The organism is Pseudomonas xanthosomatis (assembly GCF_019139835.1).
Taxonomy (GTDB): domain Bacteria; phylum Pseudomonadota; class Gammaproteobacteria; order Pseudomonadales; family Pseudomonadaceae; genus Aquipseudomonas; species Aquipseudomonas fakonensis.
Window position 1 is genome coordinate 2,680,282 of sequence record NZ_CP077075.1, and the last position, 56,380, is coordinate 2,736,661.

Genomic DNA, 56,380 nt, shown 5'->3' on the forward strand with positions numbered 1-56,380 from the left:
CCTCGCTGTAGCCGTTCTGGAACTGCTGCACCGGCGCGCGGCGGTCGCGCGTATCGCCGGTCAGCAGGCTGTAGCGGATGCCGCGCTTGAGCAGCTCCTGCTCGATCAACGCCAGCATCGAGGTGAACTGCGAGAACAGCAGCACCTTGCGCCCCTCGCTGAGCAGCTCGCCGAGCATCTGAAGCAGGCTGCCCAGCTTGCCCTTGTCGGCGAAGCTGCCCTTGGTTTCGTCACCCTTCACCAGGCGCAGGTCGCAGCACACCTGGCGCAGCTTGAGCAGCGCGTCGAGGATGACGATCTGGCTGCGTGAGGCGCCGTTGCGGGCGATCTCGTCGCGGACCTTCTTGTCCATCGCCACCCGCACGGCCTCGTAAGTGTCGCGCTGGGCATCGCTCAGCTCGACCCAGTGGACCATCTCGGTCTTGGCCGGCAGTTCGGTGGCCACCTGCTCCTTGGTACGGCGCAGCAGGAACGGGCGGATGCGCCCGGCCAGGTGTGCCATGCGCTCGGCGTCGCCGTGGCGCTCGATGGGGGTGCGGTAGTCGTGGCTGAAGCGCTTGCTGTCGCCCAGCCAGCCGGGCATCAGGAAGTGGAAGATCGACCACAGCTCGCCCAGGTTGTTTTCCATCGGCGTGCCGGTCAGGCACAGGCGCTGGCTGGCCTGCAGCTCGCGCACGGCGTGGGCGGCCTTGCTGGTGGCGCTCTTGATGTTCTGCGCCTCGTCCAGCACCAGCAGGTGCCAGGGCTGGGCCTTGAGGTGTTCGAGGTCGCGCGGCACCAGGGCGTAGGTGGTCAGCACCAGGTCGTACTCGTCCAGCGCGGCGAAGTGCTTGTTGCGGCCCGGGCCATGCAGGGCCAGTACGCGCAGTCCGGGGGCAAAGCGCTGGGCCTCGTCGAGCCAGTTGGGCACAAGGCTGGTGGGCATCACCGCCAGGGCGGGATTGTTCAGGCGCCCGGCTTCTTTTTCCAGCAGCAGGTGGGCGAGGGTCTGCAGGGTCTTGCCCAGGCCCATGTCGTCGCCGAGGATGCCGCCGGTGCCCATTTCGCGCAGCGCCTGCAGCCAGTTCAGGCCCTGCTGCTGATAGGGGCGCAGGGTAGCATTCAGGCCCTTGGGTGGCTCCACCTGCAGGTCGCGGGCATCGCGCAGGCGCCGGCCCAGGTCGCGTACCTGGGCGCCGCCTTCCCACAGCAGCGGCAGACCTTCGATGTCGTTCAGGCGCGCGGCATCGGCGCGCTCCATGCGCAGGCTGGGGCCGACTGCATCCTCGTGCAGGTACAGCTCGCCCAGGGTACCCATCACCGCCTTGATGCGGCCGTAGGGCAGGGCGACGCGCAGCGTCGGGGCGTCGTGGCGGGCGCGGTTGAGGTCCAGCAGCAGGTGTTCGTCGTCGCTGCGCCGGGCCAGCTCGCTGGGGCGCAGCAGCTCGGGGTTGGCGCGCAGCAACTGCAGCACGATCGGCAGCAGGCTGTGGCGCTGGCCGTCGACCACGATGCCCAGCTCCAGGTCGAACCATTCGTGACCCGGCGCCTCGTCGATGCTGGCGTACCAGTCGTCCACCTCGTGCAGGTTGAAGGCAAAGTCGCGGTGCACGTCGATCACCCAGCCGGCTTCGCGCAGCTTGCCTAAGCCTTCGCGGGCAAAGCGCAGCCAGGCTTCGTCGTCGGGCAACTGGAGCATTTCACCGGCGCTGTCGGGCAGCGCCTTGCTCTGCCGGGTGGCGGGCTTGAAGCCAAAGTCGCGCAGGGCCTTGCGCAGGGCTTGTTCGGCTTGGGGCTGGCGGCGGATGCGCTGGCTGGTGTTGCCGGCCAGGCGGGTCAGCGGCTTGTCGTCGCTGCCGCTGGCGCGCAGGCCGTCGTAGTCGAAGGCCAGCGCGGCGCGATGCTGCATCTGGCGCTGCATGCGCCCGGTCTTGGGCATGTAGGCACTGAATTCAAGGCTGCCCAGGGTCAGGTGGGCAACCGGCTGGAGGTCGTCGAGCAGTTGTTCGTCCAGGGTGGTCGGGGTGGGGAGCTGATGGTTCAAGGCATTGAGCTTGTGGCTGAGGGGCACCACCAGGTGTTCGGGAACATCGGGTGCCAGGGTCAGTTGCTGGGCAATATGCGGGTCGAGGCTATGGCCGACCTTGCCGATTTCGCGGGTGAGGTAGTCGAAGTAATACAGCGGCAGCAGTGGCAGCACGCAACGCAGCGGTTCATCGCCGTGGTACCAGATACCGACATAGTTGCCGTTGTCCTGGCGCACCCAGCGGAACTCGGCCTGGCGCGTGGGGCCTTGAAGTAGCAGCGGCAAGCTTTCGTCGTAGAGCATGCGGCCGGTATCCAGCGCGCGCTGCAGCAGTTCGCCGCCTTCCTGGCCTTTGAGCGGGTAGCCGCGCTCGGCGCCGCTGGGCAGGTTCTGTGCTGCCAGCAGGCGCAGGATGCGGATGTCTTCTTCCTGCACGAAGCGTGGCGGCTCGTAGAGAAATTCGTACAGCGACTGCACCCGGCTGTAGCGGATGCCGTTTTCGTCGCGGGTGCCCTTGCGCACGCGCAGGGCGCAGCCATCGTCGGTCAGGCGCAACTGGTAGCAGACCATGCGTCCGCGCTTTTCTTCCTGGCCGCTTTGCTCGGTGGCCTGCGGCGGCTCCAGGCCCTTGAGCCAGCGCTGCAGGTTGGCCGGCAGGGCATCGTCCAGGCCGTCACCGTCAGCTTCGCTTGCGGCCAGGTGATAGAGCACCGCTGCGCAGTGCTTGCAGTTGTAGCCCACCGGGCAACTGCAGCGGCCATTGACGTGGCACTGGCGGCCTTGCACAGTGAGCTCGATGCGCTGGCGGTACACCTGGCCCTGGCTGCCGCGGCAATGGGCTTCGATGCCCTTCAAGTCGCAGCGGCTGAGCTCGATGCGGTCCTCGCTGGCATAGCGTTCGCCGCGTTGCAGCGCGGGGCCTGCGAACGAGCGGGTCCAGCCCGGGTACTCACCCAGCAGCTTGCGCAGCTCGCCCTGGCTCACATCACTGCTCCATCATCTCCGGGTCCATCACTGGCATCTTGCGCATGCCGGCAGGGCTTACCTTGATCAGCACGGCCAGGTGGCCGCCGTCGAGGAAGGTCAGCTGCCCGGCCTTCATGTTGCTGTTGCTCTGCTTGAACTGCTCGCTGCGCACCACGCTGCCGTTGCTGTCGAGCTGGTTGACCCAGAGGTTGGCGTCAACGGCTATGAAGCGGCTCTCCTTGATGCTCAGGTTGCCTTCGATGGGGAAGTGGCCGAACTGCTCGTCGCCGGCACTGATGGCGACGCTTTCGCCCTGTTGCTGCCAGGCCTTGTGCAGCAGCACGGTGTAGTCGGCGGTGGCCTGCAGGCGGGTGGCCTCGTCAGCCAGCATGGGCGGGCGTTCGGCGGCCTTGTCCAGCCGCGGGGCGCCGGCGCTCCAGTTTTCCGGGGCGAACGGGCTGGTGAAGGCCGGCACGGCGTTCTGCCGCACCAGGAGCATTTCCACCTGATACGGGCCTGCGGCGAAGGCCGCCGGCGCAATCAGCGACAGCAGCAGGGTCAGGCAACGGATGGCGCGCATGAAGCTTCCTTAAGTGGTCTGTGGGGCGAGGCGCTCGAACAGCGCCTCCAAGGTATTGAAGCGTTCTTCGGGGCGTTCCATCGGCACCAGGAAGCGGAACTGGGTCGCGCCTTCGAACTTGTAGCGTTTCGGTTGGCCCTGGATCAGCTTGATCAGGGTCAGCGGGTCGACCGGCGTTTCGGCCTCGAACTCCAGCTTGCCGCCGTTGGGGCCGGCATCGACCTTCTTGATGCCGAGCTTCTCGGCCTGCAGCTTGAGCAGGGTCAGGCGCATCAGGTTCTTGGTCGGCTCGGGCAGCAGGCCGAAGCGGTCGATCATCTCCACCTGCAGGTCTTTCAAGCCTTCTTCATCGGCGGCCGAGGCGATGCGCTTGTACAGGATCAGCCGCGCATGCACATCGGGCAGGTAGTCCTCGGGGATCAGCGCCGGCAGGCGCAGGTTGATCTCCGGGCCGCCGCCCAGCGGTTGCTCGAGGTTGGGCTGGGTGCCCTTGCGGATCGCCTTGACCGCGCGCTCGAGCATTTCCATGTACAGCGTGAAGCCCACCGCCTGGATCTGCCCGCTCTGGCCTTCGCCCAGCAGTTCGCCGGCGCCGCGGATCTCGAGGTCGTTGGTGGCCAGTACAAAGCCTGCGCCCAGGTCTTGCGTATTGGCGATGGCTTCCAGGCGTTTTTCGGCGTCGCTGCTGATTTGCTGGCGCGGTGGCGTGAGCAGGTAGGCGTAGGCCTGGTGGTGGCTGCGCCCGACCCGGCCGCGCAGCTGGTGCAGCTGGGCCAGGCCGAACTTGTCGGCGCGCTCGATGACGATGGTGTTGGCGCTGGGCACGTCGATGCCGGTTTCGATGATGGTCGAGGCGATCAGCACGTTGAAGCGCTTGTGATAGAAGTCGCTCATCACCTGTTCGAGCTCGCGCTCGCGCATCTGCCCGTGGCCGATGCCGATGCGCGCCTCGGGCACCAGCTCGGCCAGGTCGGCGGCGCATTTTTCGATGGTTTTCACATCGTTGTGCAGGTAGTACACCTGGCCGCCGCGCAGCAGCTCACGCAGCAGGGCTTCCTTGACCGTGCTCTTGTTCTGCTCCATGACGAAGGTGCGCACCGACAGGCGCCGCGCCGGCGGCGTGGCGATGATCGACAAATCGCGCATGCCCGACACCGCCATGTTCAGGGTGCGCGGGATCGGCGTTGCGGTGAGGGTGAGGATGTCCACCTCGCTGCGCAGGGCCTTGAGCTGTTCTTTCTGGCGTACCCCGAAGCGGTGTTCTTCGTCGATGATCGCAAGGCCCAGGTCCTTGAAGCGCACATCGTCCTGCAGCAGCTTGTGGGTGCCGATGAGGATGTCGATCTTGCCTTCGGCCAGCTCCGCCGCTGCGGCTGCGACTTCCTTGGCGGACTTGAAGCGGCTCATCACCTCGACCTTCACCGGCCATTCGGCAAAGCGATCGCGGAAGCTGTTGTAGTGCTGCTGGGCGAGCAGGGTGGTGGGTACCAGCACCGCCACCTGGCGGCCGCTGTGCACGGCGATGAACGCCGCGCGCATGGCCACTTCGGTCTTGCCGAAGCCAACGTCGCCGCACACCAAGCGGTCCATCGGCTGGCCGGCGAGCATGTCGGCGCGCACCGCTTCGATGGCGGCCTGCTGGTCGGGGGTTTCTTCGAACGGGAAGCCGGCGCTGAAGGTGGCGTAGTCAGCGGCCGGGTCGGCAAAGGCATAGCCCTTGCGCGCGGCGCGGCGGGCATAGATGTCGAGCAGCTCGGCGGCCACGTCGCGCACCTGCTCGGCGGCCTTGCGCTTGGCTTTCTGCCAGGCTTCGGAGCCCAGCCGGTGCAGCGGCGCCAGGGCGTCGTCGCTGCCGGTGTAGCGGGCGATCAGGTGCAGGTTGGCCACCGGCACGTACAGCTTGGCGTTTTCGGCGTATTCGAGGGTGAGGAACTCGGCGGCCTGGCCGTCGATTTCCAGGGTGGCCAGGCCCAGGTAGCGGCCCACGCCATGGTCGATGTGCACCACCGGCGCGCCTTCGCGCAGCTCGGTGAGGTTCTTGATGACTGCGTCGTTGGCGGCCTCGCCGCGTTTTTCGCGGCGCCGGCGCTGCATCACCCGCTGGCCGAACAGCGGGCTCTCGGCTACCAGCGCCAGTGCCGGGTCGTCCAGCAGCAGGCCGTCGTCCAGCGGGGCGATGGTGATGGCCAGGCGCTCGTTGCCGGTGACGAAGTCGGCCCAGTTTTCGACAGTCCTGGGGCGTAGTTTCAGGCGTTCGAGCAGCTCCAGCAGCACTTCGCGCCGGCCGGCGGACTCGGCGGTGAACAGCACCCGGCCGCTGAACTGGTCGAGGAAGTTGGACAGCTCCGCCAGCGGCTGGTTGGCCTTGGCCTCGATGGCAAGGTTAGGCAGGGCGCGGGCCGGGAAGCGCTCGCGCCCGGCGCCGGCATCGATATCCTCGGCGCTGACCACCACCCGCGGCCATTGTTTGAGGCGGGCGAAGCAGTCTTCCACCGGCATGAACAGTTCGGCGGGCGGCAGCAGCGGCCGGCTGAGGTCGCCGCGGCGGTCTTCATAGCGGCCGCGCACGTCGTTCCAGAAGTGCTCGGCGGCCTGCTCCACGCCCGGCAGCGAGAACACCTGAGTGTTGGCCGGCAGGTAGTCGAACAGGGTGGCGGTTTCTTCGAAGAACAGCGGCAGGTAGTACTCGATGCCGGCGGGGATGATGCCGCTGGTCAGGTCCTGGAAGATCGCGCTGCGGCGAAAATCCACATCGAAGCGCTCGCGGAAACGCGCCTTGAAGCGCGTCACCTCGTCCTTCTGCATGGGGAACTCGCGGGCCGGCAGCAGGCGGATCGAGTCGACCTTGTCGATCGAGCGCTGGGTCTCGGGGTCGAAGGTGCGCAGGGTTTCGATCTCGTCATCGAACAAATCGATGCGATAAGGCGCCTTGCTGCCCATCGGGAACAGGTCGATCAGCGCGCCGCGCACGGCGAATTCGCCATGCTCGTACACCGTATCGACGCAGCGGTAGCCGCTGGCCTCGAGCCGGGTGCGCATCTGCTCCACATCGACCTTCTGGCCCACGTCCAGCACCAGGCTGCTGCCCAGCAAAAAGCGCGTGGGGGCCAGGCGGTGCAGGGCGGTGGTCACCGGCACTACAAGGATGCCGTGGTCCAGCTCCGGCAGCCGGTACAGGCTGGCGATGCGCTGCGAGATGATGTCCTGGTGCGGCGAAAACAGGTCGTAGGGCAGGGTTTCCCAGTCGGGGAAGGGCAGCACCGGAAGCTCGGGCGCAAAGAAGCGCAGCTCCTGCTCCAGGCGGTCGGCCGCCTGGCTGTCGGCGGTCAACAGCAGGGTAAAGCGGCCGGCGCTGCTGGCGGCTTCGGCGATGGCAAGGCTCAGGGCGGCACCTGGCAGGTTGCCCCAGGTTTGTTTGCCGGCCGTGGCCGACATTTGCGGTAGGCGCAGAACTGACACGGGAGATTGGACTCCAAGCGTTGCGGCAAAGAGGTCGATTGTACCGGTGACGGCGCGCGCTGTCAGGCTTGAAAGGGCCTGATGACGGGGGTTGTGGCCGGCGACAGGCGCTCATTGCCCGATACGCCGCGGGGCGTCATAATGTAGCCCCTTTTTTGTTCCCCTACATGTGGAAGGTTACCGTGACTCAGAAGCCCGACCAGTGTCTTGGTGAGTGGATCGATCGTGAAGCTTTGGCTGAAGCGATGATCCCGCTTATCGGTCAGCTCTACCGCAACAACAACGTGGTGAGCTCGATCTATGGCCGCAGCCTGATCAACCGTTCGGTTATCTCGATCCTCAAAGCGCACCGCTTTGCCCGTCACCGTCAAACTGACGAAACCGAACTGTCCGTCCACGAGACATTCCCCCTGCTCAAGGCCATGAGCGAGCTGAAACTGGGCGCCGCATCGGTCGACCTGGGCAAGCTGGCCAACAAGTTCAAGCAAGAGGGCAACGGCCGCAGCGCCGAGCAGTTCGTGCGTGACGAGCTGGCTGAGGTGGTTGGCCAACAGAGCGCCAACGCACGTAAGGGCACCGACGTCGTGCTGTACGGTTTCGGCCGCATCGGCCGCCTGCTGGCGCGCATCCTCATCGAAAAAACCGGTGGTGGCGACGGCCTGCGCCTGCGCGCCATCGTCGTGCGCAAGGGCGCCGAGAACGACCTGACCAAGCGTGCCAGCCTGCTGCGCCGCGACTCGGTTCACGGCCCGTTCGACGGCACCATCGTCATCGATGAAGAAAACAACACCATCACCGCCAACGGCAACCTGATCCAGGTCATCTACGCCAAGAGCCCGAGCGAAGTCGACTACACCCAGTACGGCATCAACGATGCGCTGATCGTCGACAACACCGGTGTATGGCGTGACGCCGACGGCCTGGGCCAGCACCTGGCCTGCCCGGGCGCTGCCCGCGTCATTCTGACCGCACCTGGCAAGGGCGCGCTGAAGAACATCGTGCACGGCATCAACCACGGCGACATCACTGCCGATGACAAGATCATCTCGGCAGCTTCGTGCACCACCAACGCCATCGTGCCGGTGCTCAAGGCCATCAACGACCAGTACGGCATCGTCAACGGCCACGTCGAAACCGTTCACTCGTTCACCAACGACCAGAACCTGATCGACAACTTCCACAAGGGCAGCCGTCGTGGCCGCGCCGCGCCGCTGAACATGGTCATCACCGAAACCGGTGCTGCCACTGCCGCTGCCAAGGCACTGCCAGTGCTCAAGGGCAAGCTGACCGGCAACGCAATCCGCGTTCCGACGCCAAACGTGTCGATGGCCATTCTCAACCTGAACCTTGAGAAAGCCACCAACCGCGAAGAGCTGAACGAGTACCTGCGCCAGACCGCCATGCACTCCGAGCTGCACAAGCAGATCGACTACGTCAGCTCCCAGGAAGTGGTTTCCACCGACTTCGTCGGTTCGCGCCACGCCGGTGTGGTTGACGCCGAGGCGACCATCGTCAACGACAACCGCGTTGTGCTGTACGTCTGGTACGACAACGAGTTCGGCTACAGCTGCCAGGTGGTTCGCGTGATGGAAGACATGGCCGGTGTGAACCCGCCAGCGTTTCCACGCTGATCCGCTTGTAATGCGTTGAACAAACGGGAACCTTCGGGTTCCCGTTTTTTTTGCCTGGCCTTTGCGCTGGCCTGTACCGGCCTCTTCGCGGGCAAGCCCGCTCCCACAGGGACTGCGCGGGCCCTGGGTGCGGCGCTATCCTGTGGGAGCGGGCTTGCCCGCGAAGAGGCCAGGCGCGATGACTGAGAGTTCGAACGTGCGTGCAGCCCTGTTTTTTGTTCTTGCTCTGCTTGCAGCCTGCAACCAAGGCCCCACCCTCGAGCACTTCGGCGGCCCGACCATGGGCAGCAGCTACAGCATCCAGTACGTACGCAAACCCGACGGCCCGGCCCCGGCGCAGGTGCAGGCCGAGGTCGAGGCCATCCTGCAGGCCATCGACGCCCACTATTCCACCTATCGCGCCGACTCCACCGTCAGCCGCTTCAACCAGTTACCCGCCCACCAGTGCCTGGCCATCGATGACGACATGCTCGAACTGGTCACCTTCGGCCAGTACCTGGCGCAGCAGAGCCAGGGCGCCTTCGACCTCACCGTCGAACCGCTGCTCGATGCGTGGGGCTTCGGCCCCCAGGCCCGCGAGATGCATGTGCCCGACCCCCAGGCCCTGGCCCGCGCGCGCCAGCGGGTGGGCTACGCTCACCTGCGCATCGAAGGCCACAAGCTGTGCAAGGATGCCGCCATCGAACTGGACTTCAACAGCATCGCCGCCGGCCACGCGGTCGACCTGATCGCTGCGCGCCTTACCGCCATGGGTATCGACAGCTTTCTCGCCGAAGCCACCGGCGAGCTCAAGGCGGTGGGCCGCAAGCCCGACGGCAGCGCCTGGCGGGTGGCGCTGGAACTGCCACGCGAAGACCGCCAGGTCGCCCGCCAGGTTATTGCCGTGCAAGGCCTTTCGGTGTCGACCTCGGGTGACTATCGGCATTATTTCGAGGACAATGGCCGGCGCTATTCGCACACCTTCGATGCCCGCCTCGGGCGCCCGGTCGAGCATGACCTGGCCGCAGTGACGGTGCTCGAGGGTTCGGCCCTGCTGGCCGACGGTTATTCCACACTGCTGCTTGTTCTGGGGCCAGAGCGCGGTTGGGATTACGCCATCGCCCACGGCATTGCCGCGGTGTTGGTGACCCGGGCCGAGGGTGGCTTCGTCTCCCGTAGCACGCCCGCATTCGAACGGGCGGTGAAAGGCGAATGAAAGGCAAGGCACGGATGATCGCCGCCAGGGAATCGGCGCAATACATGTAGTGCAGGCAACAGTGGCCTACGACGCGACCAAGGGTTAATGTGCGCGGCGTTCACGCTTGATTAGACTGCACCCGAATTTTCGCATGGCGCCGCTGGCGTCATGATCGCGCCCCGCGAGCCACCGTGACTCGCGGGCCAGTTCTGAAGGAGTACGCATGGCTGTCTACAACTACGACGTAGTGGTGCTGGGTTCCGGCCCCGCCGGTGAGGGCGCGGCAATGAACGCCGCCAAAGCAGGGCGCAAGGTGGCCATGGTCGATAGCCGTCGCCAGGTCGGTGGCAACTGCACTCACTTGGGTACCATCCCGTCCAAGGCGCTGCGTCACTCCGTGCGGCAGATCATGCAGTTCAACACCAACCCGATGTTCCGCGCCATCGGCGAGCCGCGCTGGTTCTCCTTCCCAGACGTGCTGAAAAGCGCCGAGAAGGTGATCAGCAAGCAGGTGGCTTCGCGCACCGGCTACTATGCCCGCAACCGCGTCGACGTGTTCGTCGGCACCGGCAGCTTCGCCGACGAGCAAACCATCGAAGTGGTCTGCCCCAACGGTGTGGTCGAAAAGCTCAACGCCAAGCACATCATCATCGCCACCGGTTCGCGCCCGTACCGCCCGGCCGATATCGACTTCAACCACCCGCGCGTCTACGACAGCGACACCATCCTCAGCCTCAGCCACACTCCGCGCAAGCTGATCGTCTACGGCGCCGGGGTGATCGGTTGCGAGTACGCCTCGATCTTCAGCGGCCTGGGTGTGCTGGTCGAGCTGGTGGACAACCGCGGCCAGTTGCTGAGCTTCCTGGACTCGGAAATCTCCCAGGCCCTGAGCTACCACTTCAGCAACAACAACATCACCGTACGCCACAACGAGGACTACGAGCGGGTTGAAGGGCTGGACAACGGGGTGATCCTGCACCTGAAGTCGGGCAAGAAGATCAAGGCCGACGCCTTGCTGTGGTGCAACGGCCGTACCGGCAACACCGACAAGCTGGGCCTGGAAAACATCGGCATCAAGGTCAACAGCCGCGGGCAGATCGAAGTGGACGAGAACTACCGCACCAGCGTGCCGAACATCTACGGCGCCGGTGACGTGATCGGCTGGCCAAGCCTGGCCAGCGCCGCCCACGACCAGGGCCGCTCGGCTGCCGGCAGCATCGTCGACAACGGCAGCTGGCGCTTCGTCGATGACGTGCCTACCGGAATCTACACCATTCCGGAGATCAGCTCGATCGGCAAGAACGAGCAGGAACTGACCCAGGCCAAGGTGCCTTATGAGGTGGGCAAGGCCTTCTTCAAGAGCATGGCCCGGGCGCAGATCGCTGGCGAGCCGCAAGGCATGCTGAAGATCCTGTTCCACCGCGAAACCCTGCAGATCCTCGGTGTGCACTGCTTCGGCTACCAGGCTTCGGAAATCGTCCACATCGGCCAGGCGATCATGAACCAGCCGGGCGAGCTGAATAACCTGAAGTACTTCGTCAACACCACCTTCAACTACCCGACCATGGCCGAAGCCTATCGGGTAGCTGCCTACGACGGCCTGAATCGGCTTTTTTGAGCGGCTCCGGCCGGTGGCCTGAGCCGGTCGGGGAGACCGATTTCAGCCCTACCCGAGGGTGGTCTTGGCCAAACCGGGAAAGTCTGTAATCAGGCTGTCCACGCCAAAGTCAGCGAGCCGGCGCATCAGTGCCGGTTCGTTGACCGTCCACACCGACACGTGCAAACCCTGCTTCTGGGCCTTGATCAGGCGCTCGGGAGTGCACAGCGTCCAGTTCAATGCCAGCAGCTCGCAGCCGTAGTTCTGCGCGACCTTCAGTGGGTCGAGCCAGGCGTATTCGGCCACCAGCCCGCGTTTTACGTCCGGTACCAGCTCAAGCGCTGCGCCCAGCACCTCGCGTGAGCTGGAGGTGATGGTGACCTTGTCCAGCAAACCGTGCTCCAAGGCCAGTTCGCGGATCGCCAGCACGGTGCTGGCGGCGCGGGTGCGCGAGGCGCTCTTGACCTCCAGCTGCCAGTGCTCGAACGGGCATTTCTCGAACAGCTCTTCCAGTTTTGGGATGGGGCAGGGCTGCACGTGGCCCGGCCCGCCCTTGCGCGCGTCGTAGGTGACCAGGTCGGCGGCAGTGTGCTCCACCACCTTGCCGCGCCGGCCGGTGGTGCGCTTGAGCGTCGGGTCGTGGATCACCATCAGTTCGTTGTCCGAAGACAGGTGCAGGTCCAGTTCACAGCGGGTCACGCCGTGGGCCAGGCACTGCTGGAAGCTCTTCAGGGTGTTTTCGGGTGCTTCGCCCTTGGCGCCGCGGTGGCCGTAGATCAGGGTCACGTTCGTTCCTTCAAATCAGGGGGGAAGTGGGCTCAGGAGGCAGGATCGTTCTGTTCCAGTGCCTGGCGCCGTTGTTGCTGCTGGCGCTGGAGGATATAGCGGGCCAGCAACTGGCGCTGGGCGTCGGTCATGTCGGTGAACTCGGTGCCCACCTCGAAGCTGCCGTCCGGGCGGCGGTCGCAGTGGGTGACCTTGCCGCGCAGCAGCAAGCCATGGGCGCGGGGCATCAGCACCATTTTTACCTTCACCCGGGAGCCGGCGGCGATTGGCTGCTGCTGTGCGAACTCGATGCCGCCTTCGGAGATGATCACCGGTATCGGCGCTTCGATTTCGCCGATCAGGGTGTGCGCCACCACTGCGCTGAGCAGGTCGAGGCGTTTGTTCTGCGCGCGCAAAAAGGCGGCGAGGGTGCGGTCTTTCTCGCTCAACTGGCGCAGCAGGTGCTGCGACTCGAAGTCGGACAGGTGCAGTTCGCTGAGCAGGTTGAACAGCGGCGAATCATCCTGCAACAGTTCTGTTTCAAGGGCTTCGGCCGCGCTGAGGGGGCTGATTTGAAGTGCGATCCGATCTTCGATGCGGTAGTATTCGCGGCGATCTTCTTCGTCTAATGTCGTCATGGCGAACCCAAGGTTACGGCGGTGGTCCGAGTGTAAAGCCGCCGTAGGCGCCTCGCCACAAGGACGTTCCCTTTCATCCGAACAAGCCCCGACATGTTCAGACCTCTTTTCGTATTCATTGGTACGCGTTACACCCGTGCCAAGCGTCGCAACCATTTCGTTTCGTTCATTTCGCTCACCTCGATGATCGGCCTCGCCCTGGGCGTGGTGGTGATGATCGTGGTGCTCTCGGTGATGAACGGCTTCGACCACGAGATGCGTACCCGCGTGCTGGGCATGATCCCGCACGCCACGCTGGAGACCGGCCAGCCGATCAACGACTGGCAGGCCCTTGCCTCTAAAGTAAAGCAGAATCCGCAGGTGGTGGCGGTTGCGCCGTTCACCCAGATGCAGGGGCTGCTGACGCACCAGGGCAAGGTGCAGAAGGTGCTGCTCAACGGGGTCGACCCCAACCGCGAGCGCGATGTGTCGATCATCGACAACTTCGTGCGCGAGGGCAGCCTGGATGCGCTGGCGCCTGGTGAGTGGGGCATCATGATCGGCGACAAGGCCGCGCAGAAGCTCGGCGTGGGCGTGGGTGACAAGCTCACCTTCGTCGCCCCCGAGGTCAGCGTGACCCCGGCCGGCATGTTCCCGCGCATGAAGCGCTTCACGGTGGTGGGCATCTTCCATGTCGGGGCCGGTGAAATCGACGGCTACCTCGGTTTGACCAACATCACCGACCTGTCCCGCCTGCACCGCTGGAAGCCCGACCAGGTACAGGGCCTGCGCCTGAAGTTCGACGACCTGTTCCAGGCCCCGCGCGCGGCCTGGGCCATCGCCCAGCAGTTGGGCGAGCAGGAGTTCTACCCGCGTGACTGGACCCGCACCCACGGCAACCTGTACCAGGCCATCCGCATGGAAAAATCCATGATCGGCCTGCTGTTGCTGCTGATCGTCGCGGTGGCGGCGTTCAACATCATTTCCACCCTGGTGATGGTGGTCAACGACAAGCGCGGCGACATCGCCATCCTGCGTACCCTCGGCGCCACGCCGGGGCAGATCATGGCCATCTTCATGGTCCAGGGCACGGTGATCGGCGTGGTCGGCACGCTGATCGGCGCGGTGCTGGGCATTCTCGGTGCGCTCAACGTCAGCGCGGCGATTGCCGGCATCGAGAGGCTGATCGGGCACAAGTTCCTCAACGCCGACGTGTATTTCATCGATTACCTGCCGTCGCAGATCCAGGCCCAGGACGTGTACATGGTCTGTGGCGCAGCATTGGTCCTGAGTTTCTTCGCAACCCTCTACCCGGCCTGGCGCGCCTCGCGCACCCAGCCTGCAGAGGCGCTACGTTATGAGTGAGTCGCGCATGAGTGATAAAGCCGTGTTGAGTTGCCGCAACCTTGGCAAGAGCTACGACGAGGGCCCGGAATCGGTGCAGGTGCTGTCGGGGCTAAACCTCGAACTGCACCCCGGTGAGCGGGTGGCCATCGTCGGAAGTTCCGGTTCGGGCAAAAGCACCTTGCTCAACCTGCTCGGCGGCCTCGACACCCCCACCCAAGGCAGCGTCTGGCTGGCCGGTGAAGAGCTGTCGGCGCTGGGCGAACGTGCCCGCGGCCTGCTGCGCAACCGTGCGCTGGGCTTCGTTTACCAGTTCCACCACCTGCTGCCCGAATTCACCGCCTTGGAAAACGCCTGCATGCCGCTGCTGATCGGCCGCACGCCAATCCCCGAGGCCCGCGAGCGCGCCGAAGCGCTGCTCAAGCGGGTAGGGCTGGGCCATCGCCTTAACCACAAACCGGCCGAGCTGTCCGGTGGTGAGCGCCAGCGCGTGGCCATCGCCCGTGCCCTGGTTAACCGCCCGGGCCTGGTGATGCTCGACGAGCCCACCGGCAACCTCGACCACCACACCGCCCAGGGTATCCAGGAGCTGATGCAGGAGCTGTCGAGCCACTCGCAGACCGCCTTCCTGGTGGTGACCCACGACCTCAGCCTGGCACGCCAGATGGACCGCGTGCTGAGCCTCGAAGACGGGCGACTGGTGGCGATCTGAGCCGCTTGAGCGGGGTGCTCTGAAGCGCCCCGATCCACTATTTCATTGGGTGTTCCAGTTCATGTTCAGACCCTTGCCCTTGTTCATCGGTGCTCGCTACACCCGTGCCAAGCGCCGCAACCACTTCATCTCGTTCATTTCGATGACCTCGATGATCGGCCTGTCCCTTGGCGTGCTGGCGATGATCACGGTGTTGTCGGTGATGAACGGCTTCCAGCGCGAGATGAGCTCGCGGGTGCTGGGCCTGGTGCCCCATGCCGCGATCCTCGGCGAGCAGCCGCTGGATGACTGGCGCAAAGTGGCCGCCGCCGCCGAAGGCAACCCGGCAGTGATGGCCGCAGCGCCCATCACTGAAATGGAAGGCATGCTCTCGTACCGCGGGGCGATGCAGCCGATTCAGGTGGCCGGCATCGACCCGGCCGAAGAGGGTAAGGTCTCCATCGTTACCCAGCACATCGTCCAGGGCAGCTTGCAGGACCTGGTGCCGGGTGAATACGGCGTGGTGATCGGCGAGCTGACCGCACGGCGTTTTCGCCTGAATACCGGCGACAAGCTGACCTTGATCGTGCCTGAGGTGAGCAACGAGCCAGGTGGTATCACCCCGCGCATGCAGCGCCTGACCGTGGCTGGCATTTTCAAGGTGGGCGCCGAGCTGGATGGCTCCCAGGCCTATATTCACATCGCCGACGCCGCCGAAATGCAGCGCTGGGCCCCGGGCCAGGTGCAGGGTGTGCGCCTTAAGCTGCACGACCTGTACGCAGCACCGCAGGTGTCCAAGGCGATTGCCGCCGGGCTCGGCCAGGGTTACCGCGCCGATGACTGGTCGCACACCCAGGGCAGCCTGTTCAGCGCCATGAAGATGGAGAAGACCATGATCGGCCTGTTGCTGATGATGATCATCGCGGTGGCGGCGTTCAACATCATCGCCACTCTGGTGATGGTGGTGAACGACAAGGGCCCGGACATCGCCATTCTGCGCACCATCGGCGCCACGCCTTCGCAGATCATGGGCACGTTCATGGTCCAGGGCAGCCTGATCGGCATCGTCGGTACGTTGATCGGCGGCGTGCTTGGGGTGATTCTGGCGATCAACGTAAGTGCGGTGGTCGGCTGGCTGGAGCGGGTCAGTGGCCAGCATATCTTCACTTCCGACATCTACTTCATCAGCAGCCTGCCGTCGGAGCTGCAATGGGGGGATGTGGCGCTGATCTGCACGGCGGGGCTGGTGATGAGCTTCCTGGCGACCATCTACCCTGCATACCGCGCTTCCCAGGTGGAGCCGGCGATGGCCTTGCGTTACGAGTAAGGCGCTGTAGCACCATCGCGGGGCAAGCCCGCTCCCACGTCTGGGTGAATGCAATGGCGTGGGAGCGGGCTTGCCCCGCGATGCTTTCAGGCCAGCTCGATCTCGAACCGCGTCCACCCTTGCGAACACTGCGCCCGAATGCGCCCGCCATGGGCCTGCACGATCGAGCGGGTGATCGCCAGCCCTAACCCTGCATGCTCGCTGCTGCCCTCCTGGCGCGCCGGGTCGGCCCGGTAGAAGCGGTCGAACAGCCGCTCCAGTTGCTCAGGCTGGATGGCCGGGCCGGTGTTGGCCACGCTGATGCTTGGCCCTTCACTTAAAGTCACGCGTATTTCGCCCCCAGCCGGGGTAAAGCGCAGGGCGTTGTCCAGCAGGTTCGACAACGCCCGGCGCAGCATGTGCCGGTCACCCTCGAAGCCCGCCGCACCCTCGCGCAGCAACTGCACGCCGGCCTCTTCGGCCAATGGTGCGTAGTACTCCAGCAAGGCATCGACCTCGGCCTCCAGCGCCAGTGGCTGGCGGCTGGGCATCAGCAGGCCGTGGTCGGCCTTGGCCAGGTAGAGCATGTCGTTGACCAGTTGGGCCATCCATTGCAACTCCTCCAGATTGCCGTGCAGTGCCTCGCGGTACTCCTCTAGGCTGCGCGGGCGGGTGAGGGTGACCTGGGTGTGGGTCAGCAGGTTGGACAGCGGCGTACGCAGCTCGTGGGCGATGTCGGCGCTGAACGCCGACAGGCGCTGGAAGGCATCGTCAAGGCGCTGCAGCATGGCGTTGACCGTGCCAGCCAGCTCGGCCAGCTCTTCGGGCATCTGTTCCACCGGCACGCGGGTGGTCAGCGAGCGTGCGTTGACGCTGGCGGCCACCTTGCCCATCTGGCGCAACGGCTTGAGCCCGCGGCGCGCGGCCCAGGCGCCCAACAGCGCGGTGGCCAGGGCCGACAGCCCGACGGTGAGCCAGATCAGCCGTTGCATGCCCTGCAGGAAGTGCTGGTGGTGGGTGATGTCGAGAAACAGGGTCAGCTGCGGCGCGCCGGGCGGGATGTCGGCCAGCGCGGTGGTCAGGCTGCGGTAGTCGGTATTGCTGGCGTGCACGGTGGCCATGCCCGGGCGGCGCGGGTCGTCGGGCAGGCCGGTGCGGCTTTCGAACCAAAGTGTGCCATCGCCGCCGCGTACGCGCAGGGCCAGGTCGGACTGATGGCTCAGTTCGTTGAGCACTGCCGGCAGGCGCGTTTGCAGTAATTGTGCGCTGGTGGCGCCGTCCAGCAGGCTGCGCATCAGTGACAGGCGCCCGCTGAGCAGTTGCTGGTCGAGTTCGACGAAGTGCTGCGCGCTGGCGCGGCTGAACAGTAGGCCGGCCCCCAGCGACACGCTGGCGGTGCAGGCGGCGAACAGCAGCGCCAGGCGTGCACCCAGTGACAGGCGGCGCATCAGTCGGCGCGCTCTTCGAGCACGTAGCCCATGCCGCGCACGGTATGGATGAGTTTGAGCGGGTGCGCATCGTCGATTTTCAGGCGCAGGCGCCGGATGGCCACCTCGATCACGTTGGTGTCGCTGTCGAAGTTCATGTCCCACACCTGCGAGGCGATCAGCGACTTGGGCAGCACCTCGCCCTGGCGGCGCAGCAGCAGTTCGAGCAGGGCGAACTCCTTGGCGGTCAGGTCGATGCGTGCGCCGGCCCGTTCGGCGCGGCGGCGGATAAGGTCCAGGCGCAGGTCGGCCAGGGTCAGGGTATTGTCCTGGCTGGCGCTGGCGCCACGACGCAACAGGGTGCGCACTCGCGCCAGAAGCTCGGAGAAGGCGAAGGGTTTGACCAAGTAGTCGTCGGCGCCCAGCTCCAGGCCGTGCACACGGTCCTCGACCGCATCGCGGGCGGTGAGGAACAGCACAGGCGTGCCCAGCCCGGCGTCGCGCACCGCCTGCAGGATCTGCCAGCCGTTGCGCCCCGGCAGCATCACATCGAGGATCAGCAGGTCGTGGTCGCCGGTAAGGGCCAGGAACTGGCCGGTTTCGCCGTCGGCGGCCAGTTCCGTGGTAAAGCCTGCTTCGCTCAGGCCCTGGGCCAGATACTGGCCGGTCTTGGCCTGGTCTTCGACGATCAAGAGTTTCATGGGCGGTTCACTGTTTCAAAGCCTTGAGCGGCAGCGGGGGGTGTTGGCGAAATGATACGTGACGATCCCGCTGCCTGGCCAAGCTGACAAAGTTGTAATCTGCCTGTCAGCCAGCTGCCAGCCGGGCTTTCTGAAAATGGCAGCATTCCCCGCACGCTCCGGAGCCACCCCATGAAACACCTGTTCCTCACCGCCGCCCTCGCGTTGGTCAGCCTGCCGACCCTGGCAGGCAGCTTTGCCTTCGGCGAGCCGGCGCCGGCCAGCAAGGCCACCCGCACCGTCGAGGTGCTGCTCAAGGACATCGCCTTCGAACCGAAAAGCCTGCAGGTAAAGGCCGGTGAGACGGTACGCTTCGTGCTGATCAACCAGGGCCAGTTGCCCCACGAATTCAACCTGGGCGACAAGGCCATGCATGCCGAGCACCAGAAAGAGATGGTCGCCATGCAAGGCAAGCTGTTCACTGCGGGCATGAACCACGAAGGCATGGACCACGGCCAGATGGGCCATGGTGATGGCCATGGCCACAGCGCTGGCAACACCGTACTGGTGCAGCCCGGCCAGCGTGCCGAACTGACCTGGACCTTCAGCAAGTCTGCCCCCATCGAGTTCGCCTGCAACGTGCCCGGGCACTACCAGGCCGGCATGGTCGGGCCGCTGACCATCGAGTGAGTTGCGCTCCAAGGCGGGGTGCAAAACCGGTAGACTAGGGGCAATTTCGAACCTCTAGGTCAGTTTCCATGCATCCCGCCGCCGAACATTCCCCGCTGGGCAAGTCCAGCGAATACGTCGCCACCTACTCCCCCGAGCAACTGTTCCCCATCCCGCGCCTGGCCAAGTGGGCCGAGCTGGGCGTCAGCGGCGATGCGCTGCCTTGGCAGGGCGTGGACTTCTGGAACTGCTTCGAGCTGTCGTGGCTGCTGCCTTCGGGCAAGCCGGTGGTGGCCATCGGTGAGTTCGCCATCCCTTGCGATTCGCCGAACATCATCGAGTCGAAGTCGTTCAAGCTGTACCTCAACTCGCTGAACCAGACCGTGTTCGAGTCGATCGAGGCGTTGCAGGCATGCCTGGTCAAGGACTTGTCTGCCGCTGCCGGCAAGCCGGTCGCGGTCAAGGTCAGCACTCTTGCAGAAGTTGAAGCCCAGGGCGTAACCGCCTTGCCGGGCCTGTGCATCGATGCGCTGGATGTGAGCATCAGCAACTACGAGCAACCGCAGCCCGAGTTGCTGCGCTGCGCGGCGGACCGCGTAGTTGAAGAAACCGTGCACAGCCACCTGCTCAAATCCAACTGCCCGGTGACCGGCCAGCCGGACTGGGGCAGTGTGGTGGTGGAATACAAGGGCAAAGCGCTGGACCACGCCAGCCTGCTGACTTACCTGATCAGCTTCCGCCAGCATGCCGACTTCCACGAACAGTGCGTGGAGCGCATTTACCTGGACTTGAAGACGCTGCTGCAGCCGGAGCACCTGACTGTGTATGCGCGCTATGTGCGCCGCGGCGGGCTGGACATAAACCCGTACCGCAGCACCGGGCCGGTCAGCCCGCAGAATGTGCGGTTGGTGCGCCAGTAAGAAAAAAGCCAGGAACGCCGCACCCTGTAGGAGCCGGCTTGCCGGCGATGGCGCCGGTGGCCCTGATGCAAACCCTGGGTTTGCAGGCCAGGCCCAATCACCGGCAAGCCGGTTCCTACAGGGGAGGGCGGGTCGTCAGATACCCATGCTATGCAGCGAGTTGGCGATGCTGCGCAGGGTGGCGGTGAGGTCGGGGTGGTCGGCTTCGAAGCGTTCGATGGCCAGGTTCACGCCATCCACCACGTTGTTGTCCGGTGTGGCTTCCTCGAGCTTGAGCTGTGCCTCGATCTGCCGGGCTTCTTCGTGGAGCGCGGCCAGCTCCTCGTCCGATAGCGGCACGTTGCGGTCCAGTTGCTCGCGCAGGCTGTTCAGGCGTTCTTGCAGTTCGCGGGCAGGCATTGTTCGTACTCCATCAATGGCTTGGCAAGGCATGGACCTCAGCGAAGCGGCAAAGGTTCGTACCTGCCTTGTAGCGTAATCCACCTGTGGCTGCTTTGCATGACCCCCGTCAACGCCGATGTGTCAGGGTTTTTCGCCCTTGTGCCGGCGCAGGGCGATGTCGGCAAGGCAGGTGTCGAGCGACTCCAGGTGGTCGATCACCGAATGCACGCCCAGGTTGAACAGCTCGACCGTGGCCTTGCCCCGGGCCAGTTCCTGCTCCTGGGCGGTCATTGCCTGCCACTGGCTGGAGCTGAGGTCGCAGGACGGGCTGCAAGCCGCCAGGCCCACCGTCCACAGCCCGGCGTTCAGGCCCGACTGCAGCAGCAGCGGCTCGCCGCTGACCAGCACGCAGCCTTCCACCCGCGCGCTTTGCAGCGCCATCAGGGCCTGCCAGCAGGCGTTCGGCGCCGGCCATTTGCAACCGTTGGCCGGCTGGCCGGGCAGCCAGTCAGGCAGTACCTGGGTGAGTTGCCGGCCCTGGGCCGGGCTCAGGTTGTCGAGCCAGATGCAGGGCACCTGGCGGGCGCGCAGGCTGGCGAGGGATTCGAGGGCGCCGGGGGCGGGCAGGGGCGTGCCGTCCGCGGCCTGGACCAGGCAGCCGCGCAAGCCGAACAGCACAGCGGTGGGGGCGGGTGCATCGTGCATGGTCACTTCCCTGAAATACACCACAGGCTAGCCAGGCTTTGTTACCGGCAGATGACCCGCAACAGTTGTTCACAAAATGTTGAGCAAAAGTGTGTGAAGCTATTAAACAGCGAACAAGCCATTATACTGGCCCTTTGACCCGCAGCGCCCACGGGCGGCTGCAGACCTGAATTCCGATGGAGAAACATCTATGCGTAGGATCGGTGCCGGCGTGATCGAGCGAATCACCCAGGCCTGTGTCTGCGCCAGCCTGTTGCTGGCGCCCGTGGCAGCTACCCAGGCCGCCACCGAGGACGACCCCTGGGAGACGGTCAACCGCCCGATCTTCAGGTTCAACGACACCCTGGACACCTACGCCTTCAAGCCACTGGCCCAGGGCTACCAGGCGGTCACCCCGCAATTTCTCGAAGATGGCATCCACAACATCTTCCGCAACCTGGGTGATGTCACCAATCTGGCCAACAACGTGCTGCAGCTCAAACCACGTGCGGCAGGCATCGACACCGCGCGTTTGATCGTCAACACCACCTTCGGGCTGGGCGGCTTCTTCGACGTGGGCACCAAGATGGGCCTGCAGCGCAACGACGAAGACTTCGGCCAGACTCTCGGCTACTGGGGCGTGCCCAGCGGCCCGTACGTGGTGATTCCGCTGCTTGGCCCAAGCACCGTGCGTGACGGCCTGGCCAAGTACCCGGACACCTACACCGAACCCTACCGCTACATCGACCACGTGCCGACCCGTAATACGATCTTCGCCGTGGATGCGGTCGACACCCGTGCCAGCCTGCTCTCGGCCGAGAAGCTGATGCAGGGCGACAAGTACATCTTCATCCGTAACGCCTACCTGCAGAACCGCGAGTTCAAGGTCAAGGATGGCGAGGTCGAGGACGACTTCTAAGCCACCATCGCCGGCAAGCTGGCTCCTACAGGTAACTCCACCCCTGTAGGAGCGGCCTCGTGCCGCGAAAGGGCTGCGCAGCAGCCCCGGGATCTCGGCATCATGCAAAATGCTGGGGCTGCTTTGCAGCCCTTTCGCGGCACGAGGCCGCTCCTACAGTCCCCAGCATGGCTTGGCCTCGGGTACCCTCAATGCATGGCCAGTATGCGCAGCCCGAACTTCTGCGCGCCCCCCGGCTGGTCGGCGATCCACACCACTTCGGTACTGGCCTGCAGGCCCTTGAGCGCGGCCAGCTCCGAATCGATGCGCACATCCAGATGATCACCCACCTGAAAGCGCTGCGGCGCCTCTACCTGCATGCCGCTGCTGGACAGGTCGATGCAGGTGGCGGCGATCACCTGGCCCTCGTGCAGCAGGGTCACTTCGGTGTCGACGCGCATGCGGATGAAATCGCGTTTCTCGCTGTAATCACGCTGGGACATGCCGGCATCCTTCATTCTGGTTGCACTGGACGGCTTTCTTATAACGCTGTGCGATTTGCCCTGTCAAAGTGCTGGAAAGTCTACCTTCCTGCGCTTGAAACGCCAGGCGGATGGGAGTACCGTCAGCGCCTTACAGGGCACCTCCCTATTTGCCGGACCAGTCTTCTTGTCCTACAACTCAAATAGAGAGTGGCTAGAGAGCATTCCAGTAGCCGTCTGTCGGTGCGCCCACAGCTGCTACGCCAACCAAATCTGGCGCCGTTCGCCCACATGCAGAAAACCAGTGCAACGCTGCTGATCATCGATGACGACGACGTGGTCCGTGCCAGCCTCGCCGCCTATCTGGAAGACAGCGGCTTCAGCGTCCTCCAGGCCGGCAACGGCCAGCAGGGGCTCCAGGTCTTCGAAGAACACCAGCCCGACCTCGTGATCTGCGATCTGCGCATGCCGCAGATGGGCGGCCTCGAACTCATCCGCCGCATCAGTGAGCGCGCGCCGCAGTTGCCGGTGATCGTGGTATCTGGTGCCGGGGTCATGAGCGATGCGGTCGAGGCCTTGCGCCTGGGCGCTGCCGACTACCTGATCAAGCCGCTGGAAGACCTCGCCGTGCTGGAGCACTCGGTACGCCGTGCGCTGGACCGTTCGCGCCTGGTGCTCGAGAACCAGCGCTACCGCGACAAGCTCGAAGCCGCCAACCGCGAACTCGAAGCCAGCCTGCACCTGCTGCAGGAAGACCAGAACGCCGGGCGCCAGGTGCAGATGAACATGCTCCCGGAAAGCCCGCGTACGGTGGGCGAATACCGTTTCGAGCACCAGATCATCCCGTCGCTGTATTTGTCTGGCGACTTTGCCGATTATTTTCGCGTCGACGAGCGGCGCATTGCCTTCTACCTGGCGGATGTGTCCGGCCATGGCGCGTCGTCGGCGTTCGTTACCGTGCTGCTCAAGTTCATGACCACGCGGCTGCTGTTCGAATTCAAGCGCAGCGGCAAGATGCGCGATTTCAAGCCCTCGGAAGTGCTCAGCCACATCAACCGCGGGCTGATCAACTGCAAGCTGGGCAAGCATGTGACCATGGTCGGTGGCGTCATCGACGAGGACACCGGCCTGCTCACCTACAGCGTAGGCGGCCACTTGCCGCTGCCGGTGCTGTACACCCCGGGCAACGTGCGCTACCTCGAAGGCCGTGGCCTGCCGGTGGGGCTGTTCGATGAAGCCAGCTACCAGGACCAGGTGCTGGAACTGCCGCCGCAGTTCAGCCTGACCCTGATGTCTGACGGTATTCTGGACCTTTTGCCGGGGCCCACACTCAAAGATAAGGAAGCGTCCTTGCCGGAAATCGTCAAGGCCGCGGGGGGCAGCCTGGAGGGGCTGCGCCAACGTTTCGGATTGGCTACGCTTGGGGAGATGCCGGATGATATCGCCCTATTGGTGTTAAGCAGGAACCTTGAATGACTACTGGTAGAATCCAGTTCGCCGAACAGAGCGGCACCTTCGTTCTGAAATTTGTCGGTGAAGTGCGCCTGACCCTGTGTTCGGCGCTGGATGCGACGATCGAGAAGATTTTCACCGCGCTGAACTTCTCGGCCATCGTCATCGACCTGACCGAAACCGAGAGCATCGACAGCACCACGCTGGGCCTGTTGGCCAAGCTGTCGATTTTGTCCCGGCAGAAGGTCGGGCTACTGCCGACCGTGGTCACCACCAACCCCGACATTTCGCGCCTGTTGCAGTCCATGGGCTTCGACCAGGTGTTCAACATCGTCGACCGCCCGGTGCCGTGCCCGGAGTGCCTGACCGATCTGCCGTCCCAGGACCAGAACGAGGACGTGGTGCGCTCCAAGGTGCTGGAGGCGCACAAGATCCTGATGGGCCTGAACGACTCCAACCGCGAGGCGTTCCATGACCTGGTGAGCGCGCTAGAGCGTTCCTGACCGGGCCCATGTAGGAGCCGGCTTGCCGGCTCCTATGGAACAAATCACAACTCGTTGATTTAACACGGTCTCTGCGAGACCAGTTCTCTGCGTGACAGCGCAGCCCGAAGGGCTGGGTGATCTGCAACAGGTATCGCGCAGGCCTGAAGCTGATGCGATCGAGTTTGCCCTGCGATGGCCTCAGTGCTGCACGAACTCCGTCGCCGGCGCCCCATTGGCATTGAGCTGAAACACCTGCGCCGGCCGCCCCTGTTCATCGAAGAACACCTGCCCCAACCCCGCACTGTTCCACAGCCGCTCCCCCGCCTTGCGATGGCTGGGCACCCTTGGCACCACCTCCATCTGCCGGCGCTGGGTAAACCAGTTCAGTGGCGAGCGCGGCGAATACAGCCAGCGGTTGAGCCGGTCGAGCACATCCAGCAGGCGCCGCGGGAATTCGTTCTTGATGCCGCTGCTGGTCACCTGCCACAGGTGCGGGCTGTGCTGGCGGTGGCGAATCAATACCTCGTAGACGAACGAGTAGTGCACATCCCCCGATAGCACCACGTAATGCCCCGGCGTGCGCGAATGGCGGAAGATGTTCAGCACCACCTGCGCAGCGCCGCGATGGGCCATCCAGTTTTCGGCGTCCACCAGCAGCGGGTAGCCCAGGGCGCTGAACACCCGCTGCACGGTCTCGATCAGCTTGACCCCGAAGATCGGCGCCGGCGACACGATGATCGCCGAAGGGTGGTCGAGCAGCGCCTGCTGCAGCTCGCACAGCGCCTCCCAGTCCAGCAACCCCGAAGGCTTGCCCAGGTTGCTTTCGCTGCGCCAGCGCCGGGTGCGGGTGTCCAGCACCTGCAGGGGCGGGTTGCTGGGCAGCTCGTACTGCCAACCCTGAAAACGCAGCAACTCGCCAATCAGCTCATCCTGGCCATGCTCATCACTCGTCGCCTGCGTGGGAGCGGCCTTGCGCCGCGACAGGCCGGCAAAGTGCTCCTGGCATCCGGCAACCAGTGCGGCGCACCCCTGCGGATCATTCCCCCACCCCTGGCACAGCAAATACCCCAGCAGCGCATTACCAATGATCCGCCGCGAAAACGGGTGCCCATAGGCCGTCTGCTCCCACTGCGCCGACAGGTTCCAGTCATCGGTGATGTCGTGGTCGTCGAAGATCATCAGGCAGGGCAGGTGGGCCATGGCCCGCGCCACCTGGCCAAGCCCGTCGCGAAACCCCTCGATCAGCGGCAGCTCGTGCTGGTAACGCGCCTGATGCTGCTCGGCCAAGCCTTCGGGCATCGCCATATCCACCAGCGCCCACGGCTGCGGCGCCCACACCAGCAGGTACATGGCCATCACCTCGGCGAAGGTCACCAGGTGGTTGTCGGCATTGCTGGACGAGAAGATCGGCTTGCGCTTGCCGCCGAAGAAGCGCTCGCGCAGGGTTTCGTTGCCCTGCTGCGCCGGCAGCAGGTCGGCGCGGTGGTAGTAGCAGGCCGGGTGCCGGTACAGCTCGGCGCCGTTGGCCACCAGGGCGCCGTCCAGCGCCTCGTCGAACAGCCCCAGGCGCTCGATCAGCATATGGATGGCCCGCAGCAGGGGGCCGGCGACATCGTCGGCGTACACCTGGTCGCCGGTCATCAGCAGCACCGCCGGGCGCTCGGTCGGCGCCGGGCCTGCGGCCAGCAAGCGGTCGGCGCATAGCAGGCCGTCGGCCACCGGGTGATGGGGCTTGCGGCAGGAGCCGTGCAGCAGGTGGTCCATGCGTTCGCGCAGCACGAAGCTCGGCCGGCTGGCGCCCGGGTACAGCAGGTGCGGCGCCCAGTCGGCGATGCCCTGGCCGTTGGCCAGGCGCAGGTCGTAGGCCAGTGCTGTATCGAACGGCAGCGGGTGGTCGAAGCGGATTTCCAGCAGGTGAATGTAGGCGTGCTCGCCCACGGGCAAGGTGTGGCAGTGCAGGCTGGGGGTGATGCCCGGGCAGTCGAGGTGGAACTCGGGCTGCAAGGGTTGCGAGCCCACCAGCCAGATGGCCAGGCGTTGGGGCTCCAGGCGGCGCAGTGCGGGGCCGGCAAGGACGAGGGGGAGTGGGGCGGCAGGGGTCATTTATTTAGGTGAAAACATGATGGGGTAAGTAGGGTCGAGAAGGAGTGAATGTCTTGCCTGTGCCGGCCTCATCGCCGGCAAGCCGGCTCCTACAGGTACGGCGCGGGCCTGAGCGTTATGCGGCCCCTGTGGGAGCGGCTTTAGCCGCGAACACCGGCGAAGCCGGTGCCATCCACCGCGTTGCCTGCTTCGCGGCTGAAGCCGCTCCCACAGGGCCCAGTTCAGATGGCGATTCTCCATCCACCCCAACGAAAAACGGGCGGAGAATGCTCGGCATTCCCCACCCGTCGATCAAGGCGAATATGTATCAGGCTTTGTCGGCCATCAGCTTTTCGAGCTTCTCCTGGTCGCGGGCGAACTGGCGAATGCCCTCGGCCAGCTTCTCGGTGCCCATGGCATCTTCGTTCATGCCCCAGCGGAACTGGCTCTCGTTCAGCACCTGCTTGGCCTCGCCGGCATTGCCCGGTTTGAGGATGCGCGGCAGCTCGCCCTGGTCGTCGGAAAGCTGCTGCAGCAGCTCCGGGCTGATGGTCAGGCGGTCACAGCCGGCCAGCTGTTCGATCTGGCCGATGTTGCGAAAGCTCGCGCCCATCACCACGGTGTTGTAGCCGTTGGCCTTGTAGTAGTCGTAAATGCGCGTAACCGACTGCACGCCCGGGTCTTCGGCGCCTGTGTATTCCTTGCCGGTGCTCTTCTTGTACCAGTCGTAGATGCGACCCACGAACGGCGAAATCAAGAATACACCGGCATCGGCGCAAGCCTGGGCCTGGGCGAAGGAGAACAGCAGGGTGAGGTTGGTCTGGATGCCTTCTTTTTCCAGCTTCTCGGCGGCGCGGATGCCTTCCCAGGTGGAGGCCAGCTTGATCAGCACGCGATCACGCCCGATGCCGGCTGCTTCGTACAGCTCGATCAGCTGGCGGGCCTTTTTCAGCAGCGCCGGCTCATCGAACGACAGCCGCGCGTCCACCTCGGTAGAGATACGCCCCGGGATCACCTTGAGAATGCCCGCGCCCACGGCCACCGCGAACTTGTCGCAGGCCAGGTCCACATTGCCCTTGGCGTCGCTTTTAACCTGTTTGAGCAGGTCGGCGTAGCCGGGGATGGCGGCAGCCTTGAGCAGCAGCGACGGGTTGGTGGTGGCGTCCACCGGCTTGAGCCGGGTGATGGCGTCCAGGTCGCCGGTGTCGGCGACCACGGTTGTGAACTGCTTGAGTTGTTCCAGCTTGGAAGTCATGGGCGTGCTCTGTCCTGTGCAATGACTCGACATTACCCGAGCCCCGGCGGCCACTCAAGGCCCGCCAAGGCCCCCGCAAACAACCCGCCCCCTGTAGGAGCAGCTTGCCCGCGATGGGCTGCGCAGCAGCCCCACCTACACAGGGCTACCGCAAGATAAGCCTTCGATCCAAAACCCCACCCCAGGTTCCCTCAGCGTCCCTGCAGCAGCTCCGCCGCCTGGTCCAGCACCGCCAGCGGCGTGTCGGTCTTGTGAATATCCGCCGACAGCAACTGGCGGAAGCGCCGCGCCCCCGGGAAGCCTTGCCCCAGTCCGAGAATATGCCGGGTGACATGGTGCATCGCGCCGCCGCTCTCGATATGCGCGACGATATAAGGCCGCAGCTGCTCCATCGCCTCGGCACGGCTGACTACCGGCGCCGTGCTGCCGAACAGTTGCTGGTCCACTTCGGCCAGCAGGTACGGGTTGTGGTACGCCTCGCGCCCCAACATCACCCCGTCGAAGGTTTCAAGGTGGGTGCGGCATTCTTCCAGCGTTTTGATGCCGCCATTGAGCACCAGCTCAAGCTCCGGAAAATCAGCCTTCAGCTGCGCCGCCACGTCATAGCGCAGCGGCGGGATTTCGCGGTTTTCCTTGGGCGACAGCCCTTCGAGGATGGCGATGCGTGCATGCACGGTAAAGCTGCGGCAGCCCGCGTCACGTACCTGGCCGACGAAGTCGCACAGCTCGGCATAGCTGTCGCGGCCGTTGATACCGATGCGGTGCTTGACCGTCACCGGAATGCTGACCGCGTCCTGCATGGCCTTGACGCAATCGGCCACCAGCGCCGGGTGGTCCATCAGGCAGGCGCCGATCATGTTGTTCTGCACACGGTCGCTGGGGCAGCCGACATTGAGGTTGACCTCGTCATACCCCGCCTGCTCGGCCAGCCGCGCACAGGCCGCCAGGTCCGCCGGCACGCTGCCGCCCAGTTGCAGGGCCAACGGGTGCTCGGACACGTCGTGGCGCAGGAAGCGGTTGGCGTCGTTGTGCAGCAGGGCGCCGGTGGTGACCATTTCGGTGTAGAGCAGGGCGTTTTTTGATAGCAGGCGTAGGAAAAAGCGGCAGTGACGATCGGTCCAGTCCATCATCGGCGCAACGCTGAAGCGGCGGGATGGCTCAGGGCGCAGAATTACGGGGCTTGCAACGGATTCTTGGGGCATGTGGGGCGTGTGTTCTATCGAATGCGGGAGGGCAGGTGGCCTGGCTGACGGTGGGTGTCAGGGCTGCCTGGCTAGGAATGGGCATAGTCTACCAAGGGAGCAGGCGCCGTGCCCGCGCTGCTGATGCCCGGCGAAGGGTTTGAAGGTTGCTGGTACCTTACCTGCGCTTGCAGGCCTCAAGCTCGGCTTGGGTTTTAAGCCCGGTCGCTATGCCCAGGCGGTACTCGCAGTAGCGCATCACCGACTCGCGCTCGGCATCGTTCAGTGCGCTCAAAGGCTTGTCATCTGACTCGTAGGCGAAAATGTTTTCGAATTCGATTTGGAAGGTTGGCTTCTTCTAGATGAAAAACACTTTTTCCGGGTAGGCGTCTTCCATTTTCTCGTAGTAGCCGATGAAGAGGGCGGCGGTGAGTGAGAGGGAGAGGAGGGCGAGGATGACTTGCCCGCGTTGAGGCCAGCCCTGCAAATCAGCAAGTGCGGTGCCTGGCACCGGCTGCGCCGGTGTTCACGAGCAAGCTCGCTCCCACAGGCCCCCGCAAGTCTGCAGGTCACACGCAATCCTGTGGGAGCGGGCTTGCCCGCGAATCAGGAGCTGCGCATTGAACCGAACTGGCGCTTGATCACACGAAAAGGTTGTTCGACCTTCGCTCGCGCCTGCGCTTTGGCCTTCTCGATCTTGCGCCTGGCTTTGTAGAGTACGCTGCGTTTGCTCAAGCGCTTGTGGATTCTCCGATCAAGTCAGCACAGGCCGTCTGACCTGTGCTGACTTGATCGAAGAACCCCTAAGCTATTTTTTTCTGCAAAGCTCTACGTCATTTTGTGTTTTCAGATCGGTGTCGATGCCAAGCCGATACCGGCAGTAATCAATAATCCACGTACGCTCCTGCGCCGTGAGTTGCTCGACTTTTCGAATTTCCCCGTCATTGGCGTGGATGTTGTAAAACTTCATCTGAAACGTCGGATGCTTCTTGATGAACAGGATGGTTTCGATGTCTCCATCCTCCAGCGCTTCGTAATAACCTCCGTAGAGCACGGTCACCAGGATCAAAGCAATCAAGGCAATCAGTTTTTTCATTGTTGCGGCGCCGGAGGTGGGAGTAGTTGAGTTTTTGCTCTGAGATTTCTGACCAACTCCATACCGATATTTCCGGGGCAGATCTTGCCTTCGGATGCTTGGCCTGGGTACTCCCGATGTCCGCCAAAGTGCTTGATTACAAACACACTCTTTAGTGCGTCGATCAGATGCATCAACGCAGTGATCTGCGCATCAGGTATCACATTGGTTGTGCTATATCCAAGGCTGTCGAGCGCAACACGGCCCTTGGCGACCCAGTCACCACCTTCCTCTGGAGTGGTCAGGTTTTCCAGTAACACAATGCCAATCAAGCCTGTATTGAACTTCAGAACACTCGACCCTTGAAGCCGGATGTCGCGCCCCTCATAGACTTGCCCGGTGCAATCAATACCGTAGTGGTAGCCGATATCGTCGTATTTCTGGCTTAGATGGCCCTTCTGAATCTCCTGCATTTGCTCTGCACCAGGTGTACAGCTATGACTACGGCCGGCGTGATGCAGGGCGATCATGGTGTAATCCCAATCCATCACCATATCCGGCTTACCCTTCACCGCTCCCCACGAGGATCGCTCTACAAACGTCGTGTTCAGTGAACGGACCTTCTTGATGATCGCTTCACGCGTTGCCGCTCGATCATTTACGGTAATCGGTATCGGGCACATGAACTCGCCAGGCTTGATTTCCTGGGCGGTCGCTTGAGTTGCGAATAGGTTGCTCATCACGCGCCCTCCGACAGTTCATGAAGTGTTCGAGCCGGAGCGCTGAACATGACATGCAGTGAAATCTTCGCATCGGGAGTGGAGGTCTTGACGTGGGCAATGCCGTTGGCGTCGGTAACGCCCGTGGTTTCTAAACCGTTGACTGTTGCCACGAAGTCACGAAAAGCCAACGGAGTTCCCGTTTCACTGTCGGTGATGCTGAAAGCCTGACCGTAGGTCTTCTGGATCGTAAGAGGTATGGGAGGGACAAATGCGGCAGGCGTATGCGTATCCCCGATGATCACGGTGCCGGAACCGCCGACTACGAGGTCACCGTGCGTACCAACGGAATTAACCAGAGCTGCGTTTTTACCATTAATGAAAACGGTCGCTGATACACCTGAAACCAATGCGCTACCGCATGTGCAGGTATCACCCTTCCGAGCGGCGGCAAGTCCATCGAAGAAAACGTCAGCAGAGCCGGAAGCGATGGCTCTGGCGCCATGTCCTGGAATTGGGCAACTGGTCGGATCAGTTAGACGTGCTGCGGGCTTCGCCACAATTGACTCCTTGTCATGAGCGTCGATGAAACCGACCTTATCAGAAATCAACAGGCCCGGTCCGGTTTGGCTGAGGGTGCGGCCCTGTCGGAGCGCCGTACCATCACAGCCAGGTAGCTCGCGCTCTGACCGTTGCTCTTGGCGAGGTCGGCAAGCGAGTTGGACAGGTCTTCTGGAGGCTTTAGCGATATACCGGCCATGGCAACCTCGGCGTTGGGTGGTGAAGGGTACGTTACACCGCCCGCCGTTCGAGGGCCCCGCGCTCACCCCGCTGTAGTAGCCGGCAGCGGCAATATCAGCTCCGCCCCCTCATTCCTCACATTCCCCACCTCCCGCCCCACCGCAAACCACTCAAACGCTTCCACCGGCAAGCCGTGCTCCTCAGCCACGTGCTGCGCCTCCGCCCCAGTCAAATCCGGGTCAATCCACCGCCGAGCCTGCTCCGCCCCCAGCACCAGCGGCCGCCGGTCATGGATATCCACCATCCCCCCATCACTCGACGCGGTGATGATCACAAACCCGTCCCCCTCGTTGGGTGCAAACCCCGGCCGTACCTCGGCCAGCGCCGCCATGAACATCGGCGCGCCGCTTTTCAGGCGGATGAAGTACGCCTGCTTGCACTTGGGCTCCTGCGGGTCGGCCATCCATTCATACCAACCATCGGCCATCACCAGTGCCCGGCCCTGGGGCCATAGCGCCTTGAAGAACTTGCCGGTGGTCACGGTCTCGACCCGGGCATTGATCGGCGGCGGACGCTTGCCGGTGGCCCAGAAGGGAGCCCAGCCCCAGTGGCAGGGGTCGATGCGCAGGCCTTGGGCGGCATTGTGCAGAATCAGCACGCGGCTGCCGGGGGCGACGTTGTAGCGGGCGATGGGGGCGTTGTCGTAGCCGCTGACCACGTCCTGTTCGGCCTGCAGTTCGCGCAGGTAGTCGGCCAGGCCCTGGTACTGGGCGAAGCGTCCGCACATGGGGTGCCTCCTTGGTGGCGCAGCAGGCCGGCAGCGGGCTGCGCGCCGACCCTGTTTGTGCTCAGGATAGACGGCGCCAGGCCGGCAGTGCTGTCACTGCGGCGGGAGGGTCAGCCCGAAGCAGGCCAGGGCCAACAGCAGGGCGCCAGGTACCATGAACACATAGTTGAGCACGGTGAAGCGCGCGTTGCTGCGCCCCGTCGGGTCGCCGGCGGCGGCGTTCAGGGCGCGCTGGCCAAGCCAGGTGACCCAGCCGGTGATCGGCAGCAGGGCCAGGCTGGCGGTGTCGGTGAAGGGGTAGCCGATCTCCCGCCGTGCCAACACGTCGATGACGTTGTTGATCAGCATGATCACCACGAACAGGGTAGCCAGCTCTTTGGGGTTCCAGTCGAAGTCGTTACCGTCGCGCTTGAGGCGCGTGTCGGCCTCGCGGTACAGGGCGTGGGTAAAGAACAGCGCGAAAAACGCCCGGGCTACCGGCCACAGTTTTTCGCCGGTGCTGCGTTCTACCTGCTTCCAGTTCTTGTAGGCCCAGTACAGCTGGTACAGGCCAAGGGAGAGGATGTGCAGAGTGAGGAACTTGCCTCGGGACACCACATAGAACGGGGGTTGGGCCGTTGCTTCGGGGGTGGTGGCCAGGTCGGGTTGGGGTGGGGCATAGGTATTTTCGGGCACGGGCAGTCCTTTGTTGGGCCGGAAAAGGGGCAGGCACGGTAACTCAGGTGCTGGGGCAAATACACGCCCTGGGTGGATGGCAACGGCTTTGCCGGTGATCGCGGGCAAGCCTGCTCCTAAAGGTGCAGCGCAGGCCTGAAGCTTATGCAATCCCTGTGGGAGCGGCTTCAGCCGCGAACACCGGCGAAGCCGGTGCCATCCACCGCAGCGCCTGCGAATGCGCTTGTTACACAGCTACCCGCCGCCCTTCGGCCCGGCAGGCCATAGTCATTGCTGAACACTGCTCAAGCAAAACGCCGCTCATCGGCTGGGTCGCCGGGGTGGGTGGACTCAACAAGAATTTCGTACGATGATTTTCGTAAATCAAGGATGAACCATGCCAAAGGGTTTCAAGGCAGCCAGAAGCGCGGTACTTGCCGCACTCGAATCAGGGGCATACCTGCATGTGTCGCGGGGCGATATCGCAGTGAAGAACCTGCTCGCCATGGGCGCAGTCAGCGCAGACGAGGTGATCGACGTGATCCACGCCTGCCACGGCCGCCACTACAGCAGCAGCCCCCATCACGCCGTACCGGGCATCGAGGTGCACGTGCTGCGCCGCTGCAACTGGTACATCAAGTTCTTTTTCATCGAGCCGCAAACGTGGTTCATCAGCGTTCACCAATGAGTAACCCGATCATGAAGATCCTTTTCGAAGGCGATACCGGCCAGGCCCTGTGCGAACACTGCCAGGCACTGGTGGCCATGCACTTCACCCGCCGCGACGTGCCGTTCAGCGATGGCCAGGGCCTGGCCCGGGACATCCTGGTGGGCGTGTGCGACGGCTGCGACTGGGTGGTGGCCATCCCGCCGCAGTCCACCCCGGCCATTCGCGAGGCGCGCAAGCAGCAGCTCAAGTCCATCGAGGCGCGCCTGCCGGCGGTGTACCTCGACGTACTCGACGCGGCCATGCAGGCGGTCACCAGCGAGGCCGGCGCGCACCTGCGCAAGCTGTTCCTGGCGCACTACTTCCAGTGGTTGGTGCAGGCCCAGCAGGGCCAAGCCCTGCAGCCGGCCCACGAAGCCTTCGTCCAGGCCCTGCAGGCGCAACAGCGCGAGCGTGGCCTGCCGCCATCCAGCGCCACCCGGCGCTTGTCGATGAAAGTCAACCCGCACATGGCCGAGGACTTCCTGGCCCTGTTGCAGCAAACCCACATGAGCCAGACCGAGCTGCTCAAGGCGGTGATCGCGCGCATTCAGGCCGATGTGCTCGAAGCCCGCGACCCGCAGGTTATCGGCGCGCTGCAGCGCCTGGCGCGGGTGGCGGGCTAGGGTTTGTACGAAAAGTCGCCGAGCGGCGATCAGGCAAGGCGAAAACAGGCGAGGAATGGTCGGAGTCGCGCTCGACTTGACTGGTTGTCAATGAGCATTCCGACCGGGCTGGCGCACCAGCCTGTCTTCAATGCAGCATGATCGTCGCGCAGGCACTTTTCGTACAAAGCCTAGAGCGCGCCGGGCGCATTGGCGCAGGTGGCAAAACCGGCTATCTTGTCGCCCCCCGCGCGACCCCAGGGAGTTTCAATGTCGCATCCACACAGCCCCCGCGCGCCGTTCGGCCTGCAAGGCGGGCGCACCTTCACGCCGGCCGGCTACCTGGCCAGCACCCTCGATGGCTACTCGCAACTGGTGGTCCCCGGCGCCGAAACGGTGTGGGCGGTGGGTGAAGTCGACCTGGGCGATGCCGTGCGCCTGCTGCGCTTCTACCTGGATGACGAAGACTACTGGCTGCAGGTGGTGATGAACGGTTCGACTACCGGCGACACCATCCTGTTCGGCTACCACAGCGTCGTGCCGCTGCAAGGCCAGGCGCAGGTGCAGCAGTTGCTGGGCCCGGGCTCGAAGGTCGGCCTGCCGATGTACGAACACGATGGCTACCTGTATTCGCGCCAGTGGGGCAGCGGGCAGGGCCAGGCCGAGCTGGTCCCGTTCAGCGAACAGGTCGGCAGCCCCGAGGCGAGCTACCGAATCCGCCACCTGGCGATGCTCTACGCCCGCGACACCGGCCTGCCCGGGCGGCGCGAATTCCTTCTGCTGTCGCTGGAGGAAGACGCCCAAGGCCACACCAGCCTCAGCACCTCGCTGGGCGTCACACTGCAACCCACGGACTTCTACGTAACCTGACAAGGACCTTTCATGCTCGACGCTCTGCGCCTGTCGCTCAATGCCCCCGCCGTTACCGGCTTCATCGCCTACATCAGCGTGGCATTGCTGCTGTTCTGGCTGTTCCAGTTCATCTACACCCGCATTACGCCACACCGTGAGTTCGCCCTGATTCGCGAAAACAACCCGGCCGCCGCCATCGCCCTGGGCGGCTCGCTGATCGGTTTTTCGCTGCCGGCCAGCAACATCATCGCCTACAGCGTCAGCCTGGTGGACGTGGTGGCCTGGGTGGTGATTGCCGCCGTGGTGCAACTGCTGGCCTTCGGCCTCACCAGCCTGGTGCTCAAGGGCCTGTCGGCGCGCATTGCCCGTGGTGAGCTGGCGGCAGCCATCTACGCCGCCAGCGTGGCGATCAGCGTGGGCTTTCTCAATTCGGCCTGCATGACGCCGTCGGTGTAAGGAGCCCGCCATGAGAAAAAGCCCGGTCAAGCTGGTGCTGGCCAGCTCCCTGCCGCTGGCACTGAGTGCCTGCGGCCCCAGCGAGCCCACCTATACCGTCACCCAGCGGGTCAACTACGACGACCTGGCTGCCTGCGTGGCCGACCAGGTGCCGCAAAAGGATTGCGAACAAGCCTACAAGCAGGCGTACACCGAGTACCTGCACGGCGAGCCGCTCTTTTTTTCGCTGAGCGAATGCGAAGCCGAGTTCAGTGCCGGCGGTTGCACGCTTAAAGGCGGCTATTACAAGCCGCACATGAGCGGTTTCGAGCTGGAAACCTCAGGCGAGGTCACCCAGTCGCAACTGGCCAAGGTCAACAACGACCAAAGCAACCTTGGCGGCAGCATGGCCACTGGCGTGCTGGCCGGCATGCTTCTCAGCCAGGTGCTGCCGGGCGACCGGCATTACCGTGCGCAGCCGCTCTACAACTACAGCGCCGGCGGCAAGAGCTACCGCCGGGGCCTGTTCAGCCAGCGCTATGCCATTCAGCGCGACCTGCAACAGGAACAGCAGGGCAGCAGCGGCGGCGGCGGTTCGTACGGCGGTGGTGGCAGTAGCAGTAGCAGTAGCAGTAGCAACACCACCAGCAGCGGTAGCCGTTGGGGCAGCAGTAGCCGGGCACAATCGCGCAGCACGGTCTCCTCCAGCATCTCGCGCGGCGGCTTCGGCAGCCAGGCCACTGCCCGCAGCGGCTGGGGCGGGCGCTCCGGCAGCTTCTTCGGGGGCTGAGCATGCACAAGGTCGACTGCGGCGAACGCCCCGGCTGGCGCGCCACCGCCGAGCGCGAAGGCTTTGCCTTCCACACCATCGACGGCGAGCGCTACTGGGACGAGCGCGGCTACTACCAGTTCAGCGAGGCCCAGGTCACCGCTGACCTGGAGGCGCCCACGCAAGAGCTGCACGCCATGTGCCTGGACGCCGTGGCACGCATCGTCGACAGCGAGGCACTGATGGCCCGCCTGGCCATCCCGCCGGCCTACTTCGACCTGGTGCGCCAGTCGTGGCAGGCCGGCGAGGCGCACCTGTACGGCCGTTTCGATTTCAGCTACGCAGGCGCCGGCCCGGCCAAGCTGATCGAGGCCAACTACGACACCCCCACCTCGTTGTACGAGGCGGCCGCGTTCCAACTGATCTGGCTCGACGAGCAGGTGCGTCGCGGCGTGCTGGCACCCCACGCCAGCCAGTTCAACAGCATCGCCGAGGACCTGGTGCAGGCGTTCCAGGCCATGGGCGGGGAGGGCTTGTTCCACTTCTCCACCATCAGCGGCTCGGTGGAGGACCGCGGCACCACCGACTTTTTGCGGCGCATGGCCGAACACGCCGGCATCGGCACCCGGCACATCGACCTACAAGACATCGGCCTGAGCGCCGAGGGCCGTTTCGTCGACCTCGACGGCCAGCCGATCCGGCGGCTGTTCAAGCTGCACGCCTGGGAGCACATCTTCCATGAGGCATTCGGTGAGGCCATCGCCGGCAGCGGTACGCAGTTCGTGGAGCCGGCGTGGAAGGCGCTGGTGTCCAACAAGGGCCTGCTGCCGCTGCTGTGGGAATGGCACAAGGGCCACCCGAACCTGCTGCCGGCGCACCTGGACAGCGACCCGCAACGCCCGGTACCCAAGGGTTGGGTGCGCAAGCCGTACTTCTCCCGCGAGGGCGCCAATGTCGACCTGCGCACCCTCGACGGCCAGCGCGAATTCGAAGACGGCCCGTACACGGATGCGCCATATATCTTGCAGGCGCTGGCGCCGCTACCCAGGTTCGGTGACAGCTACACCCTGGTCGGCTCTTGGGTGATCGGCGGCCAGGCCTCGGGCATCGGCATCCGCGAAGACGACACCCTGATCACCAAGGACAGCTCGCGCTTCGTGCCCCACGTAGTCCTGGACTAAGCGCACTGCCCCCTGTAGGAGCATCGGCTCGCAGGCCAGGCCCCATCGCTGGCAAGCCAGCTCCTACAGGGCCGTTACCAACTTGCCCATGGTCGCTTTCAGGCAGCACCTGGTCGCCACCGCACTACCAACCCGCCCAAGACCTGCCATGCTTTCAGGATGCCTGCAGACCGCGCGCACTTAGACGCCCGGCCGCCGGCAAGGAGGGTGCCCGCCACCTCGCCACCGTGACCGGGGCGGCGCACCGCAGCTGAATACCGCCGGACACCAGCCCGCCACCCGGGCCGGCCCGGGCTGCCGAGGTCTGCTGTATGCCTGATGATTCGCACCACCTGCCCCTGATCCAACGCGTCCTGGCCCGCGAAAAGGCTACCCCCGGCGCGCTGTTGCCGATTCTCCATGCCATCCAGGCCGGTGCCGGCTACATCCCCGACATCGCCGTCGGCGAAATCGCCCACGCACTTAACCTGAGCCTTGCCGAAGTGCGCGGGGTGATCAGCTTCTACCACGATTTTCGTACCACCCCGCCGGCGCGCCACACCCTGCGCCTGTGCCGCGCCGAGTCCTGCCAGAGCCGCGGCGCCGAAGCCCTGGCCGCGCAACTGCGCGAGCAGCTCGGGCTGGACGACCACGGCACCAGCGCCGACGGCGCGCTGAGCCTGCACCCGGTGTACTGCCTGGGCGCCTGCGCCTGCTCGCCGGCCCTGGAGCTGGACGGCCAACTGCATGCACGCCTGACCCCCGAGCGCCTGCGTGCGTTGGTGGAAAGCTGCCGTGAGGAGGTGAAGGCATGCTGAGCCTGTGCATTCCCTGCGATTCACTGGCTCGCGCCGTTGGCGCCGACCAGGTGGCCGAGGCGCTTGCCCGCGAGGCCGAGCGTCGGCAACTGCCGCTGAGCATCAAACGCACCAGTTCCCGTGGCCTGTACTGGCTGGAGCCGCTGGTGGAACTGGAAGGCGCCGATGGCCGCCAAGGCTTCGGGCCGCTGACGGTCGATGACGTGCCTGGCCTGCTCGACGCCCTGCAAGGCAACCGCCAACACCCGTTGGCGCTGGGCCCGGTCGAAGCCATCCCCTACCTGAAAACCCAGCAGCGCCTGCTGTTCGCCCGTGCGGGCATCACCCGGCCGTTGTCGCTGGACGACTACCATGCCCATGGCGGCTTCGAGGGCCTGCGCCAGGCTGCGCTGCTGGACGGCGACGAGGTGGTAGCCACCGTGCTCGACTCCGGCCTGCGCGGCCGTGGCGGTGCGGCGTTCCCGGCGGGCATCAAGTGGCGCACGGTGCGTGAGGCCAAGGCTGGGCAAAAGTACGTGGTGTGCAACGCCGATGAAGGCGACTCTGGCACCTTCGCCGACCGCATGCTGATGGAGGGTGACCCGTTCCTGCTGATCGAGGGCATGATCATCGCAGGCCTGGCCGTGGGCGCCAGCCACGGCTACATCTACGTGCGCTCGGAGTACCCGGACGCGATTCGCGCGCTCAACGAAGCGATCCTGCTGGCCCGTGAGGCCGGCTACCTGGACGTGGCCGGTAACGGCCTGGCTTTCCACCTGGAGGTGCGGGTGGGCGCCGGCGCCTACATTTGCGGTGAAGAAACCGCGTTGCTCGAATCGCTCGAGGGCAAGCGCGGCATCGTGCGGGCCAAACCGCCGTTGCCGGCGCTGCAAGGGCTGTTCGGGCAACCGACGCTGGTGCACAACGTGCTCACCCTGGCTTCGGTGCCGGTCATCCTGGCCAAGGGCGCGGCGTTCTACCGCAACTACGGCATGGGCCGTTCGCTGGGCACGCTGCCGTTCCAGCTGGCCGGCAACGTGCGCCATGGCGGGCTGGTGGAGCGCGCCTTTGGTCTCACCCTGCGCGAACTGGTCGAAGGCTACGGTAGTGGTACCGCCAGCGGCCGGCCGATCAAGGCCGCACAGGTCGGCGGCCCGCTGGGCGCCTGGGTGCCACCGGCGCAGTTCGACACCCCGCTGGACTACGAGGCCTTCGCCGCCCTGGGCGCGATGCTCGGCCACGGCGGCGTGGTGCTGGCCGACGACACGCTGAACATGGCCGGCATGGCACGCTTCGCCCTGCAGTTCTGCGCCGAAGAAAGCTGCGGCAAATGCACCCCGTGCCGCATCGGCTCGACCCGCGGCGTGGAGGTGGTCGACAAGCTGATCGCCAGCACCGACCCCGCCTATCGCGAAAGCCAGGCCGGCCTGCTGCGCGACCTGTGCGACACGATGCAGTACGGCTCGCTGTGCGCCATGGGCGGCATGACCGCCTACCCGGTGGCCAGCGCCCTCAAGCACTTCCCCGCCGACTTCGGCCTGGCCCCTGCGGAGGCTGCGCAATGATCAACTACTTCGACCCCGGCAGCAGCGATATCGACCTGGGCACCCCCGAACGGGTCAGCGACGTGCAGGTCAGCCTGGTCATCGACGGCCGCGCCATCAGCGTGCCGGCCGGCACCTCGGTGATGCGCGCAGCGGCCATGCTTGGCACCAGCATCCCCAAGCTGTGCGCTACCGACAGCCTTGAAGCCTTCGGCTCGTGCCGCATGTGCATGGTCGAGATCGACGGCATGCGCGGCTACCCGGCCTCGTGCACCACGCCGGTGGGCGAGGGCATGGTGGTGCGCACGCAAACCCCGCGCCTGGCCGACCTGCGGCGCAACGTGATGGAGCTGTATATCTCTGATCACCCGCTGGACTGTCTGACCTGCTCGGCCAACGGCAACTGCGAGCTGCAGACCGTGGCCGGCCAGGTGGGCCTGCGCGAGGTGCGTTACGGCTATGACGGCGCCAACCACCTGGCCGAGCAAAAGGACACCTCCAACCCGTACTTCGACTACGAGCCGAGCAAGTGCATCGTTTGCAGCCGCTGCGTGCGCGCCTGCGAAGACATCCAGGGCACCTTCGCCCTGACCATCAGCGGGCGTGGCTTTGAGTCGCGGGTGGCGGCGGCCGGCGGTGACAACTTCCTGGCCTCCGAATGCGTGTCGTGCGGTGCCTGTGTGCAGGCCTGCCCGACCGCCACCCTCAGCGAAAAAAGCCTGGTGCAACTGGGCCAGCCCGAGCGCGCCGTCATCACCACCTGCGCCTACTGCGGTGTGGGCTGCTCGTTCCGTGCCGAGATGAAAGGCGACCAACTGGTGCGCATGGTCCCCGACAAGCAGGGCGGCGCCAACCACGGCCATGCCTGCGTCAAGGGGCGTTTTGCCTGGGGCTACGCTACCCACCCCGACCGCATCACCAAGCCGATGATCCGCAAGCGCCTCGAAGACCCGTGGCAGGAAGTCAGCTGGGACGAGGCGGTCAACTATGCGGCCAGCGAGCTCAGGCGCATCCAGCTCAAGTACGGGCGTGACTCCATCGGCGGCATCACCTCCAGCCGCTGCACCAACGAAGAGGCTTACCTGGTGCAGAAGCTGGTGCGCACCGCGTTCGGCAACAACAACGTCGACACCTGCGCGCGGGTTTGCCATTCGCCCACCGGCTACGGCCTCAAGCAGACCCTCGGCGAGTCGGCCGGCACCCAAAGCTTCGATTCGGTGATGCAGGCCGACGTGGTGCTGGTGATCGGCGCCAACCCCACCGACGCGCACCCGGTGTTCGGCTCGCAGCTCAAGCGCCGCCTGCGCCAGGGCGCGCGGCTGATCGTCATCGACCCGCGGCGCATCGACCTGGTGGACTCGCCCCACGCCCGCGCCGAGCTGCACCTGCAACTGCGCCCGGGCACCAACGTGGCCATGCTCAATGCCCTGGCCCACGTGATCGTCAGCGAGGGCCTGCTGGCCCAGGGTTTCATCGATGCGCGCTGCGAAACCGAGGACTTCGCCCGCTGGCGCGATTTCGTCGCCCAGCCCGACAACGCCCCCGAAGTGCTTGGCCCAGTGTGCGGCGTGCCTGCCGAGGAGATCCGCGCCGCCGCCCGGCTGTACGCCACCGGTGGCAACGCGGCCATTTACTACGGCCTGGGCGTGACCGAACACAGCCAGGGCAGCACGGCGGTGATGGGCATCGCCAACCTGGCCATGGCCACCGGCAACATTGGCCGCGAAGGGGTCGGGGTGAACCCGCTGCGCGGGCAGAACAACGTGCAGGGCTCCTGCGACATGGGCTCGTTCCCCCACGAGCTGCCCGGCTACCGGCACATCTCCAACGAGGGCGTGCGCAGCGAGTTCGAGCAAGCCTGGGGCGTGACCCTGCAGCCCGACCCCGGGCTGCGCATCCCCAACATGTTCGAGGCGGCGCTGGACGGCAGCTTCAAGGCGCTGTACTGCCAGGGTGAGGACATCGCCCAGAGCGACCCCAACACCCAGCACGTCACCGCAGCCCTGTTGGCCATGGAGTGCGTGGTAGTGCAGGACATCTTCCTCAACGAAACCGCCAAGTTCGCCCATGTGTTCCTGCCGGGCAGCTCGTTCCTTGAAAAGGACGGCACCTTCACCAACGCCGAGCGGCGTATCTCGCGGGTGCGCAAGGTGATGCAACCGCTGGCCGGCAAGGCCGACTGGGAGGCCACCGTGGCCCTGGCCAACGCCCTGGGCTACCCGATGAACTACCGCCACCCATCCGAGATCATGGACGAAATCGCCCGCCTGACGCCGAGCTTCCACCGCGTCAGCTACGCCGAGATCGACCGCCATGGCAGCCTGCAATGGCCGTGCAACGACGCCGCCCCCGACGGTACCCCGACCATGCACATCGACCAGTTCGTGCGCGGCAAGGGGCGCTTCATGCTCACCGGCTACGTGCCCACCGACGAGAAGGTCAACGGCCGCTACCCGCTACTGCTGACCACCGGGCGCATCCTCAGCCAGTACAACGTCGGTGCCCAGACCCGGCGCACCCACAACGTGGCCTGGCACGACGAGGACCGCCTGGAAATCCACCCAAGCGACGCCGAAAGCCGCGGTATCCAGGACGGCGACTGGGTCGGCGTGGGCAGCCGCTCGGGGCAGAGCGTGCTGCGTGCACGGGTCAGCAGCAGGGTTGCGCCGGGGGTGGTGTACACCACCTTCCACTTCCCTGAGTCGGGCGCCAACGTGATCACCACCGACAACTCCGACTGGGCCACCAACTGCCCGGAATACAAGGTCACCGCGGTGGAGGTGGTGAAGGTGTTCCAGCCGTCGGAATGGCAAAAGCGCTACCAGCGCTTCAGTGACGAACAGCGCCGCCTGCTTGAGCAGCGGCGCCAGGCCGAAGGGCAGGAAAAGGCAGAGGTGCGCCGATGAGCAGCGACAACCTGGTGAAGATGGCTAACCAGATCGCCCATTATTTTGACAGCGAGCCCGACCGGGCCAAGGCGGTGCAGGGGGTACGCCAGCACCTGCAGAGCTTCTGGACCCCGGCCATGCGCCAGCAGTTGGGGGCGTGGATCGAGGGGCATGCGGGGGAGGGGGTGGATGACAAGGTGAAGGAGGCGTTGGGTTAGTTGTTGCCTGTACCGGCCCTGTCGCGGGGCAAGCCCGCTCCCCCAACTGACGTGGGAGCGGGCTTGCCCCGCGACAGGGCCGGCACCGCAAAATGAAATGTCCGTCATCTACGCAGGGCTTTTCGCCCACCGGTGCTAACCTCGCGAAAACTCCGCCTCGGACACCGCACCATGGACATGAACTGGCACCAGGCCCTGCAACAGAGCCTGAGCTGGCTGGCAATCGCCACAGGCATCACTTTCGTCTGCTTCACCCTCGCGGCCTGGCTGGCCGTGCGCTACACCCGCTGGGGCCGGCAGTTCTGGCAACTGGCCGGCCCCTATTTCAACTTGCGCCGCACCTGGCGCCCGCTGCTGGCCTTTGCCCTGCTGCTGGTACTGACCCTGTTCGCAGTGCGCCTGAACGTGTTGTTCTCGTTCTGGTACAACGGCTTCTATAGCGCCCTGCAGGGCCTGGACCAAACGGCCTTCTGGTACCTGCTCGGGGTGTTCGCGGTGCTGGCGACCATTCATGTACTGCGGGCGCTGTTCACCTTCTACGTAACCCAGGCGTTCAACATTCGCTGGCGCGTATGGCTTACCGAGCGCCTGAGCGCCGACTGGATGCGCGGCGATGCCTACTACCGTGGCCAGTTCCTCGCAGAGCCGGTGGACAACCCCGACCAGCGTATCGAGCTGGACATCAACGCCTTCGTCACCGGCTCCGTATCGCTGGCCCTGGGCGCGGTCAGCGCGCTGGTGTCGCTGGTGGCCTTCACCGGCATCCTCTGGGGCCTGTCGGCGCCGTTGGCGGTGGCCGGTATCGAGGTACCGCGGGCGATGGTGTTCGCCGTGTATGTGTACGTGCTGATCGCCACCTGGATTGCGTTCCGCCTAGGCCAGCCGCTGATCCGCCTGAATTTTCTCAACGAAAAACTTACGGCGAACTTCCGCTATGCACTGATGCGCCTGCGCGAAAACGCCGAGAACATCGCCTTTTACCAAGGTGCACAGGTGGAGCGGGGGACCTTGCTCGGGCGCTTCTTCGCGTTGATCGGCAACGCCTGGGACCTGGTGTACCGAAACCTCAAGTTCAGCGGTTTCAACTTAGGTGTCAGCCAGGTGGCGGTGGTGTTCCCGTTCATTTTGCAGGCGCCGCGCTTCTTCAGTGGTGCGATCAAGCTCGGTGATGTGATGCAGACCTCCCAGGCCTTTGGCCAGGTGCAGGATTCGCTGTCGTTCTTCCGTGAGTCCTACGACACCTTCGCCAGCTACCGCGCCACCCTCGACCGTTTGACTGGTTTTCTCGACGCCAACGAGCAGGCCGCTGCGTTACCGCACGTCGATAGCCACGAGCTGCCCGGCGCGCTGGCCATCAATGGCTTGCAAGTGCGCCGCCCCGACGGCCATGCGCTGATCGACGGCCTCGACCTGCACCTGCACAGCGGCCAGGCGCTACTGATCAAGGGCCCCTCGGGCAGTGGCAAGACCACCCTGTTGCGCGCCCTGGCCGGTCTCTGGCCCCACGCCGACGGCAGTGTAAGCCGGCCCCTGGGGCACCAGGCGCTGTTCCTCTCGCAGCGGCCGTACCTGCCGTTGGGCGACCTGCGCACCGCCATCGCCTACCCGGCCGACGGCCTGCCGGCAGACGATGCGCGCATGCAGCAGGCCCTGCGCCAGGTGAACCTGGCCCATCTGGCCGAGCGCCTGGGCGAGCAACGCGACTGGTCGCGCATCTTGTCGGTGGGCGAGCAGCAACGCCTGGCCTTTGCCCGGGTGCTGTTCAACCAGCCGCAGATCGTGTTCCTCGACGAGTCCACCTCGGCGATGGACGAGGGGCTCGAGCATGCTCTGTATTCGCTGCTGCGCAGCGAAATGCCGCACACCTTGCTGGTGAGTGTGGGGCACCGCAGCACCTTGGCGGGGTTTCATACGCACCGGCTGGAAGTGGACGGGCAGGGCGGGTGGAGGTTGCTGGAGCAGGCGCCGGCGCAGGGCATGCCTGCGTAGGACATAGGGATAGGCTCCCGAGGGTAGGCTGGGTTCGCTATGGGCAGTCGACGGTGAAAGGGATCGACCTTGAAACCAAGAAGGCACATTGCGAGCGGACTCGCCGTTTGAATTATGCGGCGAGTTTGCGGCTTGAGTCTTGTGCAACCGCTTGAATACCCGCGATGACAATGAGCTTGCCATCGCGGAGCGAGATTTTTCCGAACTGGCCGCCAGTCAGTTGGAATTCAGCTTGCCGCCCTACGACCTGAGCTTCGGGCAAGCCCGCTCCCACGTGCCACTGTGGCGCTTACGTGGGAGCGGGCTTGCCCCGCGATGGACCTGAAGGCTTACGACTTGAACCGCCCCACCAACCCGTTCAGCTCATCCGACAACTGCGCCAGGCGCCCGGAGTCGGACTGCGCCGAACTGGCCAGGCCCTCCACCAAGCGCGCCTCGTCGTAGATCTGCTGGATATGCCGGTTGATCTCCTCGGCCACGCTGTGCTGCTCTTCGGCGGCGGCGGAAATCTGCAGGTTCTGGTCGCGAATCTCGTTCACCGACAGCTGGATGCCCTCGAAGCTGTCGCGGGCGCTCTCGATCGACGACACGCTGGCCCGGGACAGGTCCAGGCAGCTGTCCATCTTGTCCGACACTTCCTGGGTCTTGGCGCCCAGGGTGTTGAGCAACTGATCGATCTCGCCGGTGGAGTCGGAGGTGCGCTTGGCCAGCGCCCGCACTTCGTCGGCCACCACGGCAAAGCCGCGGCCCTGGTCGCCGGCGCGGGCGGCCTCGATGGCAGCGTTCAGCGCCAGCAGGTTGGTCTGCTCGGCGATGGCGCGGATGGTGCCGAGGATCTGGTTGATGCTGCGGCTGCCTTCCTCGAGCTCGACCATGGCCTGGGACGACTCGCTCAGGCGCATGCCCAAACGGTTGACGTTCTCGGTGGTGGCTTCGATCTGCTGCTTGCCCTCGGCGACGCGGCGGTGGCCGTTTTCGGCGGCGTCCGCCGCGCTGCTGCACGAGCGGGCCACTTCGTTGGCGGTGGCGACCATCTCGTTGAACGCGGTGGAAACCAGCTCGACTGCTTCACGCTGGCGCCCGGCAGCTTCGTTCATGTCGCCGGCCATGGCGCTGTTGGCTTTCGACGCTTCGTGCAGGTTGGTCGAGGCCGAGCCGATACGCTGGATCAGCTGGCGGATGGCGGCCAGGAACTTGTTGAACCAGCCGGCAAGCTCTGCGGTTTCGTCGCGGCCCTGAATCTGCAGGTCGCGGCGCAGGTCGCCTTCACCTTCGGCGATGGACTGCAGGCCGACGCTGACCTGGTTGATCGGCTTGACGATCACCCTCGAGAACGCAGCCGCCACCAGGGCGAACACCAGGGCCAGCAGCACCACGATCACCGCAGTGGTGTAGGTCATGCGGGTGGCGGCGGCCATCACTTCGTCGTACTCGATCAGGCCGACGAAGCGCCAGCCCAGGCCCGGCGAGGTCCACACGTTGGCCATGTAGCGCACGCCATCGATCACCACTTCGGTGGAGCCTTGCTCGGTGGCTGCCAGCTGCGCGTAGGGGGCGCCCAGGTCCTTCAACTGCTTGAAGCTGTGCCCGGCGTCGCGCGGGTCGACCAGCACGGTGCCGTTTTCAATCAGCATCACATAGCCGCTGTTGCCCAACTTGATGCTCTTTACCAGCTCAGTGAGGTTTTTCAGCGACACGCTGACCACGAACACGCCCCGGGCCTTGCCGGCCGGGTCGAGCAGGGCGCGGGCGGTGCCCACCAGCGCCACGTCGTCCTTGTCGTAGTAGTAGGCGGCGGTGCGCACGGTCTTGCCGGGGCTGGCCATGGCGTCCTTGTACCAGGGGCGGGCGCGCGGGTCGTACTTGGCCAGTTGCGGGTCATCGGGCCACTTGGCGTAGGTGCCGTCTTCCAGGCCGATGGACAGGATCGCCGCCGCCGGGTGAGTGGTGCCGTAGCGGGCGAAGGCATCGATCACCTGTTGCGCGGCGGCCGGCATCGGTTTGCTGGCTGCATCGGCGGAAGTGTAGTCCTTTAATGTATCGACTGAATTGTATACAGGATCTTTGGACATTTGCTCGACGTTCTGCAAAGTGCCGTCGAAGAACTGCCGCATATTACCGTCGATCTGGCGAATTTCCCGGGTACTGCCATCGACGAACTGGTCTACCGCGTCATTGCGGATATTCAGTACAGAAATGCCGCCGACCAGCGCTACCGGGATAAAAGCCACCAGCACGAAGGCCATTACCAGTTTGTTTTTTATTTTCATCAAGACACCCATCCGTGAGAGTGAAGGAACGCAGGGCCGTTTCTAGGGAGGGGTGGCCACTTGCTATCTCTGTTTGTTTCGGCGGATCGAATATAAACCTTTAGTATTTGTTTCGTGTACAAGAATGCGAACGATTGTCTTGATTTTTGGGTCAGGCTTCGCGGGCCTCATCGCCGGCAAGCCGGTTCCTGCAGAGACTGTGCGTTATCAGGCCTTATGCGTTCCCCTGTTAGGAGATCACCCAGCCCTTTGGGCTGCGCTGTCGCGCAGAGAACTGGTCTCGCAGATGCGCCACGGTCTCTGTGGGAAGCGGCCTTGTGTCGCGATGGGGCGCGAAGCGGCCCCAAGGTCTCGGCCTCATGCAAAATTGCCGGGGCTGCTGCGCAGCCCATCGCGACACAAGGCCGCTTCCCACAGGGACCGTGTTAAATCAATGAGTTGCAGTTTGTTCTATGAGAGCCGGCTTGCCGGCGATGAGACCCGCAAAACAAACAACATTCTGTGCACCTGCCATGACAATTTGCAGGACCTTTCTTCAGACTTTCCTTATTCCCTGTAGTCCATTTCCCAATCAGTCTTTTTCGGCCTTTCAGCGGTTGTTCTTCCCCGGCGCGCTCCGTAGTCTCGCCCGGTCGTCGCCATTTCGACGACCGGGTGTGCAAGCCCGCAGATGTAGTGCAAGGCCGCTCAATGGTGGCTGCGCGTGGGAGGCTTTCGGGCCTGCCGGGTTCCTACATCTCGGTCTTGCACACCTGCGCGCAGCTGCCTCCATCATTCCGGGTGCAAGCGGATTAACGGCGGCTTTTCATGGCTATGTAGGAGTGCTGAACCATGTTGAAAATCGTCCCCGACCCACCCCGCGCCTCGTCCCCGGAGGCCCGCCCATGACCCTCGAAACCCCAAGGCCCGAACGCCCGAAAACCGCCCACGCCCACTTCGGCACCTGCCACCAAGCCCACCCGCCAATGTTCTCGGTGCATGCCGGCATCGATGGCGAGGACGCGCTGGTGTGCGCCGTTGCCGCGCTCAAGGCTGCTTACGAAACCAACGCCATGGCCCTGGAAAAGGCCGACGAACCCCTGCGCAGCCTGCTGACGGCGACGGAGAACTCGCTGGAGAAAGGGTTGGCATTGTCAGAGGCGGTGTTGGAGGGGATAGAGCGGGGGTGAGCGACCGCGTGGAGGCAGGCAGGTGTTTGGCGAGCGCCTTGCAGCGCCTGTCAGCTTCTACGCAACCCCCAGCCAGCTTAAAAACTACCTCTCTGGGAGCAACTGTTTTGTGCTGCCTGAACCGGCCTCATCGCCGGCAAGCCGGCTCCCACAGGGGATGCGCCAGCTTTCAGGCATTGAGCAAGCCCGCTGCTCCCACTCGATTGGCTGGTCTCACCCCGCCGTCACCTTGGCAAACGCCTCGCGGAACCTGCGCATGTCTGCCTCATCCCCCACGCTCACACGCATCCAGTTGGGCCAGCTTGGCCATACCCGGCCCACCAGCACCTGCTCCTGGGCCAGGCGCTCCACCAGCGGCTGTGCCGGGCCGCGCAGGTCGATCATGAAACAGTTGGTTTGCGAGGCGGTGCAGCGCCAGCCGCGCTCGCCCAGCCAGGCGATGGTGTGGTCGCGCAGGCGGGCGTTGTCGCGCTTGCGCTGCGGCGCCACCTGCGGGTCCTGCAGGCTGGCCAGGCCCGCCAGCAGGGTCGAGGCGGGGGCCACGTTGTCGCCGTCGTAGACCTCGAGCTTTTGCAACAGCGGCGCCTGGCCGATGGCCAGGCCCAGGCGCGCGCCGGCCATGCCATACAGCTTGGAGAAGGTCTGCAGCACCAGCAGTTCGGGATGTTCCTTGACCAGTTCGACGCAACTGGGGGCATCGCTGAAATGGATGTAGGCCTCATCCACTACCACCACGCTGCCGGCCGGCTTGCGCGCCAGCAGGCGCTCGATGTCGCGGCGCGGAGTAAGGGTGCCGGTGGGGTTGTTGGGGTTGCACAGATAGATCATCCCCGGGTTGGCGTCGGCGGCCAGCATGGCGTCCACATCATGGGCGTGCTGCGCATCCAGGGCGATGGCGTGCACCGGGGTGCCATGGCCCTGGGCCGCTTCGCCCGGCGCCTCGTAGGACGGCTCGGCCAGCACCAGGCTGCGTGGGCCGGTAAAGGCCATTACCGCGTGCTGCAGGGCCAGCTTGGAGCCGCAGAACACCTGCACCTGTTCAGCCTGCAAGCCGTGTTGCTCGGCGAACAGTTCGATCAGCCGGTACTGCGCCTTGTAGGGGTAGCGGCCGCTTTGCGCGATGCCGTCCTGCATCGCTTTGCGCGCCGCAGGGCAGGGGCCCCAGGGGCTTTCATTGAAATTGATCTGCACCGGGCCGCCGTGGGTGGCGGCCGGCGGGGTCTGCCCGGCCCAGCTCAATTGGCCGAGCAGTGGCAAGGTCAGGCCCAGGCCAACCAGCGAACGACGTGAGATATCGGTCATGCTTGAACTTCCCTGTTGTTGTTGGTTAACAAGGGGACGAGACCGGCCGCGGTTGATTAAGGGTGGCAAAACGCTTTCTGTGGCCCAGGCCCGGTTGCTGGCACGTGATGCTTGAACTGCACGGTGTATCTGCAATCATGGCGCAGCCCCGGAGCGGGGCTTCTTTCACAGGCAATACAGGAAGGCAGCATGATGCTCGCAACAAGACGGAACTGGCAGGCCCTGGCCCTGGGTCTTCTCATCAGCACCCCACTGCTGGCCGCCGAGCCCCCGCGCCCGCCGGTGGCGGACAAGGTGGTGGCTTTCAGCGGCGAACAAGGCGTGAAGGTGTGGACCCTGCGGGTGGGTGAGCGCAGCGCCAGCCAGGCGCTGGTACAGGTCGATGGCCTCGACCACGACTGGAACATGCGCATCCAGAAGATGGATGTGGAAAAGACCGACCGCGACACCCGCTATGCCACCGAAGTGGACGGCAAGAAGTACGTGGCGCTGATCGTGCGGGGTGACTGGGGCAACCTGTACCTGCCGGGCGAGAAGCAGGAAATCTCGTTGCGCTATGACGCCGGCCTGTCCGAGCAGGGCAATGCCCAGCATTTTCTGACTGAATACCTGGAACAAGCGGCCAAGTGAAGGCTGACGGCCCCATCGCCGGCAAGCCGGCTCCTACAGGGTCTTGCACGCTGCTGTAGGAGCCGGCTTGCCGGCGATAGGGCCGTTGCAGGTCAGAACGCCAGCTTGTAGCCGATCAGCAGCAGCATCGCTGCCAGGCAAGGGCGCAGCACGCGGTCGGAGATACGCCCGGTGAGGTGGCTGCCCAGGTAGATGCCCGGCAGCGAGCCCAGCAGCAGGTAGCCCAGCAGCGACCAGTCCATGTTGCCCATGCCGGCGTGGCCAAGCCCGGCCACCAGGGTCAGCGGCACGGCGTGGGCGATCTCGGTGCCGACCAGGCGGCGGGTGACCAGGAACGGGTACAGCAGGAACAGCGCCACGGTGCCCAGGGCGCCGGCGCCGATCGACGTCAGGGTAACCATCACCCCCAGTACCACGCCGGTCAGCACGGTCAGGGTGTTCAGGGTGCGGTCGCTGAGGTGGTAGTGGTCACCTGCGTGCTTGCTGGCGAAGGCCTGCAGACGCGATTTGAACAGGATGGCCAGGGCGGTGAGGATCAGCACCACGGCCAGGCCTTGCTTGATGATTGCGTTCAGCGCCGAGGTGTCGGTGTGCAGGGTGCTGAGGAACCACAGGGTGAGCGCCGCGGCAGGCACGCTGCCCAGGCTCAGCCAGCCGGTGATCTTCCAGTCGATGTTCTTGTTGCGCCCGTGCACCCAGACGCCACTGGCCTTGGTGATGGCGGCGTAGAGCAGGTCGGTGCCCACGGCAGTGGCGGGGTTGATGCCGAACCACAACAGGATAGGGGTCATCAGCGAACCGCCGCCGACGCCGGTCATGCCGACGATGAAACCCACAACCAGCCCTGCAATGGTGAAACCGAAAGAACCTACATCCATACGCTACTCGACTGCCCAGCTTGCCCGTGATCGGATGCAGCCAGCATATAGATTTTTTTATAGCCAAATAGACTTGTTCGTTATTAGGTTATAACCCTGGTGCATGTAGTGCTTTTCGCGCTTTGTGCAGGAGCAACTGTTTGGCTCAATTTCCAAAAGCTGGCGCGATCCCTGTGGGAGCGGGCTTGCCCGCGAATCAGACGACGCGGTGATTGGCACCGGCTGCGCCGGTGTTCGCGGGCAAGCCCGCTCCCACAGGATTGTGCAGAGCCTGAGTCAGGCGGCGTACCTGTAGGAGCGGACTCTCAAAAAGCGATCCGCGTCGATCAGATGCGGAAGCTGCCCACCAGCTGCTTCAAGCGCCCGGCCTGCTGGCTCAGCGCATCGCAGTGGCGCAGGGTTTCGTTGAGGTTCTCAACCCCTTGCTGGTTCAGCGCGTTGATCTGGGTGATGTCCAGGTTCAGGCTCTCGACCACGGCAGTCTGCTCTTCGGTGGCGGTGGCCACCGACTGGTTCATGCCGTCGATCTCGCCAATGCGCTGGGTGACGCTGGCCAGGCGCTCGCCGGCCTGGTTGGCCACCTGCACGGTCTGCTCGCTGGACACCTGGCTGGTGTTCATGGTGTGCACCGCCTCGCGCGAGCCCACCTGCAGGCTGGTGATCATGCGGTGGATCTCTTCGGCCGACTCCTGGGTACGGTGGGCCAGGTTGCGCACCTCGTCGGCCACCACGGCAAAGCCACGCCCGGCTTCACCGGCGCGGGCGGCTTCGATGGCGGCGTTCAGCGCCAGCAGGTTGGTCTGCTGGGAGATGCCCTTGATCACGTCAAGGATCTTGCCGATCTCGTCGGTGCTGGCGTTGAGCGTCTCGATCTGCTCGCACGACTCGCTGATGCGCTGCGACAACGCGGTCATGGCGTTGATCGCCTGGTCCACCACCTCGCGGCCATCGTGGGCCTGCTCGCTGGCGCCGCTGGCGTGCTGCGAGGCATCGGCGGCGTTGCGGGCGATCTCCTGGGTGGCAGCGCCCAGTTCGTTGATCGCCGCGGCCACGCTGTTGGTACGCATGCTCTGCTCCTCGGAGCCGCTGAGCGAGGCGTTGGAGGCGCCTACCACCTTCTCCGACAGGTCGTGCACCAGGCGGGTGGCCGAGGATACTTCGGTGATCGAGGCATGGATGCGCTCGACGAAGCGGTTGAACGAGGTGGCCAGTTCGCCGAACTCGTCCTTCTGCTCGACGGTCAGGCGCCGGGTCAGGTCGCCTTCACCCTCGGCGATGTCGCGCATGGCGCGGCCCATGGTGGTCAGCGGGCGCATCAGTACCGGGATCAACAGCCCCAGCAGGCCTGCGATGGCGGCCACCGCAACGAGCATGGCAATGATCGCCGAGGTGCGGAACTGGCCGAGGGCGGCGTAGGCCTTGTCTTTATCGATCGACAGGCCGATGTACCACTGCGCCGAGGGCAGGCCGTCGACCTTGGCGAACGAGACGATGCGCTCTTCACCGTTCAGGGTCACATCCTGCATGCCCGGCTCGATGCGCAGGTTGGCGCCGGGGTAGATGTCCTTGAGGTTCTGCATCAGGTGGCCTTTGTCGGGGCTGACGATGACCTGGCCGTTGCCGTCCACCAGGAAGGCGTGGCCGATGCCGCCGAAGTCCACCGCAGCGAGGATCTTGCTCAGGGTGTCCAGGCTCAGGTCGCCGCCGACCACGCCCAGCAGCTCGCCGTTGTTGCGCGCCTTGACCGGGATGGCGATGGTCACCACCAGGCCGCCCACCGAGGCCTGGTAGGGCGGGGTCAGCAGGGTCTGGTTGGCGGTCACTGCCTGGGTGTACCAGGGGCGCTGGCGCGGGTCGTAGCCGTCGGGCATCTTCGCGTCGGGGCGCTGGGTGAACAGGCCGGTGTTCTGGCCGAAGTAGGTGAACTGGAAGTTGCTGGTGTACGAAGGCTGGTCGACCAGACCCGGCACGTTGGGGCCGGCGCCTTGCTGGGCGATATCCTGGGCGAGGTTTTCCAGCACCAGGATGCGCCCGCTCATCCAGTTCTGCACGCTGCTGGCGGTTTGCGCGCCAGCCTGGCGCACCGACGACTCGATGTTCTGGCGAATGGTGTTGCGCTGCAGGTAGTCGTTGTAAAGGGTGAACAACGCGAAGGCCAGGACGACGACGCCGCAGGCGCTGAGCAGGATCTTGTGGCGGAATTTCAGGTTCATGTTTCGAGACCTTGAGCCAATAAGGTGGAGGGCGCCGCGCGCTTGTGGCGCGATGGGCGAAGCCTGTCATCACGGTATCGGCTGTTCATGGAATTTGTTGAAAGATTAAATGCCGCAAACTCTGTCGGTTATGCCCTGCGCCCTATGTCGCCGATGACAGCAGCTTCACCAGCGCCCGCGCAGCCTGGCCAAGGGGCTGCTGCTTGAGCCAGAAGGCATGCACCGGCAGTTGCAGTTCGTTGCGGGTGTTGCCAAAGGCCAGGCGTACCAGGCGCCCGGCGCCGATCAGCGGGCCCACCCGCGACAGCGGCAAGTCGCCCCAACCAAGCCCGGCTTCGACCATTTGCACGGCCAGGTCGTAGCTGTCGGTGCGCCAGTGCGAGGTGCCGATCAGCGGGCGCGGGTCGCTCAGCGGCAGATCGCGGCTGCACACCAACACCTGGCGCAGGCTCACCAGGTCCTCGAGGTTGCGGATGCGCCCTTCACGGTAGGCCGGGTGCTGCGGCGACAGGGTGGCCACCAGCGACTCCATGGTGATGTGCTGGAAGCTGCGCCGCGCATCCACCTGCAGCCCGGCAAAGGCCAGCGCCAGGCAAACCCGGCCACTGTCGAGCAGGTGCAGGGCTTCTTCCTGCGGGGCGGCCAGCAGCTCGATGTCCAGCAACGGGTGGCGTTCGCCCAGGCGGGCGATGGCGTGCAGCAGCGGGCGCTGGTCGATGTCCGGCACCACGGCGATGGCCAGGCTGCTCTCAAGCCCGCGGGACAGCTCCAGGGCGTGTACCGCCAGCAGCTCCAATTGCTCGCCGATCAGCCGGGCATGGGGCTCCAGGGCCAGTGCCTGGGCGGTGGGGCGTACTTCCCGGGGGCCGCGTTCGAACAGCGCATAGCCCAGTTCGGCCTCAAGGTTGCCGATGCCCATGCTCACCGCCGAGGGCACCCGGCCCAAGGCGCGGGCGGCGGCAGAAAACGAGCCACGGTCGAGCACGGCAAGAAACAGCAGGATGGTGTCGCTGGAAAAGTTCATGGCAGGCTCCTTTCAGTCAATCTGAAAGCTGCTGACTTTTTCTGTCAAGCCTGTTGATGCATGCTCGCCGCCCTTCGATGAACCTGCGGTAAAGGTGCCCCCGTGCAAGGACTCAAACGCAAACTGGTCTACGTGACTTTCTATGAACTGATCGGCTTGTGCATGTCGACCCTGGGGCTGGCCTACTTGTCCGACACCCAGGCCTCGCACACCGGGCCCCTGGCGGTGATGATCACCACTATCGCCATGGCCTGGAACCTGGTCTACAACAGCCTGTTCGAGTACTGGGAGAGCCGCCAGGCCAAGCGCGGCCGCAGCCTTTCGCGGCGGGTGGCGCATGCGGTGGGCTTTCAGCTGACCCTGGTGGTGTACCTGATTCCGCTGATTGCCTGGTGGCTGGACATGACACTGCTGGAAGCCTTGGTGGTGGATATGGCGTTCATCGTGCTGGTGCCGTGCTACACCTTTGCCTACAACTGGGCGTTCGACCGCATCTTCGGTTTGCCGGCATCGGCCATGGCAGTGGCCAGCGTAGGGTCACGGCGGCAGGCGGATCAATAGCGGCTCCTGCACAGGTCCGCGACTACCCAGCAAACTGTCCTCCACCTGCCCCGACAGGTAATACACCCCGGCCATGGCCCCGCTCTGGCGGTTTTCCATCAGATCCTGCCATTCCTCGTTCAGCGCCACCCCCAGAATCACCCGCAACTGCTCGACCATCTGCGGCTGCTCGCGGTCGTGGCTGATCATGCCGTAGCCGGCCACCGCCACCGAGATCATGGTCCCGGCCGCCTTGCCCACCGCCGCTGCGATGGCGCTGGCAGCGCCGCGCGGGGCCAGGGTGGCGCCGAGTTTTTCGCTGGCCTGGGTGGCCACCGATGACAGGCCGACGTCGGTTTTGCCCGGTGCCCTGGAGGCCTGTTGGTGCAGGTACTCGCGTAGCGACTGCCAGGCCGGCTGCTGGGCCAGCGACTTGGCGCGCAGCAGTTGGTACAGCGTGGCGTTGCGCGCATCCGGCGGGCCCAGCGCGATGACCGGGATGCGGTTGAGGCGCTGGCTGAACTGCTCGGGCGGGGCGTTGTAGCGCTGGATGATGGCTGGCAATTGCTGGCCGAGCAGTTGCAGGTACAACTCGCTGGCGCGGTCGCGGATGCCTTCGGGGTCGATCTGCTCGGCCACCGGCTCGATCACCCGCTGGTGGTATTGCTCCTGCAGGTACAGGGCCAGGCGCTTTTCTGGCGGCTCGGCGCCATTGCCGCCGTTCATCTTGTACCAGGCCACCTTTAACGTGAGCCATTGCTGGGTCCAGTAGCCGGTGAACCAGGGGATGAAGTCGTTTTCGGTACGCTGTTGCACCTGCTCGCGCCACACCCGCATCGAGCGGCGGGCGTAGTCGTTGGCAGAAGCTGTGGCCGCGACCGAGGCGTTGAGCAGGTCCTGGTCGATGCGTTGCCACACCGCCGGGGGCAAGGGTTGCGGTGGCGGTGGGGCAGGGCGCCTGGCGGCGCAGCCGGCCACGGCCAGCAGCAGGCACAGGGGCAAAACCAGAGCGGTTGATTTCACGCCGGGCGCCTCAAAGCCTGATGGTCAACCAAGTATAGGCCGGCGCCCCTGTGGGAGCCGGCTTGCCGGCGATCACCGGCTTGCCGGTGCCAGGCACCGCGTTGCATGCTTTGCGGTGGTCCGGCACCCCGGTAAACCCGCTCTAATGGAACAAACTACAGCTCATTGATTTAACACGGCCTCTGTGGGAAGCGGCCTTGCCGGGGCGCCGTCCGGTCGAGATGGGCTGCGCAGCAGCCCCGGCAATCTTGCATGAGGCCGAGACCTTGGGGCCGCTTCGCGCCCCGTCGCGACACAAGGCCGCTTCCCACAGGGGCCTTGGTGCATCTGCGATAGCGCAGCCCGAAAGGGCAGGGTGATCTCCTACAGGTCCAGCTTGGCTTCGAGCCGGTCCAGGTGCTCGTGCATCAACGCCAGCGCCGCTTCGCCGTCGCCGCTTTCCACGGCATCGATGATTGCTGCGTGCTCCTGCCAGGCGCAGTGCTCGCAGCAGGGCGATTCGTAGCGGGCGATGATCAGCGAGGTCATCGGCACCAGCCCGTTGAGAAACCGTGCCAGCGGCGCGTTGGCGGCCATCTGCGCCAGCTTCATGTGAAACTCGCCGCCCAGGCGGATTGCCGTGCAGCGCTCGCCCTGCTCGTGGTGCTGGCGTTCGCGC

Annotated in this window: 51 protein-coding genes and 4 pseudogenes (2 of these 55 running past the window's edge); 25 read left to right on the forward strand and 30 right to left on the reverse strand. The window is 64.8% G+C overall.

All coding sequences use genetic code 11. From position 1 onward, the window contains the following. The 3 genes in view from KSS93_RS11920 to mfd are tightly spaced (at most 9 nt apart) and all read right to left on the reverse strand, a layout consistent with a single transcriptional unit that may run on beyond the window. Positions 1–2,989, reverse strand: partial view of a DEAD/DEAH box helicase gene (locus KSS93_RS11920; RefSeq protein ID WP_217888427.1) — the 5' portion only. Its footprint begins 323 nt before the window's first position; only the first 2,989 of its 3,312 coding nucleotides appear in the window; it begins with the start codon at positions 2,987–2,989; its stop codon lies off the left edge, out of view. A 1-nt stretch (position 2,990) separates the two neighbouring features. After that, positions 2,991–3,551 carry a CsiV family protein gene (locus tag KSS93_RS11925; protein ID WP_217888428.1) on the reverse strand — a complete coding sequence of 187 codons (561 nt, stop codon included), beginning with the start codon at positions 3,549–3,551 and terminating at the stop codon, positions 2,991–2,993. A gap of 9 nt (positions 3,552–3,560) precedes the next feature. Continuing rightward, entirely contained in the window at positions 3,561–7,010 is a 3,450-nt protein-coding gene (mfd, locus tag KSS93_RS11930; protein WP_217888429.1) for a transcription-repair coupling factor, read from the reverse strand. Between the two features lie 167 nt (positions 7,011–7,177). Here mfd and KSS93_RS11935 point away from each other — a divergent pair, with 167 nt between their 5' ends. The 3 genes from KSS93_RS11935 (at position 7,178) to sthA (ending at position 11,436) form a co-directional block, all read left to right on the forward strand. Beyond that, positions 7,178–8,641: a glyceraldehyde-3-phosphate dehydrogenase gene (locus tag KSS93_RS11935; RefSeq protein ID WP_217888430.1), complete on the forward strand. Its 1,464-nt coding sequence runs from the start codon at positions 7,178–7,180 to the stop codon at positions 8,639–8,641. Positions 8,642–8,837: 196 nt separating this feature from the next. After that, positions 8,838–9,836 (forward strand): FAD:protein FMN transferase, encoded by a 999-nt coding sequence (locus KSS93_RS11940; RefSeq protein WP_217888717.1) that lies wholly within the window; start codon positions 8,838–8,840, stop codon positions 9,834–9,836. A 205-nt stretch (positions 9,837–10,041) separates the two neighbouring features. Further along, positions 10,042–11,436, forward strand: a complete 1,395-nt coding sequence (sthA, locus tag KSS93_RS11945; protein ID WP_217888431.1) for a Si-specific NAD(P)(+) transhydrogenase — start codon at positions 10,042–10,044, stop codon at positions 11,434–11,436. A 48-nt stretch (positions 11,437–11,484) separates the two neighbouring features. On the opposite strand, the gene KSS93_RS11950 is transcribed toward sthA, so the two are convergent. Both KSS93_RS11950 and KSS93_RS11955 read right to left on the reverse strand, forming a co-directional pair. Then, the gene (locus KSS93_RS11950) at positions 11,485–12,201 is read right to left on the reverse strand and encodes a glycerophosphodiester phosphodiesterase (RefSeq protein WP_217888432.1); all 717 of its coding nucleotides are present in this window, start codon (positions 12,199–12,201) and stop codon (positions 11,485–11,487) included. Positions 12,202–12,233: 32 nt separating this feature from the next. Further along, positions 12,234–12,818 (reverse strand): PilZ domain-containing protein, encoded by a 585-nt coding sequence (locus KSS93_RS11955; protein WP_217888433.1) that lies wholly within the window; start codon positions 12,816–12,818, stop codon positions 12,234–12,236. 93 nt (positions 12,819–12,911) lie between these two features. On the opposite strand from KSS93_RS11955, the gene KSS93_RS11960 reads away from it, so the two are divergent. From KSS93_RS11960 to KSS93_RS11970, 3 genes are all read left to right on the forward strand, one after another. Continuing rightward, the gene (locus tag KSS93_RS11960; protein WP_217888434.1) at positions 12,912–14,162 is read left to right on the forward strand and encodes a lipoprotein-releasing ABC transporter permease subunit; all 1,251 of its coding nucleotides are present in this window, start codon (positions 12,912–12,914) and stop codon (positions 14,160–14,162) included. A 7-nt stretch (positions 14,163–14,169) separates the two neighbouring features. Further along, positions 14,170–14,853: a lipoprotein-releasing ABC transporter ATP-binding protein LolD gene (gene lolD, locus KSS93_RS11965; protein WP_217842574.1), complete on the forward strand. Its 684-nt coding sequence runs from the start codon at positions 14,170–14,172 to the stop codon at positions 14,851–14,853. A 61-nt stretch (positions 14,854–14,914) separates the two neighbouring features. Next, positions 14,915–16,159 (forward strand): lipoprotein-releasing ABC transporter permease subunit, encoded by a 1,245-nt coding sequence (locus tag KSS93_RS11970; RefSeq protein ID WP_217888435.1) that lies wholly within the window; start codon positions 14,915–14,917, stop codon positions 16,157–16,159. An 86-nt stretch (positions 16,160–16,245) separates the two neighbouring features. Here the strand turns inward: KSS93_RS11970 and KSS93_RS11975 are convergent, their stop codons facing one another. Both KSS93_RS11975 and KSS93_RS11980 read right to left on the reverse strand, forming a co-directional pair. After that, on the reverse strand, positions 16,246–17,589 hold the full coding sequence (locus tag KSS93_RS11975) for a heavy metal sensor histidine kinase (protein WP_217888718.1): 1,344 nt from the start codon (positions 17,587–17,589) through the stop codon (positions 16,246–16,248). Continuing rightward, positions 17,586–18,266 (reverse strand): heavy metal response regulator transcription factor, encoded by a 681-nt coding sequence (locus KSS93_RS11980; protein WP_217888436.1) that lies wholly within the window; start codon positions 18,264–18,266, stop codon positions 17,586–17,588. The genes KSS93_RS11975 and KSS93_RS11980 overlap by 4 nt, the downstream gene beginning before the upstream one ends. Before the next feature lie 171 nt (positions 18,267–18,437). On the opposite strand from KSS93_RS11980, the gene KSS93_RS11985 reads away from it, so the two are divergent. Then, positions 18,438–18,935, forward strand: coding sequence for a cupredoxin domain-containing protein (locus KSS93_RS11985; protein WP_217888437.1), 498 nt, complete (start codon positions 18,438–18,440; stop codon positions 18,933–18,935). A gap of 68 nt (positions 18,936–19,003) precedes the next feature. Then, positions 19,004–19,834 carry an NADPH-dependent 7-cyano-7-deazaguanine reductase QueF gene (gene queF / locus KSS93_RS11990; RefSeq protein WP_217888438.1) on the forward strand — a complete coding sequence of 277 codons (831 nt, stop codon included), beginning with the start codon at positions 19,004–19,006 and terminating at the stop codon, positions 19,832–19,834. 135 nt (positions 19,835–19,969) lie between these two features. On the opposite strand, the gene KSS93_RS11995 is transcribed toward queF, so the two are convergent. Then, complete coding sequence (locus KSS93_RS11995) at positions 19,970–20,233, reverse strand: DUF4404 family protein (RefSeq protein ID WP_027919578.1); 264 nt, start codon at positions 20,231–20,233, stop codon at positions 19,970–19,972. Between the two features lie 123 nt (positions 20,234–20,356). Further along, complete coding sequence (pcrP, locus tag KSS93_RS12000) at positions 20,357–20,920, reverse strand: HAD superfamily inactivated hydrolase PcrP (protein ID WP_217888439.1); 564 nt, start codon at positions 20,918–20,920, stop codon at positions 20,357–20,359. Between the two features lie 190 nt (positions 20,921–21,110). On the opposite strand from pcrP, the gene KSS93_RS12005 reads away from it, so the two are divergent. Continuing rightward, positions 21,111–21,818: an MlaA family lipoprotein gene (locus KSS93_RS12005; protein ID WP_217888440.1), complete on the forward strand. Its 708-nt coding sequence runs from the start codon at positions 21,111–21,113 to the stop codon at positions 21,816–21,818. Between the two features lie 188 nt (positions 21,819–22,006). Here the strand turns inward: KSS93_RS12005 and KSS93_RS12010 are convergent, their stop codons facing one another. Continuing rightward, entirely contained in the window at positions 22,007–22,300 is a 294-nt protein-coding gene (locus tag KSS93_RS12010; protein ID WP_217888441.1) for a PilZ domain-containing protein, read from the reverse strand. Positions 22,301–22,570: 270 nt separating this feature from the next. Between KSS93_RS12010 and rssB the strand changes: the two genes are divergently transcribed. Both rssB and rssC read left to right on the forward strand, forming a co-directional pair. Then, positions 22,571–23,755, forward strand: a complete 1,185-nt coding sequence (gene rssB, locus KSS93_RS12015; RefSeq protein ID WP_217888442.1) for a two-component system response regulator RssB — start codon at positions 22,571–22,573, stop codon at positions 23,753–23,755. Further along, a complete protein-coding gene (gene rssC, locus KSS93_RS12020) occupies positions 23,752–24,234 on the forward strand; it encodes an anti-sigma factor antagonist RssC (RefSeq protein WP_217842583.1) in 483 nt (160 codons plus the stop codon). The genes rssB and rssC overlap by 4 nt, the downstream gene beginning before the upstream one ends. Positions 24,235–24,414: 180 nt before the next feature. Here the strand turns inward: rssC and KSS93_RS12025 are convergent, their stop codons facing one another. The 11 genes and pseudogenes from KSS93_RS12025 to KSS93_RS12075 all read right to left on the reverse strand — a co-directional run bounded on the left by KSS93_RS12025 (position 24,415) and on the right by KSS93_RS12075 (position 32,731). After that, the gene (locus KSS93_RS12025; protein WP_217888443.1) at positions 24,415–26,319 is read right to left on the reverse strand and encodes an alkaline phosphatase D family protein; all 1,905 of its coding nucleotides are present in this window, start codon (positions 26,317–26,319) and stop codon (positions 24,415–24,417) included. A gap of 307 nt (positions 26,320–26,626) precedes the next feature. Next, positions 26,627–27,553 (reverse strand): transaldolase, encoded by a 927-nt coding sequence (tal, locus tag KSS93_RS12030; protein WP_217888444.1) that lies wholly within the window; start codon positions 27,551–27,553, stop codon positions 26,627–26,629. Positions 27,554–27,744: 191 nt separating this feature from the next. Then, the gene (gene dusA, locus KSS93_RS12035) at positions 27,745–28,755 is read right to left on the reverse strand and encodes a tRNA dihydrouridine(20/20a) synthase DusA (RefSeq protein ID WP_217888445.1); all 1,011 of its coding nucleotides are present in this window, start codon (positions 28,753–28,755) and stop codon (positions 27,745–27,747) included. A gap of 337 nt (positions 28,756–29,092) precedes the next feature. Then, positions 29,093–29,245 (reverse strand): hypothetical protein, encoded by a 153-nt coding sequence (locus KSS93_RS26805; protein ID WP_367616829.1) that lies wholly within the window; start codon positions 29,243–29,245, stop codon positions 29,093–29,095. 104 nt (positions 29,246–29,349) lie between these two features. Then, positions 29,350–29,475, reverse strand: a pseudogene (locus KSS93_RS26495) (IS5/IS1182 family transposase); the annotation flags it as partial. Between the two features lie 67 nt (positions 29,476–29,542). Beyond that, positions 29,543–29,830, reverse strand: coding sequence for a hypothetical protein (locus KSS93_RS12050; protein WP_217888446.1), 288 nt, complete (start codon positions 29,828–29,830; stop codon positions 29,543–29,545). Further along, a complete protein-coding gene (locus KSS93_RS12055; RefSeq protein WP_217888447.1) occupies positions 29,827–30,549 on the reverse strand; it encodes an N-acetylmuramoyl-L-alanine amidase in 723 nt (240 codons plus the stop codon). Before KSS93_RS12055 ends, KSS93_RS12050 begins: the two co-directional genes overlap by 4 nt. Further along, entirely contained in the window at positions 30,549–31,088 is a 540-nt protein-coding gene (locus KSS93_RS12060) for a PAAR domain-containing protein (protein WP_217888719.1), read from the reverse strand. The genes KSS93_RS12055 and KSS93_RS12060 overlap by 1 nt, the downstream gene beginning before the upstream one ends. 92 nt (positions 31,089–31,180) lie before the next feature. Further along, positions 31,181–31,288 (reverse strand): annotated as a pseudogene (locus KSS93_RS12065) (CopG family transcriptional regulator); the annotation flags it as partial. A 63-nt stretch (positions 31,289–31,351) separates the two neighbouring features. Beyond that, on the reverse strand, positions 31,352–32,056 hold the full coding sequence (locus KSS93_RS12070; protein WP_217888448.1) for an SOS response-associated peptidase family protein: 705 nt from the start codon (positions 32,054–32,056) through the stop codon (positions 31,352–31,354). A gap of 93 nt (positions 32,057–32,149) precedes the next feature. After that, complete coding sequence (locus KSS93_RS12075) at positions 32,150–32,731, reverse strand: hypothetical protein (RefSeq protein WP_217888449.1); 582 nt, start codon at positions 32,729–32,731, stop codon at positions 32,150–32,152. Between the two features lie 376 nt (positions 32,732–33,107). On the opposite strand from KSS93_RS12075, the gene KSS93_RS12080 reads away from it, so the two are divergent. From KSS93_RS12080 to KSS93_RS12130, 11 genes are all read left to right on the forward strand, one after another. Then, positions 33,108–33,398 (forward strand): hypothetical protein, encoded by a 291-nt coding sequence (locus KSS93_RS12080; protein ID WP_217888450.1) that lies wholly within the window; start codon positions 33,108–33,110, stop codon positions 33,396–33,398. 11 nt (positions 33,399–33,409) lie between these two features. After that, positions 33,410–34,042, forward strand: a complete 633-nt coding sequence (locus tag KSS93_RS12085) for a hypothetical protein (protein WP_217888451.1) — start codon at positions 33,410–33,412, stop codon at positions 34,040–34,042. Between the two features lie 249 nt (positions 34,043–34,291). Continuing rightward, a complete protein-coding gene (locus tag KSS93_RS12090) occupies positions 34,292–34,891 on the forward strand; it encodes a DUF2491 family protein (RefSeq protein ID WP_217888452.1) in 600 nt (199 codons plus the stop codon). A 12-nt stretch (positions 34,892–34,903) separates the two neighbouring features. Next, positions 34,904–35,329 carry a DUF350 domain-containing protein gene (locus tag KSS93_RS12095; RefSeq protein ID WP_217888453.1) on the forward strand — a complete coding sequence of 142 codons (426 nt, stop codon included), beginning with the start codon at positions 34,904–34,906 and terminating at the stop codon, positions 35,327–35,329. Between the two features lie 10 nt (positions 35,330–35,339). Further along, positions 35,340–36,098: a DUF1190 domain-containing protein gene (locus KSS93_RS12100; protein ID WP_217888454.1), complete on the forward strand. Its 759-nt coding sequence runs from the start codon at positions 35,340–35,342 to the stop codon at positions 36,096–36,098. Positions 36,099–36,100: 2 nt separating this feature from the next. Continuing rightward, positions 36,101–37,258, forward strand: a complete 1,158-nt coding sequence (locus KSS93_RS12105) for a glutathionylspermidine synthase family protein (RefSeq protein ID WP_217888455.1) — start codon at positions 36,101–36,103, stop codon at positions 37,256–37,258. 311 nt (positions 37,259–37,569) lie between these two features. Then, a complete protein-coding gene (locus KSS93_RS12110; RefSeq protein WP_217888456.1) occupies positions 37,570–38,055 on the forward strand; it encodes a formate dehydrogenase subunit gamma in 486 nt (161 codons plus the stop codon). Next, positions 38,049–39,599 carry a formate dehydrogenase beta subunit gene (locus tag KSS93_RS12115; RefSeq protein WP_217888457.1) on the forward strand — a complete coding sequence of 517 codons (1,551 nt, stop codon included), beginning with the start codon at positions 38,049–38,051 and terminating at the stop codon, positions 39,597–39,599. The genes KSS93_RS12110 and KSS93_RS12115 overlap by 7 nt, the downstream gene beginning before the upstream one ends. Then, a complete protein-coding gene (gene fdhF / locus KSS93_RS12120; RefSeq protein ID WP_217888458.1) occupies positions 39,596–42,484 on the forward strand; it encodes a formate dehydrogenase subunit alpha in 2,889 nt (962 codons plus the stop codon). Before KSS93_RS12115 ends, fdhF begins: the two co-directional genes overlap by 4 nt. Beyond that, the gene (locus KSS93_RS12125) at positions 42,481–42,684 is read left to right on the forward strand and encodes a formate dehydrogenase subunit delta (protein ID WP_217842642.1); all 204 of its coding nucleotides are present in this window, start codon (positions 42,481–42,483) and stop codon (positions 42,682–42,684) included. The genes fdhF and KSS93_RS12125 overlap by 4 nt, the downstream gene beginning before the upstream one ends. Before the next feature lie 171 nt (positions 42,685–42,855). Next, positions 42,856–44,673 (forward strand): ABC transporter ATP-binding protein/permease, encoded by a 1,818-nt coding sequence (locus KSS93_RS12130; RefSeq protein ID WP_217888459.1) that lies wholly within the window; start codon positions 42,856–42,858, stop codon positions 44,671–44,673. A 329-nt stretch (positions 44,674–45,002) separates the two neighbouring features. Here KSS93_RS12130 and KSS93_RS26925 read toward each other — a convergent pair whose 3' ends face one another. Next, positions 45,003–45,782, reverse strand: coding sequence for a methyl-accepting chemotaxis protein (locus KSS93_RS26925; protein WP_369992152.1), 780 nt, complete (start codon positions 45,780–45,782; stop codon positions 45,003–45,005). 123 nt (positions 45,783–45,905) lie between these two features. Continuing rightward, positions 45,906–46,955, reverse strand: a pseudogene (locus tag KSS93_RS26930) (cache domain-containing protein); the annotation flags it as partial. 872 nt (positions 46,956–47,827) lie between these two features. Between KSS93_RS26930 and KSS93_RS12140 the strand changes: the two are divergent. After that, positions 47,828–48,112 carry a hypothetical protein gene (locus KSS93_RS12140; protein ID WP_217888461.1) on the forward strand — a complete coding sequence of 95 codons (285 nt, stop codon included), beginning with the start codon at positions 47,828–47,830 and terminating at the stop codon, positions 48,110–48,112. Between the two features lie 213 nt (positions 48,113–48,325). On the opposite strand, the gene ptaA is transcribed toward KSS93_RS12140, so the two are convergent. Next, the gene (gene ptaA / locus KSS93_RS12145) at positions 48,326–49,414 is read right to left on the reverse strand and encodes a pyoverdine biosynthesis transaminase PtaA (RefSeq protein ID WP_217888462.1); all 1,089 of its coding nucleotides are present in this window, start codon (positions 49,412–49,414) and stop codon (positions 48,326–48,328) included. A 189-nt stretch (positions 49,415–49,603) separates the two neighbouring features. Here ptaA and KSS93_RS12150 point away from each other — a divergent pair, with 189 nt between their 5' ends. Further along, complete coding sequence (locus KSS93_RS12150; RefSeq protein ID WP_217888463.1) at positions 49,604–50,044, forward strand: hypothetical protein; 441 nt, start codon at positions 49,604–49,606, stop codon at positions 50,042–50,044. Positions 50,045–50,136: 92 nt separating this feature from the next. Here the strand turns inward: KSS93_RS12150 and KSS93_RS12155 are convergent, their stop codons facing one another. From KSS93_RS12155 to KSS93_RS12165, 4 genes and pseudogenes are all read right to left on the reverse strand, one after another. Next, the gene (locus KSS93_RS12155) at positions 50,137–50,922 is read right to left on the reverse strand and encodes a sulfite exporter TauE/SafE family protein (RefSeq protein WP_217888464.1); all 786 of its coding nucleotides are present in this window, start codon (positions 50,920–50,922) and stop codon (positions 50,137–50,139) included. Positions 50,923–51,248: 326 nt separating this feature from the next. Continuing rightward, positions 51,249–51,989 (reverse strand): methyl-accepting chemotaxis protein, encoded by a 741-nt coding sequence (locus KSS93_RS26935; RefSeq protein ID WP_369992154.1) that lies wholly within the window; start codon positions 51,987–51,989, stop codon positions 51,249–51,251. Between the two features lie 114 nt (positions 51,990–52,103). Continuing rightward, a pseudogene (locus KSS93_RS26940) lies at positions 52,104–53,135 on the reverse strand (HAMP domain-containing protein); the annotation flags it as partial. Between the two features lie 142 nt (positions 53,136–53,277). Then, complete coding sequence (locus tag KSS93_RS12165) at positions 53,278–54,159, reverse strand: LysR family transcriptional regulator (RefSeq protein WP_217888466.1); 882 nt, start codon at positions 54,157–54,159, stop codon at positions 53,278–53,280. A gap of 102 nt (positions 54,160–54,261) precedes the next feature. Here KSS93_RS12165 and KSS93_RS12170 point away from each other — a divergent pair, with 102 nt between their 5' ends. Then, a complete protein-coding gene (locus KSS93_RS12170; protein WP_217888467.1) occupies positions 54,262–54,720 on the forward strand; it encodes a PACE efflux transporter in 459 nt (152 codons plus the stop codon). Here the strand turns inward: KSS93_RS12170 and KSS93_RS12175 are convergent. Next, positions 54,697–55,722, reverse strand: coding sequence for a hypothetical protein (locus KSS93_RS12175; protein WP_217888468.1), 1,026 nt, complete (start codon positions 55,720–55,722; stop codon positions 54,697–54,699). The genes KSS93_RS12170 and KSS93_RS12175 overlap by 24 nt on opposite strands. Before the next feature lie 363 nt (positions 55,723–56,085). After that, a protein-coding gene (locus KSS93_RS12180; protein ID WP_217888469.1) for a GntR family transcriptional regulator crosses the window boundary here: on the reverse strand, positions 56,086–56,380 show its end. The gene runs 383 nt beyond the window's last position; the window shows 295 of its 678 coding nt (coding positions 384–678); the start codon falls outside the window, past its right edge; its stop codon occupies positions 56,086–56,088.

Coding starts and splice junctions, on each gene's coding strand:
- KSS93_RS12055 (WP_217888447.1), bottom strand. CDS start 30,549: ATGAGCAACCTATTCGCAACTCAAGCGACCGCCCAGGAAATCAAGCCT.
- KSS93_RS11955 (WP_217888433.1), bottom strand. CDS start 12,818: ATGACGACATTAGACGAAGAAGATCGCCGCGAATACTACCGCATCGAA.
- KSS93_RS26935 (WP_369992154.1), bottom strand. CDS start 51,989: ATGCGTACCAACAGCGTGGCCGCGGCGATCAACGAACTGGGCGCTGCC.
- KSS93_RS12090 (WP_217888452.1), top strand. CDS start 34,292: ATGTCGCATCCACACAGCCCCCGCGCGCCGTTCGGCCTGCAAGGCGGG.
- KSS93_RS12150 (WP_217888463.1), top strand. CDS start 49,604: ATGATGCTCGCAACAAGACGGAACTGGCAGGCCCTGGCCCTGGGTCTT.
- rssC (WP_217842583.1), top strand. CDS start 23,752: ATGACTACTGGTAGAATCCAGTTCGCCGAACAGAGCGGCACCTTCGTT.
- tal (WP_217888444.1), bottom strand. CDS start 27,553: ATGACTTCCAAGCTGGAACAACTCAAGCAGTTCACAACCGTGGTCGCC.
- KSS93_RS11925 (WP_217888428.1), bottom strand. CDS start 3,551: ATGCGCGCCATCCGTTGCCTGACCCTGCTGCTGTCGCTGATTGCGCCG.
- KSS93_RS26925 (WP_369992152.1), bottom strand. CDS start 45,782: ATGGCCGGCGACATGAACGAAGCTGCCGGGCGCCAGCGTGAAGCAGTC.
- dusA (WP_217888445.1), bottom strand. CDS start 28,755: ATGCCCCAAGAATCCGTTGCAAGCCCCGTAATTCTGCGCCCTGAGCCA.
- KSS93_RS11985 (WP_217888437.1), top strand. CDS start 18,438: ATGAAACACCTGTTCCTCACCGCCGCCCTCGCGTTGGTCAGCCTGCCG.
- KSS93_RS12085 (WP_217888451.1), top strand. CDS start 33,410: ATGAAGATCCTTTTCGAAGGCGATACCGGCCAGGCCCTGTGCGAACAC.
- fdhF (WP_217888458.1), top strand. CDS start 39,596: ATGATCAACTACTTCGACCCCGGCAGCAGCGATATCGACCTGGGCACC.
- KSS93_RS12115 (WP_217888457.1), top strand. CDS start 38,049: ATGCTGAGCCTGTGCATTCCCTGCGATTCACTGGCTCGCGCCGTTGGC.
- KSS93_RS11995 (WP_027919578.1), bottom strand. CDS start 20,233: ATGCCTGCCCGCGAACTGCAAGAACGCCTGAACAGCCTGCGCGAGCAA.
- KSS93_RS12080 (WP_217888450.1), top strand. CDS start 33,108: ATGCCAAAGGGTTTCAAGGCAGCCAGAAGCGCGGTACTTGCCGCACTC.
- KSS93_RS12100 (WP_217888454.1), top strand. CDS start 35,340: ATGAGAAAAAGCCCGGTCAAGCTGGTGCTGGCCAGCTCCCTGCCGCTG.
- KSS93_RS12105 (WP_217888455.1), top strand. CDS start 36,101: ATGCACAAGGTCGACTGCGGCGAACGCCCCGGCTGGCGCGCCACCGCC.
- KSS93_RS12165 (WP_217888466.1), bottom strand. CDS start 54,159: ATGAACTTTTCCAGCGACACCATCCTGCTGTTTCTTGCCGTGCTCGAC.
- ptaA (WP_217888462.1), bottom strand. CDS start 49,414: ATGACCGATATCTCACGTCGTTCGCTGGTTGGCCTGGGCCTGACCTTG.
- KSS93_RS11935 (WP_217888430.1), top strand. CDS start 7,178: ATGTGGAAGGTTACCGTGACTCAGAAGCCCGACCAGTGTCTTGGTGAG.
- rssB (WP_217888442.1), top strand. CDS start 22,571: ATGCAGAAAACCAGTGCAACGCTGCTGATCATCGATGACGACGACGTG.
- KSS93_RS12070 (WP_217888448.1), bottom strand. CDS start 32,056: ATGTGCGGACGCTTCGCCCAGTACCAGGGCCTGGCCGACTACCTGCGC.
- KSS93_RS12025 (WP_217888443.1), bottom strand. CDS start 26,319: ATGACCCCTGCCGCCCCACTCCCCCTCGTCCTTGCCGGCCCCGCACTG.
- KSS93_RS11980 (WP_217888436.1), bottom strand. CDS start 18,266: ATGAAACTCTTGATCGTCGAAGACCAGGCCAAGACCGGCCAGTATCTG.
- KSS93_RS11960 (WP_217888434.1), top strand. CDS start 12,912: ATGTTCAGACCTCTTTTCGTATTCATTGGTACGCGTTACACCCGTGCC.
- KSS93_RS12050 (WP_217888446.1), bottom strand. CDS start 29,830: ATGAAAAAACTGATTGCCTTGATTGCTTTGATCCTGGTGACCGTGCTC.
- pcrP (WP_217888439.1), bottom strand. CDS start 20,920: ATGCACGATGCACCCGCCCCCACCGCTGTGCTGTTCGGCTTGCGCGGC.
- queF (WP_217888438.1), top strand. CDS start 19,004: ATGCATCCCGCCGCCGAACATTCCCCGCTGGGCAAGTCCAGCGAATAC.
- KSS93_RS12125 (WP_217842642.1), top strand. CDS start 42,481: ATGAGCAGCGACAACCTGGTGAAGATGGCTAACCAGATCGCCCATTAT.
- lolD (WP_217842574.1), top strand. CDS start 14,170: ATGAGTGATAAAGCCGTGTTGAGTTGCCGCAACCTTGGCAAGAGCTAC.
- KSS93_RS12095 (WP_217888453.1), top strand. CDS start 34,904: ATGCTCGACGCTCTGCGCCTGTCGCTCAATGCCCCCGCCGTTACCGGC.
- sthA (WP_217888431.1), top strand. CDS start 10,042: ATGGCTGTCTACAACTACGACGTAGTGGTGCTGGGTTCCGGCCCCGCC.
- KSS93_RS12140 (WP_217888461.1), top strand. CDS start 47,828: ATGACCCTCGAAACCCCAAGGCCCGAACGCCCGAAAACCGCCCACGCC.
- KSS93_RS12005 (WP_217888440.1), top strand. CDS start 21,111: ATGCGTAGGATCGGTGCCGGCGTGATCGAGCGAATCACCCAGGCCTGT.
- KSS93_RS12110 (WP_217888456.1), top strand. CDS start 37,570: ATGCCTGATGATTCGCACCACCTGCCCCTGATCCAACGCGTCCTGGCC.
- KSS93_RS11970 (WP_217888435.1), top strand. CDS start 14,915: ATGTTCAGACCCTTGCCCTTGTTCATCGGTGCTCGCTACACCCGTGCC.
- KSS93_RS12010 (WP_217888441.1), bottom strand. CDS start 22,300: ATGTCCCAGCGTGATTACAGCGAGAAACGCGATTTCATCCGCATGCGC.
- KSS93_RS12155 (WP_217888464.1), bottom strand. CDS start 50,922: ATGGATGTAGGTTCTTTCGGTTTCACCATTGCAGGGCTGGTTGTGGGT.
- KSS93_RS12130 (WP_217888459.1), top strand. CDS start 42,856: ATGGACATGAACTGGCACCAGGCCCTGCAACAGAGCCTGAGCTGGCTG.